The following is a 56,793-nucleotide window of genomic DNA, read 5'->3' on the forward strand; positions in this document are numbered from 1 at the left end:
TGATTGGCCTGCGCAAGGGCGGACGCATTATTACGCTCTCTTCGGTATCGGGGATCATGGGCAATCGCGGCCAGGTCAACTACAGCGCCGCCAAAGCGGGCATCATCGGTGCCACCAAAGCGCTGGCGATTGAGCTGGCGAAACGCAAAATTACCGTGAACTGCATCGCCCCCGGCTTGATTGATACCGGCATGACCGATCTTGAGCCGCTGGTGATTGATGAAGCAATGAAGCTGATTCCGATGAAGCGCATGGGCGCGGCAGATGAAGTCGCCGGATTGGCCAGCTACTTAATGTCGGACATCGCGGGCTACGTCACGCGTCAGGTGATTTCAATCAATGGAGGTATGCTGTGATTCAGCGTGTAGTGGTAACCGGCATGGGCGGCGTAACTGCCTTTGGTGAGAGCTGGAGCGCGGTGGCTGAGCGGATCAGGCAGGGCAAAAATGCGGTGCGTCATATGCCGGAATGGCAGGTTTACGACGGCTTGCACACGCTGCTTGGCGCGCCGGTGGACGACTTTACGCCGCCCGCGCATTACACGCGCAAACGCATTCGCTCGATGGGCCGCGTTTCACTGATGGCGACGCGCGCGACCGAACTCGCGCTGGAACAGGCCGGTTTGATCGACCATCCGGTGCTGACCAACGGTGAAACCGGCATTGCCTACGGTTCCTCAACCGGCAGCACCGGACCGGTGAGTGAGTTCGCCACCATGCTGACGGAAAAGCACACCAACAACATCACCGGTACCACTTACGTGCAGATGATGCCGCACACCACCGCCGTCAATGCGGGTCTGTTCTTCGGTCTGCGCGGCCGGGTGATTCCGACGTCCAGCGCCTGTACCTCGGGCAGCCAGGCGATTGGTTACGCGTGGGAAGCGATTCGCCACGGTTATCAAAGCGTGATGGTGGCAGGTGGCGCGGAAGAGTTGTGTCCGTCCGAAGCGGCGGTGTTTGACACGCTGTTTGCCACCAGCCAGCGCAACGACGCGCCGCACACCTCGCCCGCACCGTTTGACCAGCAACGCGACGGTTTAGTGATTGGCGAAGGCGCGGGCACTTTGATTCTCGAATCGCTGGAACATGCGCAGGCGCGCGGAGCCACCATTTATGCGGAGCTTGTAGGTTTTCACACCAACTGCGATGCCGCGCATATCACTCAGCCGCAGCGGGAAACCATGCAGATTTGTATCGAGCGTGCGCTGAAAACCGCCGGTGTTACGGCGGAGCAGATCGGCTATATCAACGCCCACGGCACCGCCACCGATCGCGGCGATATCGCCGAGAGTCAGGCCACTGCGGCGATTTATGGCAATAGCACACCAATCTCTTCGCTGAAAAGCTACTTTGGTCATACGTTGGGTGCGTGCGGGGCGCTGGAAGCCTGGATGAGCATTGAGATGATGCGCGAAGGCTGGTTTGCGCCGACGCTGAATCTGTCGCAACCGGCAGCGGAATGCGGTGAACTTGATTACATCATCGGCGAAGCGCGCCAGATTGAGACGGATTATATCCAATCCAATAATTTCGCGTTTGGCGGTATTAATACTTCGCTGGTGTTTAAACGCTGGCGCGAGGCCTGATAGCAGGTCGCCATGAATGGCGACCCTACATGACCGCTCAGGCGACTTGTTGCACCACCTCTCCATAATGTGAACGCAGAAAGTAGGATTTTTCTTGCTTTCGGGCAACGACTGCGCATAATCGCAAACCGCAATAATAATGATTATCACTTCGTTTGCATTAGGGGATCCCATGCGCGCTATGCCTTTCAATCCCGGACTGAAACCGACGCTGTTGGCCGTTATGGTCAGCGCCGGTTGTTTGCCAGTGATGGCTGCTACCACCAACACCACAACTCAAACCAACGCGAAAAACGAGCAGCAGACGCTGACCGTGACCGCGACACCACAAACCGATTTCAAACCAGGCGGCGACGATCTGGTACCGGCGTTCCTTGATGGCCAGGTTGCACACGGCGGCCGTCTCGGCATGCTGGGTGAGCAAAACGCCATGGACGTGCCGTTCAACGTCATCGGTTTTACCTCGAAAATGATTCAGGACCAGCAGGCGCAAACCATCGGTGATGTGGTGCGCAACGATGCTGGCGTGCAGAATCTGAAAGGCTACGGCAACTTTGCCGAGAGTTATCGCATTCGCGGCTTCAAGCTGGACGGCGATGCCATGACCTACGGCGGCCTGGCCGGTATCGTGCCGCGTCAGGTGATGGATGCCTCGCTGATTGATCGCGTGGAAATCTTCAAAGGCGCTAACGCCTTGCTGAACGGTTCGGCGGAGAGCGGCGTCGGCGGCATGATTAACCTTGAGCCGAAGCACGCTGATGATACGCCGCTGACGCGTATTGGCGTGGATTACACTTCCGGTTCACAAGTGGGCGGCACCGCCGATATCGGCCGTCGTTTTGGCGACAATAACCAGTTTGGCGTGCGTCTGAATGCGGTTAACCGCGAAGGCGGCACGGAGGTGGATGGCGAGAAGAAACGCACCACCGCTGCGTCACTTGGCCTGGATTATCGTGGCGATCGTCTGCGTACGTCGCTCGACGTCGGCTACCAGAAAAAGACCTTCCACGATGCGCGTAACGGCATCAACATCAGCGGCATCGATTTCATTCCTGATGTGCCATCCAACTCGAAAAACTACAGCCAGAACTGGGTGTTCAGCGATATCGAGTCGGAGTTTGGTCTGGCAAAAGCCGAATACGATCTGACCGATCAGTGGACCGCCTATGCGGGCCTCGGCGCGCAGCACACTCATGAAGTGGGCAACTACGGCATTCCGAAGATCCTCGATAGCGCTGGCAACGCCACCATTGGCCGCTTCCGTACCAATCGCGTGCAGGACAACATGAGCGGCATGGTTGGCCTGCGTGGTGATTTCACCACCGGTCCGGTGACGCATAAAGTGAACTTTGGCTATTCAGCAATGACCGCGAATGCGAAAAACAGCTATCGCATGTCGTCGGGCAACGATGCCAATGTGAACATTTATAACCCGCAGGATGTGGCCGAACCGGATAGCGTGTTTGCCGGTGGCGCTAAGTTCAGCGATCCACTGACCACGTACCGTTCACGCTCGCAGGGCTACCTGCTGAGCGATACGCTGGGCTTCTTTGATGACACTTTGCTGGCAACCGTCGGCGCGCGTCATCAGAAAGTGGTGGTGCGTAACTACGGTTATGACGGCGCTGAAGATACCGCGACACGTTTTGACAGCAGCCGCTGGTTGCCAGCGTACGGTTTGCTGTATAAAGCCACGCAGAATATCTCGCTGTATGCCAACCATACCGAATCGCTGACGCCGGGCACCGCCGCGCCGTTTACCGCCACCAACTACGGTAGCGTGACCGGCATCGTACATGCGAAGCAGAACGAAGTGGGTGTCAAAGCGGACTTTGGTCGCATTGGCGGATCGCTGGCGCTGTTTGAAATCAAACAGCCGGTTGGCGTGCTGAACAATTCGGTTTACCAACTGAATGGCGAGCAGCGTAACCGTGGCGTGGAGCTGAACGTATTCGGTGAGCCGGTGCTGGGCCTGCGTCTCAACAGCAGCGCCACCTGGATCGATCCGGATATGACCAAAACCGGTGACAGCGATCAGAATGGCAAAAACGCCATTGGTGTACCGCGCTTCACTGCGGCGCTGGGTGCGGAGTATGACATCAAGCCAGTTGATGGTTTGACTGCCACGGCATTGCTGAACTACACCGGCTCGCAATATGCTGATCTGGCAAACAACATGAAGCTGGATGATTACACCACGCTGGATTTGGGTCTGCGTTACCGCATGAAGGTTAACCAGAACGATATGGTGTGGCGCGTGGGCGTGGATAACGTCACCAATGAGAAATATTGGGCCAACGTCGATGACAGCGGCACCTATTTGTCTCAGGGTGAACCGCGCACGGTGAAGGTTTCACTGAGCTACGATTTCTAATCTGTTCTTCACGGGGCGCTTGCGCCCCGTTATTTTCTCCGCCAGAAATAATCCTGTAACTTTAAGCACATTGCATTACACTCTGAGCGGCAATCCTGCACGAAAACTCGCCTTTATTTTGAGTCATCATGAGTTCACCTGCACCACCAGACGACCACGACGAACCTTATCGGCAGCCGCTCGACGACGCGCTCTTCGCTATTGTGGTACTTGCAGTCACTTCGGTTACGCTTATAATCTTCGTCCTGATGATTACGCTGTGGATGAGTTAAGGTCAGCACCGGGAAAAGGAAGCCTGCAAGGAGATGTCGATGGAATCCAGAGATGACAAACTGATCGCCATAATTGGCCTGCTCTCCGCCTGTTTAATTGGCGTAGTGTTTCTCTTCACTATGACCTGGCTCACCGACGTGCGTCACCCCGCTGATCCTTCACTTGATGTGCAAACCTGTCCGCAAAAACCCAACACCACGCAACAGTCTTAGCTTTTTGTCTGCCAGTTCTGCCACTTAATCTGTTGACTGCGCAACTCCAGCGCCAGCGCCTCATGCAAGGTGCGATTGCCATTGGGATCGCCGAGGCCGAACAGCGCGCCCGGTGAACGCCGATCGTCGGCCCACGCTGGATATTCCACCACCGGATAGAGCGAAATTCCTTCCAGCGCCACACCGTGATCCAGCGCCAGACGCGCTTCTTCACTTATGTGACGCAGCCAGGGCGCACGCGCATCACCTTCAGCGCCGGTTTCAGCCAAAATCATCGGGCGCTGATAGCGTTGCCAGCACTGCATTAATAAACGGTGCAACGGTTGCCGCGTTGGATGGTCGAGCGGAATGGTTTCGCCTGAGAAAAACCAGTGATTGTCGGGATAGTAATTGAGACCCAGAATATCGAGAAAATCCGCGCGGCCACCCAGTTCCGGCGCATCGCGTCCGCCAATCCAATCCCAGGCTTCAAACTGCGCCTGATGCTGCGCGTCGGCGTAGGGTTTGCTGTCGGGATTATCGGGATCTGTCGCCACTTGTACCAGCGGATCGGTCAGCACAAAGCGGGCATCGGGATATACCTCACGAATGGCGTGCATCGCCGCCAGCGAGGCGCGCACCAGTTGGCGCTTCAGCTCGCGACCGCGATCGCTGGCATAGGGATCAAGCCAGGAAACGTCCGCGCCCGCCCACGACCAGAATGAGATCTGATTAATTGGTGTGAAAAAGGGCTTTTCGATGCCTTCATCGCGCATCAGTTGCGCCATCGCGCGGGCGAAGCGTTCGAAGTGATCGACAAAACTGGCTTTCCAGATATCTAAGTGATCGGGATAGCCAAAGTGCGCCAGCTCCCAGATAATCTGCATGTCGTGACGCGCTGCAGCGTGCACCATCGGCAGAAAGGTGCGCCAGTCATATTCATTGGGCACTGCTTCAATCAAATGCCAGCGCGCGCCATCGCGCGCGGTGTGCAAACCTTCTTGCGCCAGTGCGGCATAATCTTTCTCCAGCAGCATGTCGTGGCCGCTGCTGATCACCATATCGAGCCGACGTCCGCCTGCGCGACAGGCGGTTGAACAGGGAAAACTGCCCTGAATGAAACTGCGGAACAGCTGAGGGTGATGGCGCAGGGATTGCTGAGTCATAATCCTCTCCTCACGGTGAACGCCGGATGCAGAATGCAGAACGCCTGGCTAAGTCTAGACTAAATTGACGGTGCGCCATCGGGCAGAAAAGGAAGCCTCCGATTGCTTGTTAGCGCATTGATACCAACAATAATAGGTCCACAGCTTTCAGGGATTCACTATGAGTGAAGCAGCAACTTCTTTGCCGCCTGAGGAACATTCGGGCAACGGGCTAAAACCGAGTGTTGAGGCGCGTTGCGCGCGGCATCCCGGCATGAGCGGCATTCATCCGCTTAACGATGGATTGGACGCTTTTGCTGCGCGCTATCAAATGATGAGCATGGCGCAGCACAGCATTGATGTGCAGTACTACATTTGGCACAACGACATGTCCGGCCGCTTGCTGTTTAGCGCGCTACTGGATGCCGCCGAGCGCGGGGTGAAAGTGCGACTGCTGCTGGATGACAACAACACGCCGGGTTTGGATGAAACGCTGGCGGAACTCGATCGCCACGCCAATATCGCCGTGCGCCTGTTCAATCCGTTCTCGTTCCGCACGCTGCGCGCGCTCGGTTATCTCACCGATTTTTCCCGCCTCAATCGTCGTATGCACAATAAAAGTTTGACGGTGGATGGCGCGGCGACGCTGGTGGGCGGGCGCAATATCGGCGACGAATATTTTGGCACCGGCGATGAGCCGCTGTTTACCGATCTCGATGTGCTGGCGATTGGGCCGGTGGTCGACGAAGTGACGCAGGATTTCGAACGCTACTGGCGCAGTAAAGCCGTTTCGCCGCTGCGCAAGGTGGTTGACGTGAGCGGCGATGCGCATCAGGCGGTGCGCTTGCCGCAAGAGTGGCAGCAGAGTGAAGCGGTAGAGCGCTATCTGGCGCGGCTGGAGCACTCGTCGTTCATCAGCCAGATGGAGCAGGGCGAGCTTGAGATGACGTGGGCGGAATCGCGCCTGTTGAGCGACGATCCGCGTAAAGGGCTCGGCAAAGCAAAACGCCGCAGTTTACTGCCGCAGCGCATGCTGGAAGTGATTGGTACGCCGCAGCAGCAGTTCGATATTATCTCGGCCTATTTTGTCCCGACGCGTGCTGGCGTGGCGCAGCTGCTGGCGTTGAAGCGGCGCGGGGTGAAGATTGCCATCCTTACTAATTCGCTGGCGGCAAATGATGTCACGGTGGTGCATGCCGGTTATGCGCGCTGGCGCAAAAAACTGCTGCGCCACGGCATCGCGCTGTATGAATTGAAACCGCAGGACAATCCGCAAAGTGCACCACACGATCGCGGCATCACCGGTAATTCTGGTTCCAGCTTGCATGCCAAAACCTTCACCGTCGACAATCGCAAAGTGTTTATCGGCTCGTTCAATTTCGACCCGCGTTCCGCCATGCTGAACACCGAAATGGGTTTGGTGATTGAGAGTGAAACTCTGGCGCAGCAAACCCATCAGCGCTTTATTGCCGGCATGCGCGATCGCGCCTGGACACTGCGTCTGGATAAGTGGGGACGCGTCAATTGGGTGGAGTTTGCGAACGAGCAGGGCGAAGTGGTGCATAAACACGAACCGCAGTGCACGCTGCTGCAGCGCTTGCTGGTGCGACTGGTGTGGCGTTTGCCGGTTGAGTGGTTGCTTTAGATAAAAGGGCCAGCTTAGCTGGCCCTATTTTTTATTTGCGTTGCGGCTTACCGGAGAACAGGAAGCGCAGCAGCGGAATGCGCAGATGGATTTCGTACAGCGTAAACGCCACGCCAAACACCATCAACAAGCCGACAAAGAAACCGAGCGTGTCGCTACCGATGTGCGGCGTGATGTAGATGCCGTACAAAATGGTCAGCGGATGGTGCACCAGATAGATAAACAGCGAAGCATTCACCAGATACATAATGCGCGGCGAATGGCTGTTCAGCAGCTTGTGCCCGAAGCTAAAACAGACGTTTAGCATGCACAAACCCATCAGCGTCGAAATAATCATATCGATCTCGTACAGCCAACCTTCACCGCTGCTGTAACGCTGATTCAGGCTGTAAGCGATAAATACCGCGATAGCGCCAAAGCACATCACCGGATTAAAGCGTACAAACAGCGCCTTCAGCGCCTGATGCTTCCAGCTCAGCGCGCCCAACATAAAGAATGGCAGGAACATCAGCATTTGCATCACGGCAATGCTGAACAGGCCATCGGCAAAAACGGCCGGGACGAAATAAAACAGCACGCGGCGGAAGGCGCACCAAATCAACGCATAAATCAGCAGCGCCAGCGTCAATTTACCCCAGCCAATTTGCTGATAATTGATGCTGCGCTGCTGCTTGTTCAGCCAGCGAAATGCCACCATACCCAGCGTGGTCAGAATCACCAGTACCAGTAAAAACCACAGATGTGAGATCAACTCCCACATCAGCGTGTTGTACTTGTCGTACAGCGAGAAACTGCTCCAGTCGCCGATTTTATCGGTGAGATTTTTGGTGATGAAAAACTGTGGCAGCGTAATCAGCGGAACGGCGGTCAACATCGGGATGCCAACACGCTCCAGACGCACTTTCAACCAGCGCTGCGGCTGGTAGCGTAAGTAGAGCATGTAGGAAAAATAGCCTGAGATAACAAAGAACACCTGCATGCGGAAGGCGTGAATAAAGTCATTCAACACCGTCAACCACATCGATGCGTCATGGCTGTTCACAGCCCATTTTTGCGTGGAGTAAATCAGGGAGACGTGAAAAGGCACGCCTAATAACATTAAATATGCGCGAATCGAATCGAGGAAATATTCACGTTCGGGTTTTGCTGAACTCATAATCTTCCAATAGTCAGTTTACTTGCCGGTTTCACCCTGAAACCGGATTATGCCGAAGGAAAATTCTACCGGCTGTAAACAGGGTATACTATCAGGTGAATCTGTATGTGATTTTGCGGGGTTTAATTATCCTAAAAGCACACTTTCAGCTTACAAATCAGCGGAACAATCTATTACATACGCTGTCGGAAAACCGAATAATCCTTTAAGATAATCGGGTTTGATCTAAGCACACGAAAGGGGGGGATGTGCTGAATAATGTGAATAATAAAGTGGGACTGGTAAAGATGCGCTGGGTAGGCGCGGCAGTTCTGCTGGCTATGTATGCCAACAATAGTTGGGCGTTTAACATTGATGATGTTGCAAAACAAGCCAAGGCGTTGGCAGGGAAAAGTTTCGAAGCGCCAAAAAGCAATTTACCCTCTCAGTTTCGTGAAATGAAGTTTGCTGACTATCAGCAGATCCAGTTTAACCACGACAAAGCTTATTGGGGCAAACTGCGCACGCCGTTTAAGCTTGAGTTCTATCATCAGGGCATGTATTTCGATACGCCGGTGAAAATTAACGAAGTGACGGCGTCTTCAGTACGTGAAATTAAATATAACCCTGACTACTTCAATTTCGGTAACGTAAAACACGATGCTGATTCAGTCAAAAACCTCGGCTTTGCTGGGTTTAAGGTGTTGTATCCTTTAAATAAAAAGGGCAAAGACGACGAGATCACCAGCTTCCTCGGCGCCAGCTATTTCCGTGTGATTGGCGAAGGCCAGGTGTACGGTCTTTCGGCACGCGGTCTGGCGATTGATACTGCCTTGCCGTCCGGCGAAGAGTTCCCGCGCTTTAAAGAGTTCTGGATTGAACGTCCAAAACCGCAGGACAAACAGCTGGTGATTTATGCGCTGCTGGATTCGCCACGTGCGTCCGGTGCCTATCGCTTCATCATCAAACCGGGCAAAGAATCGACGGTTGATGTGCAATCTAAAGTTTACCTGCGTGATAACGTCGGCAAACTGGGCGTTGCGCCGTTGACCAGTATGTTCCTGTTTGGTGCTAACCAGCCTTCGCCGGTGACCAACTTCCGTTCAGAGCTGCACGATTCGAATGGTCTTTCGATTCATGCCGGTAATGGTGAATGGATTTGGCGTCCGCTGAATAACCCGAAACATCTGGCAGTCAGCACCTTTACCGTTGAGAACCCGAAAGGCTTTGGTCTGCTGCAGCGCACGCGTGATTTCAGCCGCTTCCAGGATCTCGACGATCGCTACGATCTGCGCCCAAGTGGCTGGGTTGAGCCGCAGGGTGATTGGGGCAAAGGTCGCGTTGAGCTGGTCGAGATTCCAACCGCGGATGAAACCAACGACAACATCGTTGCGTTCTGGACGCCGGAAAAACTGCCTGAGCCAGGCAAAGAGATGAACTTCCAGTATCGTCTGCACTTCACCCGTGACGAGAATCAGCTGCACTCCGACGATATCGCCTGGGTGAAAGACACGCTGCGCTCTGCCGGTGATGTGAAGCAGTCGAATCTGGTACGTCAACCTGATGGTTCTATCGCCTTCACCGTGGATTTCGTTGGCAAAGCGATGAGCAAGCTGCCGGAAGATACGCAAGTGGCACCGCAGGTGAGCGTGGGTAATAACGCTGACGTGGTTGAGCAGAGTGTGCGCTACAACCCGGTGACCAAAGGCTGGCGTCTGGTGTTGCGTCTGCGTGTGAAAGATAACAAGCAGCCGACTGAGATGCGTGCGGCGCTGGTGAGCGGCGACAAGACATTGACGGAAACCTGGAGCTATCAGCTACCTGCCAATGAATAAATCGATATTTCTACCTCAATCTTACGTGGAGGCTCTGCCGCTTGATGCGGCAGGGCGCGCCCGTCTGAGCGATTCGCTACAGAATGCGCAGGCGTTCCACGCTATTCATACGTCGCTGGGGCAGGATAACGCCGCCAGCGAGCGCCCGGATGATGCGCCGCTGAAATCGGTGTCATCCCGTGTGCAAATGGCCTGGCCGGACTCACTTGCGGATGGTCAGCAGCTCAGCAAGGATTATCTCGATCGCACCACACTCAAGGCGATGCCGAAAGTGAAGCGTTCGCTGATGTTCCCGGAGATCTGGCGCACCAACCCGATTGCGCGCGCATGGGATTCCCTGCGTGGCCAGAAATCCAATCCACGTTATGCCACGGTTGAAGAGCAGAAAACTGAGGACAAGTGGCGCCACGTTGGCTCCATGCGTCGTTATGTGCTGCTGATTCTGACGATTCTGCAGACCGTGGTGGCAACCTGGTATATGAAAACCATTCTGCCGTATCAGGGCTGGACGCTGATCGATCCGATCGAGATGTTCAACCAGAACTGGCTGCAGTCGGTTGAGCTGATTCTGCCGTACATCCTGCAGACCGGGATTCTGTTCCTGTTCGCCATTCTGTTCTGCTGGGTTTCTGCCGGTTTCTGGACTGCGCTGATGGGCTTCCTGCAGTTGCTGATTGGTCGCGACAAATACAGCATTTCGTATTCGACCACCGGCGATGAACCGCTGAATCCGGAACATCGTACTGCGCTGATTATGCCGATCTGTAATGAAGACGTAGAACGTGTGTTTGCCGGCCTGCGTGCGACCTGGGAATCGGTCAAACGTACGGGCAACGCCGAGCACTTCGACGTCTACATTCTCAGCGACAGCTACGATGCGGATATCGCCATCGCCGAACAGAAAGCCTGGATGGAGTTGGTACGTGATGTCGGTGGCGCGGGCAAGATTTTCTATCGTCGCCGTCGTCGTCGTGTGAAGCGTAAAAGCGGCAACATCGATGACTTCTGCCGTCGCTGGGGCAGCAATTACAGCTACATGGTGGTGCTGGACGCCGACAGCGTGATGAGCGGTGAGTGTCTTACCGGCTTGGTGCGCATGATGGATGCTAACCCGAACGCCGGTATTATCCAGTCGTCGCCAAAAGCGTCAGGTATGGATACGCTGTATGCCCGTTGCCAGCAGTTCGCCACGCGCGTGTACGGTCCGCTGTTCACCGCTGGTCTGCACTTCTGGCAGTTGGGTGAATCACACTATTGGGGCCATAACGCCATCATTCGTGTGCAGCCGTTTATCGAGCACTGTGCGCTTGCGCCGTTGCCGGGTGAAGGTTCCTTCGCCGGTTCGATCCTGTCGCATGACTTCGTTGAAGCCGCGCTGATGCGTCGTGCCGGTTGGGGCGTGTGGATCGCCTACGATCTGCCGGGCTCCTATGAAGAACTGCCGCCGAACCTGCTGGATGAGCTGAAGCGTGACCGCCGCTGGTGTCACGGTAACCTGATGAACTTCCGTCTGTTCCTGGTAAAAGGGATGCACCCGGTTCACCGTGCGGTGTTCCTGACGGGTGTAATGTCTTATCTCTCTGCGCCGTTGTGGTTCATGTTCCTTGCGCTGTCTACTGCCTTGCAGGTGGTGCACACGCTGATGGAACCGACCTACTTCCTGCAACCACGCCAGCTGTTCCCGGTGTGGCCGCAGTGGCGTCCGGATCTGGCGATTGCCTTGTTCTCAACCACTTTGGTGCTGTTGTTCCTGCCGAAGCTGTTGAGCGTGGTGCTGATTTGGTTCAAGGGAGCTAAACCTTACGGTGGCGCCATCCGCTTGTTCTTCTCGCTGATTCTGGAAATGCTGTTCTCGGTGCTGCTGGCGCCGGTACGCATGCTGTTCCACACCGTGTTCGTGGTCAGTGCGTTCCTCGGCTGGGAAGTGGTGTGGAACTCGCCGCAGCGTGATGATGATGCGACGCCGTGGAGCGAAGCTTTCCGTCGTCATGGTTCACAGATGCTGTTGGGTATCGTGTGGGCAGGCGGAATGGGCTTCCTCGACCTGAACTTCCTTTGGTGGCTGTCGCCGATCGTCTTCTCGCTGATCCTGTCGCCGTTTGTGTCGGTGATGTCGAGCCGTGCAACGGTAGGGCAGAAGAGTAAGAACGCTAAGCTGTTCCTGATCCCGGAAGAGTATGAGCCACCAAAAGAGCTGGTCGATACCGATCACTACCTGCAGATCAACCGTCAACGCGCGCTGAAAAATGGCTTTATGCATGCGCTGTTTAACCCGGCGTTTAACGCGCTGGCGACGGCGATGGCAACATCGCGTCATAAGCAGAGTGATTTGCTGGACCATGCGCGTGACCGTCGTGTCGATCAGGCGCTGAGTGATGCGCCAGAGAAACTGAACCGCGAGCAGCGTTTGCAGCTGATCAGCGATCCAGTGGTGCTGGCGCGTGTGCACTCACGCCTGTGGGAAAGCGCGGACAAATATCATCAGTGGGTAGAAAGCTATCAGAAGTTGAAGCTCAATCCTGAAGCGCTGCCACAGCGCTGAAGATGAGAAAGTGAAAAGCGGCAGAGATGCCGCTTTTTTTTCGCCCGGAATATGACGCAATCTTTACGCGTCAGGAGTAGGTATTTCACCTCACAGGCAGTTAAACTAACGCCAGTTCATTGTGAGTAAATGTTGTGAATTATTTCCTGAAAATAACCGCGCTTAGCGCCGCCATTCTTCTGCTCACTGGTTGTGGCAGTATCATCAGCCGCACCTTTCCTGGCCAAGGTCACGGCAATCAATACTATCCCGGCGTACAGTGGGACGTTCGTGACGGACCGTGGCGTGTGCTGACCATTCTCGATTTGCCGCTATCGCTGGTGATGGACACGCTGTTACTGCCAGTGGATGCCAGTCACGGCCCGTACGAATAAGCGTTATTACAGATTGTCAGAAGGGCTGTTGTCGTCTTCCCACTCTTGCGCCGCCGCTTCGCCCTCTTCAAGGTCACGCGGAGGTTCCAGCTGGAATTCGCCTTCATCCCATTCGTGCAGCGTATTTTCCGCCTGCCACTCCTGACGCAGTTCGACTTCATCAAAATCGCCGTCAAAAATGGCCTGCGCGGCTTCTCCGCTGGAGATCGGCAGGCATTCACCCTGGCCATCCTCTTCAGCGAAAAACTCGGCCTGCCACATAATGTCGCCATCCTGCATCACATACTTCTGCAGGGCAAACTGGCTGACGCTGGCATCTTCTTCAGCGATCTCAGGTTGGCTGGCAAGGAACTCTTCGCGAGCGGCTTCAATGGCTTCTTCAAGGGTGCTAAACAGGCTCATCATCAACTCCATGTCTGTAAAAAAGGGATTTCACAGAAGGATAGACGAAAAATCGTGAAGTGCGGGGCATAGAGGGAATATCGGTTGGGCGGTTGCATGAAATTCAACCGCCCAACCGGTCAGGCTATTTTCTGAGGAAAGTGTAATACCGGACGTACAGATTCATGAATAATTGGAGCAGAGTAACGAATACAACATTTAATACAGGGCTTAACCTTTTTGAAATTAATACGCGCGGTTGATAATGCCTGATTTAAGTTATACAGAGTGCCGATAAAAACCATATCCTCCTTTACGGGTAGCCGTTTACACTCTTTTCGATGCAGAAGATGATAACCTTCCTGATCGGTACTGATCGTCACGTAGTAGTAGATGCCTTTATTCATTTTATAATTGTCCTGAGATATATTTGCTGTGTGAAATCTTTTTATATTTTTTTAAAAGTGAACTTAATGTTCTTACTGACATCACGAAATTAACTGGATTCGAATTTGCCGACAAATTCCATAAGGTAATAAGAAGGTGTTATTTTCTTTCGAAAAGGAATATGGCGGTTTTTATTAAGACAATACCTTGTTTAGTAAGTTAATTTTACTGCATTGATTAGCGGGGCCGAAGGGTTTAGTAAAATTAAATAGGATTACCCCTGGATGTTGGGGGAAAACAGGTCCGAAACGACATATTTTGATTAGTAAATATTTCCGATAAAGCTGCGGCAGAATCAAATACTAGCGCAGTTTTTTGCCGGCGCATTGCTTTGAAAGATTAATTTTTGCAAAGATATAGCTAAGAAAGAGGGATTTGATGGGTTAAGAGTGGTGCTAACTGAACAATTAGCCCAAGCTCAGGCTGGACCGATAAGCTGATTAATAACCGGATAAAATCACGTAATAAGGTAAATTTCTGCTGAAGGGCGTGGGGCGCGTAATCATGCCCCACATCACATTAATAAACCGAAGGCTCACCTTGTGGACGGGTTTTAAACCGACGATGCAGCCACATATATTGTTCTGGAGCCAGTAACACCGTCTCTTCCACCACTTTATTCATCACTACAGCGGTCTCAAGTTCAGATTCCAGAGTAAATTTATCACGGATATCAGGCATCATTTTCAGCTCATAGCCGCGTGCGTTTGGCAGACGTCGCGCCAGGAATGGCACCACGCTGGGATTTGCCAGACGAATCAACATATGCGTACCGGTTGTTGTCGCCGCGTCCTGAACCGCAAAGAAAGGCGCAAATACGCTGCTGCGCGGGCCATAATCATGATCCGGTGCATACCAGATAATGTCGTTGTTCTTCATGGCGCGAATCATGCCTTTCAGATCTTTGCGGTCCAGCATGCTTTTATTGGAACGCATGCGGCCCCAGGTTTGCAGCCAGTCGATGAGCTTATTGTCGTTCGGACGATACACGCCAATGCCTGGGTTATGCATACCAAATACCCGCGCGCCCAATTCCAGAGTCAGAAAGTGCATACCAATTAATAATATGCCCCGCTTCTCTGCCAGCGCGTTAGCAACATGTTCCAGGCCGCTGGTGGTGACCCATTTACGGATGCGCCAGTCTGGCCAGAACCACGCCATGCCGGTTTCAATCAGTCCCATGCCCACCGATTCAAAGTTGTGCTTCACCATCGCGTCGCGTTCATTAGTCGGCATGGTGGGGAAACAGACTTCCAGATTGCGCTGCGCCACTTCAACGCGACGTTTCATGAAACGCATGGCAATGCGACCCAGTCCACAGCCAATGGCATGCAACACCGGATAGGGCAACAGCACCAGCAGGTAGAGAAAACCAATGCCGAGCCAGGTCAGCCAATAGCGTGGATAGAGGAGTTCACGGGTGAGTTTGGGAAGTTGAGTCATGGAAATGTCAGTATCCTGCGTCTTATGCCAGAGAGTCCGGTTTCTGTAATTTTTTGTCATTATGCCATTTTTTCATTCTGGCTGAAATCAAGCATAGACCGTGGACGGCTATCTGGCAGCAGGTATGCGCACGAAAACGCAATTGTGTCGCAGAAATGCGCCTGTAATTGCACTCGTCAGGCTTATCGCACCAAAATTTTTGTATCCGGCAGAATTCGGGTATCATACGCGCGCTAAATTTCTCTGATTGCTAACAGGACGAACACCATGCCAGTGTTACATAACCTTGTTTCCAATAAAGAGCTGAAGGAACGTATGTTGGCGGAAACCGAACCACGTACCACAGTCTCTTTTTATAAATACTTCCAGATTGCCGATCCTAAAGCCTTCCGTGATGCCCTTTACGTTGAGTTAACCAAACTCAAGGTGTTTGGTCGCGTCTATGTCGCGCACGAAGGTATCAACGCGCAAATCAGCGTGCCAGCCAGCCGCTACGAAAAGATGAAGGCCGCTTTGTATGCCTTTGATGCGGCGCTGAACAACCTGCGCATGAACATTGCGCTGGATGATGACGGTAAATCTTTTTGGGTGCTGCGCCTGAAAGTGCGTGAGCGCATTGTGGCAGATGGAATTGTAGACAACAGCTTCGATGCCAGCGATGTGGGCGCTTACCTGAAAGCCGCTGACGTTAACGCGATGCTCGACGATCCGGATGCGCTGTTCGTGGATATGCGTAACCACTACGAATATGAAGTGGGGCGTTTCGATAACGCCATGGAAGTGCCGGCCGATACCTTCCGCGATCAGCTGCCGATGGCAGTTGATATGCTGCAGAATCAGAAAGACAAAAAGATTGTCATGTACTGCACCGGCGGCATTCGTTGTGAAAAAGCCAGCGCCTGGATGAAGCACAACGGCTTCAATGATGTTTATCACATTGAAGGTGGGATTATTGAATACACCCGTCGCGCGCGCGAGCAGGGCTTACCGGTGCGTTTCAAGGGCAAAAACTTTGTCTTTGACGAACGCATGGGCGAACGCATTTCCGACGATATTCTTTCCAGCTGTCATCAGTGCGGCACGCCTTGCGATAGCCATACCAACTGCATCAATGATGGCTGTCACTTGTTGTTTATTCAGTGCCCAAGCTGTGCTGAAAAATACAACAACTGCTGCAGCCCAATCTGCATGGAAGAGTCAATGTTGTCGCCAGAAGAGCAGCGCGCACGCCGTGCGGGCCGTGAAAATGGCAACAAGGTGTTTAACAAATCACGTGGTTTGCTGAACATGACGATGGCGATTCCCGCGCCAGATAAAAAATAAGCGCAAAACAGCCTGAAGTCAGCGGACTTCAGGCTGCATTTGGTTTACTTACGCACGCCTTCCACCGAAATAATCAGTTCAGCTTTCTGCGATGCCGGGCCAAGATCTTTGCTGATGTTGAACTCTTTCAGCACGATTTCACCGCTGGCTTCAAATCCTGCACGATAGCCGCCCCACGGATCTTTGCCTTCTCCCATCAATTTTGCATCCAGCGTCACGGGCTTGGTCACGCCATTCAGCGTCAGGTCGCCAGTGATTTTGTAATCCTTGCCGTCTTTCTTCACAGCGGTAGAAGCAAAGGTCGCCTGCGGGAACTTACCGGTGTTGAGGAAATCCGCGCTGCGCAGGTGTTTATCACGTTCAGCATGGTTGGTATCGAGGCTGTTAGTGTTGATGGTCACGTTGACTTTATCTGCTGCAGGATTGGCTTCATCAAACGTGAAGCTGCCGTCAAAATCTTTAAAGGTGCCGTACAACCAGCTGTAGCCCAGATGCTGAATGCGGAACTGAACAAACGCGTGCTGGCCTTCTTTATCAAACTTATAGTCAGCTGCGCTGGCCGTTAGGCTGGCGCTCAATAATCCGGCCGCTGCTACTGCCAATAATGTTTTCTTTAGCATGTTACTTTTCCTTTTCAGAGGTTAACGGGATGCGGTAACCCAACATCCTTTTCAGTGTCACATCACGGTCGATAAAATGGTGTTTCAGGGCTGCCAGCGCGTGCAGTGCAGAGAACAGCACCAAACCCCACGCCAGCCAAAGATGAATGTCGCCCGCCAGATCTGCTTGCTGCGCGGCACCGCTGAACAGAGCGGGAACCTCAAACCAGCCAAATACTGAGATTGGTTTACCATCGGCGGTGGAGATGAGATAACCGGTGAACAGCAGCACAATTAGCAAGCCGTATAACATCCAGTGTGCGGCAGTGGCACCGCGCCGAACGGCGGGGGAATAGCTCGACAACGGTTTGGGTGGCGGTGAAATAATTCGCCAGCCGAGGCGCAGCAGCAGCGCAGCAAACAGCAGGATGCCGATGCCTTTATGAATTTCTGGCGCGTCGTGATACCAGCCGTCGTAATAACCCAATCCGACCATCCACAAACCCAGCGCAAACATGCCGTAAATAGCCAGCGCCATAAGCCAATGCAATAAAATGGAGACAGCGCCGAAATGCTGTGTGGAATTACGCCACATATAAAGTTCCAGGAATGAAATAAGTGGCAATGAGCATCTACATTTTGCAATGAAAGATCAATTAACCTTACTTTTCTATAAAGTCGAAAATCATCTTCGGAATAAATGAGGATTTAATTAAAACTCAGTCAGGATAATTGAAGGGATGACTTAAAAGACGAAGGCTATTGCGGGGTATTGCATATTGACTACACCAAATGCGGCATTTCGCTGCATTGAATGTTTATTTAGGTAATTAAATGTCAACTTGCGTCAATCTTGCCGGCGCGGAATGAGCGCCGGCATCTGCGCATCAGTTAAATCGCGCGAGTGAGAAGGGCTTAATATCGAAAGAGAATGGTTTGTTCTGGGCAAATTCACTGGCAAGTTCACCCAACACGCTGGCGAATTTGAAACCGTGCCCGCTTAAACCGGTGATGATCAGGCGATTTGGCTCACCGGGCAGCGTATCGATGATGAAATCTTCATCCGGCGTATTGTCGTAGCTGCAGGCTTCACCATGCAAACAGACGCCCACGCCCGGCAGAAATTGACGCAAGAAGTTAAAGGACTCATTACCATCCACCGCGATGCTGCCAAAAGGTTTGCGGTCTGCCGGCGTTTGCATTAATTGGCCGCCATCGTGACGTCCCACTTTCAGCGCATTGTTATCCGCTGGGAAGCCATAGAAGTGGCTGCCATCGCTCATCTCTACGGTAAAGCCGGGGAATTTGTTGTTCTCGCTGTAGCGACCATCTGCCTGATACCAGGCAAAAACTTTACGCACCGGCGCAACCGGCAGATCAGCGACCAACTGGCTAACCCATGTTCCGGCGCTGACCAGCAATTTACGCGCGCGGAAAATGCCATCGCTGGTGATGACCTGCTGCAGATCGCCATCGCGACCAATTTCTGTCACCGGGCAGTTAAATAGCTGCGCGCAACCGGCTTGTTCCGCCAGCTGCACCCAGCTGCGCACCGCTTGCTCGCATTTGAGGAAACCGGAGTTAGGTTCGAACACGCCAATATAGCCATCCGGCACCGTGAACTGCGGCCAGCGCGCGCGCACTTCATCGGCTTGAAGGATTTTCACATCCAACTGCCACGTTTTTGCGCTATCGATGACATTTTGAATAAAGGAAGATGTAATAGGCGCTAAGTTGAGGATGCCGCTGCGATGCATGATGCGCTCGCCGCTCTGACGTTCCAGCTCATCCCACAGCGTCTGCGCGCGCAGTACCAGCGGCACGTAGCGTTCACCTTCGCCATAAGCATGACGAATCAGGCGGGTTTCGCCATGATGCGTGCCCTGGCTGTGCGGGGGATGGGCGCTATCAATCATCAGCACCGATAAGCCAGCCTGTGTGGCGTAAAACCCGGCTGCTGCGCCTACCGAACCGCTTCCCACCACAATCAGATCATAAACCATAACGACATCACTCCAGCAAAACGGCGAAATTTTTCAATAGCATATCAAAAGAGAGCGCCCATGAAAAAGGCACCCTGTTGGGTGCCCTTTCACGCGATAGTAGAAATTAATGCTTTTGATTGTCGCGTAGGTACTGCTCGGTAGACTCTATTTTTGCAATGCCAGCTTCGAGTAGAGAGATGAACTGTCTGGCTACATCGGTAGTCAGCCAGTAGGTCGGGCCCACGTCAGCTTCTTCTTCTTTCTGCCCCTGCGAGGAGAGCGAGTGCAGGCGAATCATCATGGCGTCATAACTGTCTACGGTGCTGATGTCCCATCCTACCAACGGATGAGTCTGGATGACGTCTTTATTTCTGTCCATTATAACCTCCGTATTACTCGTTAAACGAAGTGCTTCTTGAGGTTCAATGCGGCTGTATCGTGCACTAGCGAAACAATTATAACATGAAATAGCGGGTACAATAGTTAAAAGGTATGACGAACCTAATCCGAGTGAAAATAAATGCGCTTCACATTGACGTTATGGCGAATAATAAAATGCCCGAAACGTCAGGCATTTTATTGGAATATTACTGGCAGTGGTTACGAAATTATCGGCTTTTATAAGAGAAAACTTTAGGCCGAAAAAAGAGAATCTTTTAGGCGTGTGGCTCGCTCGGCAGCAGGCCGTGACGCTTCTGAATCTCTTCCGCCAGCCGGGTAAAATGCTGCTGTAACTGCTCGTCATGGTTCTGGTTTTGCGCTTCCAGCGTCAGGTTGTGGACCAGCAACTGATTGGCGCGATCGTCGAGACAGAAGGTCAAGGTGGCAAACGCATTTTCTAATACGGTTAAGCGGCGCTGTTGCTCAGCAATAAATGCCAGCAACTCTCCGAAGGTCATCGCCTCTTCTGGTTTTTCAGTAGTCATGTAAAACACCTCCTGTAAGCATGACGAGGCAAGAATAGGGGATCGTTTAACATGAGTCTAGATGCAGGAAGTTTTTATGGCGAGAGGGAAATAAAAACAAAAAAGCCGGGTGGCGAAACCCGGCAAAAACGGCACAGTGGCTGTTAATCGTTATTAAACCAGTCGTCAGCGCTTTCCCAGGTTTCTTGTAACAGTTCGCTGATGCGTTCACGTGACTCTTTGCAGCCACCAAACACGCTAAGTTGGTTGCCGCCGGCATAACGCACTTTGACGTGATGATCGTCGTCAGGGAAATCCTGCGTAATACGACGGACCAGTTCGATGCTGAGTGCATCCAGTGCACCTGCAGGAAGGGGAGAAGTTTTTGCTACGGTAATTTCAACACGCATAGAAGCCTCCGGAATAATATACTGTTTATTTGTACAGTATAATTATCCCGAAGGCAAGCAGCAGAAAATTATTCTTTGATGCGCCAGTTCAGCGTTTCACCGGCAAGGAAAGGCACCAGCGTGTCATCCGCCAGGGCAATGCTCTCTTCAACTTGCCAGGATTCACGCACCAGCGTCAGCGTGCCTTCATTCAGCGGCAAACCATAGAAGTTCGCGCCGTTTTCCGAGCAGAAGGCTTCGAAATGCTCCAGCGCATTCAGCTCCTCGAATACCGTGGCGTAAGCAGGCAATGAGGTCGGCGCATTAAACACACCGGCGCAGCCGCAGCTGGCTTCTTTCAGGTGACGCAGATGTGGCGCGGTATCGGTCCCGAGGAATACGCGACGATTACCGCTGGCAACCAGTTTACGCAGCGCTTCCTGATGAACATTGCGCTTCAGAATCGGCAGGCAGTAGAGATGCGGGCGCACGCCGCCGACCAGCATGTGGTTACGGTTGAACATCAGGTGTTGTGGCGTAATGGTGGCGCCCAGTAGATCGTTTCCGGCAGCCAGATATTCTGCTGCTTCTTTGGTGGTGATGTGTTCCATCACCACTTTCAGCGCCGGGAACTGTTTGCGCAGCGGTTCCAGCACGGTTTCAATAAAGCGCGCTTCGCGATCAAAAATATCGATATGAGAATCGGTCACTTCACCATGCACCAGCATCGGCATGCCAATCTGCTGCATGCGATCCAGCACCTTCGCAATCGCGGCGATATTGGTGACACCGTGGCTGGAGTTGGTGGTGGCGTGCGCAGGGTAGAGCTTGGCAGCGGTAAAAGTACCGTCACGGAAGCCGCGCTCGATCTCATCAGGATCGAGTGAGTCGGTGAGATAGCAGGTCATTAGCGGAGTAAAAGCATGCTCAGCAGGCAACGCAGCCATAATGCGCTCGCGGTAAGCCACGGCAGCGGCCACGCTAATAACCGGTGGAACCAGGTTTGGCATGACAATCGCACGACCATTTACTGCGCTGGTATAAGGCAGCACGGCGTTGAGCATCGCGCCATCGCGCAGATGGATATGCCAGTCGTCAGGGCGGCGGATGGTGATTTGCTGAGGTTGGGCTGTCATTCAAAAAGACTCCGGCTGAGAAGAAAACGAGAGGCACGTTTAGGCCGGGGAGTAATCATAAGGATGTGGGCAACCGTTTGCACGGGATTTTATTGTGACAAACAAAAACCGCACCCGAAGGTGCGGCTGCGCGGATTAATCAGTAAACGGAATCACCAATTGTCCCGGTTTCACTTCTATCCCTTTAGCGAGTTTCTTCGCCAGCGCTTCGCCTTTGCTGCGGTCTGCGCTCAGCACGTAGGCGGGTTTCTCATTGAAGTAGCGCTTCAGCGACTCATTGAGATAAGGCGTAAGGGTTTTCATGATCGACGCCATTTTTTCTGGCTGCACCTGCGCATCGACAATCTCCATATCATGCAGATAAATCGCGCCTTCCTGTGCGTTGTAAACCGGCTGCGCCTTCATCTTCAGCAGCATTTCGGCCTGCTGCGGGCCAAACAGCGAGCTGACATTGATATTGGCTTTACCCGAGAGGGTGATTTTGCCGGGTTCTTCACGGCCAATCTGGCTGTTGAGATCGCTCAGCACAATGTGCGCATTCACCAGCCCGGAAACGCCGATGTCTTTTTCGAAGTTATTGCGCTTTTGCAGCGCCTGATTCACTTCCTGTTCGCTGATGGTGTATTGCGTCAATTGGTTACAGCCGCTGAGTAGCACGGCAAAAAGCAGGGCGACAAGCCCGGTAAACGCCTTTTTCATATAGTCCTCATCCTGATCGAAACGGCAAAACAGCGATAGCCTGCCTGAATCAGCGGCACCTGTCACCAGGAGAGAGATGAGAAGCGCCGGAGCGCCTCTCGTGGATGAGGATTATGCGGCGATGGAGGAGAGCAGATTGACCTGAGTTTGTTTCGCCATATTATCGCGATAATCGGCAACGCGGCTTGGCCACTCAATGCCGTTGACCAGCGTTAAGGAGCGCAATAGCGGGAACAGATGAATGTCATCTTCCGAAAGTTCGCCATTGACCGCATTGGGTTTGACGATCAGCTTATCGAGCTGGCGCAAATCGTCGCTGATGTTTTTGATCAAGCCCGGCGCGTGTTTCCGCAACTCGCTGAAATCGCCGACGCTGGCCTGCTTCTTCTCGCTAAAGTAACTGCGCGCTTCCGGCGTGGCGAATTCGGCAAAGGAGGCATCGGCAATGCGCGGTAGCAGCAGCTTATTCACGTAGCCATTTACATGGCGCAGCCAGTCGCTAATCGCCGGATTACTTTTACCATTGAGCAGCGGCTCGTGATCGTATTTATCCACCAGCCGCACAATATCCATACTTTCCGGTACCGCGCTGCCATCGGCCTTTTGCAGAATCGGCGCCATTTTCTGGCCGATCAGTTTTTTTGGCGTTTGCTCGTCGTCATTTAGCATAACGATGAGTTCTAATGGCAGATTTTTTAAGCCGAAAATCATGCGTGCTTTGACGCAGAAAGGGCAGTGATCGTAGATGTAGAGTTTCATCCCGTTTCTCCTGTGGTTCTAAGGGTGACGGAGGTCACCCTTTTTTCGGACGTGCGGGAAGTATGGAAGAGATCTGTGGCAGGGGCAAACTAGCTGCTGAAAATCGCTGGCGCCACCGAACGCGGCTGGAACTGCCACCACAGCGCCAAAAGGGTGATCATGCCGACGCTGCTCAGCAGCATCCACGGCAGTTCCGGCAGCGCCCATTGCTGGCCCATATCGAACATCCAGCCGCCACCGGAGTAGCCGATCAAGCCGCCAATGGCGAGGCCGAGACGGCTGAAGCCCATGTAGCTACCGCGTGCGCGGGAGCTGGCGAGCGAAGCGCTGAGTGTCTCACGCGCCGGTTCAGCAATGATGGAGCCGAGATAAAAGATGGCGATCAGCATAAACAGCGACGGCAGCGAGTCGGTCATGCCAACCGGCAGCAGACTGAACGTCATCAGGAACAAACCGGCCATCAGACGCGTTTCCAGGCAAAAGCGTTTTTCGCTCCAGCGAGCCAGTGGATAGAGCAGGCTTAATGACAGCAGCGCTTCAATGGCGTACATCCACTTCACCGCAGCAGGCGCACCGGCCACCTGATTCACCATCACCGGCAGCATCAACATCACTTGCACGGCGAGAATGTAGTAGCCGGTCAATGTCAGTACATACAGGCGAAAACGCTTATCCTGCCAGACGCGTTGCATCCCTTCACGCATCGCAATGCGTTCGGTTGAGATGCGCCACGCCGGTAACCAAATGGCGTTGAACAGCGCAGCAGCGACAAACACCGCCGCGCCAACCCAACATACCAGGCGGAAATCCCACGCCAGCAGCCAGCTACCAATCAGTGCGCCCAGCACCGCACCGGCGCTGTCCTGCATCATCAGTAGAGAGAAGAAGCGGCCGCGATCGCGTGCGCGCACCAGTTTCATCACCAGCGCGCTGCGTGGTGGATCAAACAGCGTGCCGCCAAGACCGGAAAGTAAACAGGCGAACCACAGCAGCCAGGGTTCATGCGCCAGCGCCATACAGGCAAAACCCGCCGCGCGCATCAGCATGCCGGTGACGATCAGCGGACGCGCACCAAAACGGTCGGCAATCGCGCCGCCGAAGATGCCGAATCCCTGCTGGACGAATTGGCGCAAGCCAAGCGCAATGCCGACCATCAACGCGGCCCAGCCCAGCTGTTCGACAAAATGGATGGAGATGAGAGGAAATACCACAAAAAATCCCATCACAACCAGCATGTTATCCACTAAAAGAAATGTTTTACCGAGGCGTCGTGCCCGCGCAACCCGAGACATGCTAATTCCTGAGCAAGTGAGAGGAGATAAGAGACCAATTGGTCTATTTTCCGCCTGCTCAGGGGCGAAAAACAGCTTTCTCAGGATGATATTTTTTCATCGAATCCGCAGAAATATTAATCCTAAATCAGGATGAATCCTGAGGAACGCGTTCAAGGGTTTTACCGCAAGCGGGGTGACGGTTATAGTGAGAAGTATCGCCGCTGGCGTACATCTTTCTTAAGTTATGGATTTCAGGAGTCATGATGTTTGGCTATCGTTCTGCTGGCCCACGCGTGCGCCTCACTACCGATCGCTTAGTGGTGCGTTTAGTACACGAACGCGATGCCTGGCGATTAGCGGATTATTACGCTGAAAATCGTGCGTTTCTCAAGCCGTGGGAACCGGTGCGCGACGAGAGCCACTGTTATCCTTCAGGTTGGCAAGCACGCCTCGGACTGATCGCTGACATGCATAAACAGGGCTCAGCCTACTATTTTGTGCTGATGGACCCGGAAGAGACCGAAGTGCGTGGTGTGGCCAACTACAGCAACGTGCTGCGCGGATCGTTTCACGCCTGCTATCTCGGCTATTCGCTGGGCGAGAAGTGGCAAGGTCAGGGATTGATGTTTGAAGCGCTCACGACCACCCTTCGCTATATGCAAAGCCAGCAGCGCATTCACCGCATCATGGCAAACTACATGCCGCACAATCAGCGCAGTGGCGATCTACTGGCGCGCCTCGGATTTGAAAAAGAGGGCTACGCCAAAGATTACTTATTGATTGATGGGCGCTGGCAGGATCATGTCCTGACTGCGCTGACCTACCGGGAGTGGACCCCGGATCGCCGTGGACAATAAAAAAGGATTACCCCAATGAAAATGGCCTTATCCGCGCAGGCGCTGCGCGTAATTGGATGCCTGCTGGAGAAGCAGGTCACCACGCCGGATCAATATCCGCTCTCCCTTAATGGCGTTGTCACCGCCTGTAATCAGAAATCCAACCGCGAACCGGTGCTGAATCTCAGCGAGATGGAGGTGCAAACGCAGCTCGATGAGCTGGTGAAAAAGCATCTGGTGACCTCCAATAACGGCTTCGGCCAGCGCGTCAGCAAGTATGAACAGCGTTTCTGCAACTCCGCTTTCGGCAACTTGCAACTGAGCAGCGCTGAAGTCGCGGTGCTGACACTGTTGTTCCTGCGCGGCGCCCAGACGCCGGGCGAGCTGCGCACTCGCAGCGGCCGTCTGCATGAATTCAGCGATATGAATGAAGTCGAGCAGACGCTTAACGACTTGACCACGCGCGATGATGGTCCAATGGTGGTGCGCCTGGCGCGCGAACCGGGCAAACGTGAAAGCCGCTATATGCATCTGTTTGGCGGCGAAATGGTGGAAGACGCGGCCAGCGCAGAAACCGCCAGCGACAATGACGATTTAACCGCGCGTGTCGCGCAACTTGAAGAAACGGTTGCTCAGTTGCAGTCGCAACTGCAACAGCTGCTGCAAAAGGAGCTCTGATATGACGCTGCGCATTGGCATTGTAGGTTTAGGCGGTATCGCGCAGAAAGCGTGGCTGCCGGTGTTATCGCAGGCCAGCGGCTGGCAATTGGCTGGCGCTTTTTCGCCGAATCAGGTAAAAGCGCAACCGATTTGCGATAGCTATCGCATACCCTATTTTGGTCAGCTGGATGCGCTGGCCGCCGCCAGCGATGCGGTATTTGTTCATAGCAGCACCGCCAGTCATTACGAAGTGGTCAAAGCGCTGTTGCTGGCGGGCAAAGATGTGTGCGTCGATAAACCGCTAGCCGAAACGCTGCAACAGGCTGAAGCGCTGGTGGCGCTGGCGGACAAGCATAAGCGCAAGCTGATGGTGGCATTTAACCGCCGTTTTGCGCCGCGTTACCAGCAGCTAAAGAATGACATGCCACGCGCGGCCTCGCTGCGTATTGAGAAGCATCGCGCGGATAGCGTTGGCCCGCACGATCTGCGTTTTACCCTGCTGGATGATTATCTGCACGTAGTGGATACCGCGCTGTGGCTGGCGGGCGGCACTCTGACGCGCGAGCTGGGGCATATCGAGACCAATGATGATGGCGCGATGTTGTACGCCGAACACCATTTCACCGCCGGTTCGCTGCAAATCACCACCAGCATGCATCGCCGCGCCGGGACGCAACGCGAAGTAGTCAGCGCCATCTGCGACGGTGATTACATCGAAATTAACGAGATGCGCGACTGGCAGCAGGAAAACCGCAGCGGCATCGTGCGTGATGTGCCGCCCGCGTGGCAAAGCCATCTTACCCAGCGCGGTTTTAGCGGCGCAGCGCACCATTTCATTCAGTGTGTTGAAAATCAGACGATGCCTGAAACCAGTGGCGAACAGGCGCTGGCGGCGCAGCGTCTGGTGGAAAAGTTGTGGCGCGATGCCGAACGTGAATAATCCCTTGTAACACTCAATGCTGGTCATTTCCCGCCGTGTCAGTAGACTATCGCCGGACATCACGGGATGTCCGCGCTAAGTCGCTCATTTCTCCGACACTTTTCAGGATGCGCCACTCAATATGAATTTGTTGAAATCGCTGGCTGCGGTCAGTTCGATGACCTTGTTTTCCCGCGTACTGGGCTTTGCCCGCGATGCCATTGTGGCGCGCGTTTTCGGTGCGGGGATGGCAACCGATGCCTTCTTTGTTGCCTTCAAACTGCCTAACCTGCTGCGCCGCATTTTTGCTGAAGGCGCGTTTTCTCAGGCGTTCGTACCGATTCTGGCGGAATATAAAAGCAAGCAGGGCGAAGATGCTACGCGCGTGTTTGTCGCCTACGTTTCCGGTTTATTGACGCTGGTGCTGGCGGTTGTGACCGTGTTGGGGATGATCGCTGCGCCCTGGGTGATTGTGGTGACGGCGCCAGGCTTTGCCGATACCGCAGACAAATTCGCCTTAACCAGCGCGCTGCTGCGCGTCACCTTTCCTTATATTCTGCTGATCTCGCTGGCGTCGCTGGCGGGTGCCATCCTCAATACCTGGAACCGTTTTTCCGTGCCGGCGTTTGCGCCAACGCTGCTCAACATCAGCATGATTGGTTTTGCGGTCTTCGCTGCGCCGCATTTTAATCCTCCGGTGATGGCGCTGGCGTGGGCCGTGGTGGTGGGCGGCGTGTTGCAGCTGTTTTATCAACTGCCGCACCTGAAGAAAATTGGCATGCTGGTTCTGCCACGCCTGAATCTGCGCGATGCGGGCGTGTGGCGCGTGATGCGTCAAATGGGGCCGGCGATTCTTGGCGTGTCGGTCAGTCAAATTTCACTGATCATCAATACCATCTTCGCCTCCTTTTTGGTTTCCGGTTCGGTTTCGTGGATGTACTACGCCGATCGTCTGATGGAGTTTCCTTCCGGCGTGCTGGGCGTGGCGCTGGGCACCATTTTGCTGCCCTCGCTGGCGAAGAGTTTTGCCAGTGGCAATCAGGAAGAGTATTCACGGTTGATGGATTGGGGTCTGCGTCTCTGCTTCCTGCTGGCGTTGCCGAGCGCGGTGGCGCTGGGGATTTTGTCCGGACCGCTGACGGTCGCGCTGTTCCAGTACGGGAAATTCACCGCCTTTGATGCCTTGATGACGCAGCGCGCGCTGATTGCCTATTCAGTGGGTTTGATGGGGCTGATTGTGGTGAAAGTGCTGGCACCCGGCTTCTATTCTCGTCAGGACATCAAAACTCCGGTGAAAATTGCCATCGTGACGCTGATTGTGACGCAATTGATGAACCTGGCGTTTATTGGCCCGCTCAAACACGCCGGTTTGTCGCTGTCGATTGGTCTTGCCGCTTGTCTGAATGCCGCGCTGTTGTACTGGCAACTGCGTAAGCAGGATATCTTCCAGCCGCAGCCTGGCTGGTTCAGTTTCCTGACTCGTTTGCTGATTGCGGTATGTGTGATGGCCGCAGCGCTGCTGGGCATTCTGCAGGTCATGCCAGCATGGGAAGAGGGGCAGATGTGGTGGCGCCTGATTCGCCTGGCGGCGGTCTGCGCCATCGGCGGTGGCTCATACTTTGTGATGCTTGGCTTGCTCGGCTTCCGCCCGCGCGACTTCGCACGCCGCACTATGGCGTAAAAAACCAGCTCTCACGCAGACGGAAGTTTGTTTTGGTCCGGCGGTCCTCGCGCCGCTTCGCGGTTCCTTCACTTCGTACGTCAGCCTGACGGACCGGCTCAGACGGGACTTCCTTGTCCCGGCTGAGCCTTTCGCCCGCGTCCTGCGGGCAAATCCTGGCTTCCTTTCTCCGTTCAGCGCTGCGGATGCCTGCCCAAAACAAGCTCCCGCCTGCTGTTTATCTCTTGTGCGCTGTGCTTAAAACCAAAGAAAAAAGGCCGCCATCCCGAAAGATAGCAGCCTCTTCAAACCCACTTTTTTACCCTTTACGACTCAGCGTCGCCTGACCTTTACCCAAACCATCCGGCCCGTAAAATGCCTGCGTTTGGTGCGGTCGCAATACCGCCAATGCTTCATTGGTGAAGCCAATCTGATGCTGCAACAAAATCCCGTTATGCGTATTAGCATCGCGCAAGCGGCGCGTGTGTTGTTGAATACGCATCCAGCGGTTTTCGCGATCGCTGTGATCACCATAGGGCGCCTGCGTGCCGAGGGATTTCTCGGTGGTGCGGCGCATTTCGTCCAGATAATTCAACGTAGTCAGCAGCGCGCTTTTATCTTCAGAAATACGCTGCAGCATGTTGCCATTAACCTGGCCGGCAGAAAGTTGCTGTTGTTCTTCATCCATTACCACCGCAAGGGATGTCAGCACGTCCTGCATTTTGTCTAAGGTGATCAGCAGATTGTCCATTGGGATTAGTTACCCTCTAAATACGCCTTGGTATCGGCGATCAGCGCGTCGGCGATCTTACCGGTATCCATTTTCAATTCGCCATTACGAATGGCCGTCTTCAGCTGCTCAACGCGCGCTGTATTAATGTCTTTGCTGCCAGGCTGCATCAGTTGCGCCTGCGCGGTACTCAACTTCACTTCCGCACCGCTTTCGCTGGTGGTGCTGGCTGCTGGTGTTGCGCTCTGACGCACTTTGCTGCTGTTATCGTTGGTATCGCGTGTTTGAACAGTGCTAACCGGATTCGTAGGCTGCGTTCTGTCGATGCTCATGGTAAGGCTCCTGTAAGGTCAGTTGGGGGTCAGCCAACTGAGTCAGCATAGGGTAATGTCTTTGTTGATATCTCTATCGGCAGAACAACAGGGTTCTTTAACGCTTTATAGCGATATCAGAATATTCCCATCCGCGTCGACGCGACCACTGACAACCTGACCATTTCCCATCCTCACGCGCACCATTTGTGCCGTGCTGGCGTTGTTCAGCGCACGTCCTTCGCTGCTGGCATTAAACCCGTTTCCACTGGCGACTACCATCACATTTTGACCGGCTTTTACGCGCCACGGTTGGCGCACCATGGTGGCAGTCACCGGCTGTCCTGGCGGGATATCGCGCAATGCGACGGCATCGATGACGCCGCTGCTATCCATCAAGGCGCGTGCCGGCAATTCATCCAGCCGTCCGGTTTCCAGACGCACGTCCGTCGGGCTGAGATTGCTGCCGCGCGCCACCTGACGGCTCGCCACCAGATATTGTCCGGTCACCTGCACCTGAACCTGCAGGAAACGACGGTTTTGATCGCAGTTAGCGGCGATGCTGATGTTGCCCCACTGACGGCTATTACCCGGCAGTTGCAGTTCAGGGGTTTCGCAGTTTGGCCACTGCGCCTGCGGCGTACGTACCACCACCGTCATGCCGGCGGCATGTTGTGGGTCGCGCGCCTTAAAAAATTGGGTTAACTGCGCGGTAAGGTCCGCGGCAGAACTGGGTAGCGCCAGTGCCAGCAAAAGTGTGGCTAGCAAAGTGGAATATCTGCGCATAACGCCTCCTGACGAGAAGATGGCACCGAGTCTACGCCTCGCGCAAAAAAATCAATGTCAAAAATAGCCGTCATTTTTGCTGCTATTCAGACGATCGCCCTTGCATTTGTCCACTTAAGCTGTCAGCTCGAAATTCTCATTCGCGGAGGAAGCATGCTCGACAAACTCGATGCCGCGCTGCGATTTGGTACTGAAGCGTTAAACCTACGTGCTCAGCGTCAGGAAATCCTGGCGTCAAACATTGCCAACGCCGATACCCCGGGCTACCAGGCGCGGGATATCGACTTTGCCAGCCAACTGAGCAAGGTGATGCAAAACGGTCGCGCCGAAGGCAGCAGTCTGGCGCTGAATGTGACGTCCTCACGCCACATTGAAGCGCAAACCAACTCTCAGCCGTCACTGGATCTGCTGTACCGCATTCCCGATCAACCCGCCGCGGATGGCAACACCGTGGATATGGATCGCGAACGTACGCAGTTTGCTGATAACAGCCTGAAATACCAAACCGATCTCACCCTCATCAGTAGCCAGATCAAAGGCATGATGAGCGTTCTGCAGGGGCAATAAGCATGGCATTGCTGAATATCTTTGATATCGCCGGTTCTGCGATGACAGCGCAATCACAGCGCCTCAACGTCAGCGCCAGTAACCTGGCCAACGCCGACAGCGTAACCGGCCCTGATGGCCAGCCTTACGTGGCAAAGCAGGTGATTTTCCAGACCGACGCCGCACAAGGTGCAGCGACCGGCGGCGTTAAGGTCGCAGGCGTGGTTAACGATCCTACTCCGGCAAAACTGGTGTATGACCCAGGCAATCCGCTGGCGGATCAGAAGGGCTACGTCAAGATGCCAAACGTTGATGTTGTGTCCGAAACCGTTAACACCATGTCCGCGTCGCGCAGCTACCAGGCCAACGTTGAAGTGCTGAACACGGTGAAGTCAATGATGATGAAAACCCTCACCATGGGTCAGTAACGGAGAACGACGATGAGCGTAGCAGTAGGAATTAAAGACAGTCTGGACCCAACGGTACTGACCTCCAGCAGTGCTTCGAGCGGCAATACCTCCGCCGACCTGCAGAATCAGTTTCTGAATATGTTGGTGGCGCAGCTGAAAAACCAGGATCCCACCAATCCAATGGATAACAGCCAGCTCACCACCCAGTTGGCTCAAATCAACACCCTGAGCGGTATTGAAAAGCTGAATACCACGCTGGGATCCATCTCTGGTCAGATTAGCTCTAGCCAGTCGTTGCAGAGCGCAACCTTAATTGGTCACGGCGTGATGGTTAACGGCAGCCAGGTCCTGGTGGGCAGCGGCACGACCACGCCTTTCGGTGTGGAACTGAGCACCGCGTCAACCGCGACCACCGCCACCATCAAAGATGCCAGTGGCGCGACTGTTCGCACCATCGATTTGGGTGCACTGACTGCAGGCGTCCATACCTTCTCATGGGATGGCACCCTGACCGATGGCAGCACTGCACCGGATGGAAAATATACCGTTTCACTGGCCGCCAGCAGTGGCAGCACCCAATTGGTGGCTCAACCGCTCAACTATGCCTACGTCAATGGCGTCAGCACAGTGGGTGACACCGCAAAACTGGATCTCGGCACCATGGGCTCCGCAACCCTCGATGAAATTCGTCAGATTCTCTGATTAACCTTTAGCAGGAGAAATACTATGTCTTTTTCACAAGCGGTGAGCGGCCTGAATGCTGCCTCCAGCAATCTGGATGTAATTGGTAACAACATCGCCAACTCCGCCACAGCCGGTTTTAAATCCAGCACCATTGCCTTTGCCGATATGTTTGCCGGTTCTAATGTCGGTCTGGGGACTAAAGTTGCCGCCGTCATCCAGGACTTTGGTGATGGTAGTACCACGTCAACCAGTCGTGGACTGGACGTAGCGCTGAGCGGCAACGGCTTCTTCCGTATGACCGACGCCAGCGGCGGCGTGTTCTATTCCCGTAACGGCCAATTCACACTGGATGCCAACCGTAACCTGGTGAACACCCAAGGTCTGAACGTCTCTGGCTACCCGGCCAGCGGTACACCACCCACCATTCAGACCGGTGCGAACCCGGTGGCGCTGAGTATTCCGACCACGCAGATGGGCGCTCGCGCTACGACTACCGCGACTCAGGTTGCGAACCTGAACTCAACCAGCACCACACCAACGGTGACAACGTTTGATAAATCCAACGTTGATAGCTACAACGCAAAAACCACCATGACGGTGTATGACACCCAGGGTAACGATCATCAGTTAGATATGTACTACATCAAAACTGCGGATAACACCTGGACCGTGCATATGGTTGACTCCACCACGGGTAATGAAGTCGGTAACACCGCAGCAGGCGACAACCTGGGCTACCAGATGAAGTTTGATGCCAACGGTAAGCTGACCGGCGTATCAAAAATGATTGACGATCCGGCCAACCCGGGCACTGCAATTCCGGATACTACGACCACCAGCGCCTCACTGGCAAACCTGGTTGTGAGCGGCACCAACGGTGCGGATGGCATGAACATCAGCATGAGCATGTTGGGCAGCCTACAGCAAAACACCGGTGCGACCACCTTTGGTAACCCAACACAGGACGGTTATCAGCCTGGCGATTTGACCAGCTACACCATCAATGATGACGGCACCATTACCGGTACTTACTCCAACCAGAAAACCCAGTTGTTGGGTCAGATCGTGTTGGCGAGCTTCTCTAACCCGGAAGGTCTGAAGTCTGAAGGCGATAACGTCTGGTCAGCTACCAGCTCATCAGGCCAGGCTGCGGTTGGTCTGGCAGGCACTGGTACTTACGGCAACCTGACTTCAGGTGCGCTGGAAGCATCCAACGTCGATATGAGTAAAGAGCTGGTGAACATGATCGTTGCGCAACGTAACTATCAGGCTAACAGCCAGACCATCAAAACTCAGGACCAGATTCTTAACACCCTGGTTAACTTACGTTAATTCGCTAACGGGATTGCTTTATGGATCACGCAATATATACCGCTATGGGCGCGGCCAGTCAGACGTTGGAGCAGCAGTCGGTAACGGCCAGCAACCTCGCCAACGCCTCAACGCCGGGCTTTCGTGCTCAGCTCAACGCGTTGCGCGCGGTGCCGGTCAGCGGCTGGTCACTGCCAACGCGTACGCTGGTTGCCGCTTCCACGCCGGGCGCCGATATGTCACCGGGCTCGATGGATAACACCGGCCGCACGCTGGATGTGGGTGTCGCGCAGGACGGCTGGTTGGCAGTGCGTGCCGCTGACGGTACCGAAGCTTATACCCGCAACGGCAACATGCAGATCAGCTCAACCGGTATTTTGACCATTCAGGGCAATCCCGTGATGGGCGATGGCGGTCCGATCGCCATCCCGCAAGGCGCTGAATTGACCATCGCGGCAGACGGTACCATCACCTCGCGTAACGCCGGTGATGCACCCAATGCCACGGTGCAGATTGGTCGCCTGAAGCTGGTGCGCGCCACCGGTAAAGAGATGCAACGCGGTGATGACGGCATGTTCCGTCCTAACCAGCAAACCCAGGCGACGCGCGGCGCTGCGCTGGCGAACGATGCCACCATGACGGTGATGCCTGGCGTGCTGGAGGGCAGTAACGTGAAGCCGGTGGAAACCATGGTCGATATGATCGCCAACGCCCGACGTTTTGAGATGCAGATGAAAGTGATCTCCAACGTCGATGAAAACGAACAAAAAGCTAACAGCTTGCTCAACATGAGCAGCTAAGGCGTAAGGAAAACACCATGATTCGTTCTTTATGGATCGCCAAAACCGGTCTTGACGCTCAGCAAACCAACATGGACGTCATCTCCAACAACCTCGCGAACGTAAGCACCAACGGCTTTAAACGTTCGCGCGCGGTATTTGAAGATTTGATGTACCAAACCCTGCGTCAGCCGGGCACCCAGTCGTCGGAGCAAACTACGCTGCCGTCAGGTCTGCAGATCGGTACCGGTGTGCGTCCCGTTACGACAGAGCGTCTGCATCAGCAGGGTAACCTGTCGCAGACCAGCAACTCGAAAGACGTGGCAATCAACGGCCAGGGTTATTTCGAAGTGCAGATGCCAGACGGCACCTCGGCGTATACCCGTGATGGTTCATTCCAGGTTGACCAGAACGGTCAGCTGGTAACCAACGCCGGTTATCCGGTTCAGCCAGGCATCACCATTCCGGCCAACGCCACCAGCATCACTATCTCGCGCGATGGCGTGGTGAGCGTGACGCAGCAGGGCCAGACCAACCCGGCGCAGGTCGGTCAGCTGACGCTCAGCACCTTCATGAACGATGCGGGCCTGAATAGCCAGGGTGAAAACCTCTATCAGGAGACGCAGGCATCCGGTGCGGCAACGCAGAGCACGCCAGGCCAGAACGGCGCGGGTCTGCTGTATCAGGGTTATGTCGAAACCTCGAACGTCAACGTGGCGGAAGAGCTGGTCACCATGATTCAGACGCAGCGCGCCTACGAGATCAACAGTAAAGCGATCAGCACCTCCGATCAGATGCTGGCGAAGTTAACCCAGCTGTAATGCTGGTGTCGTTGGGCCAGCCTGGCTGGCCTGATTAAGCAACATGAATAAGGTTAGAACTCCGTGGCGAAGCAAGTGATTCTCAAGCCTGGTCATTGGTTGGTAGCCACGCTGCTACTCACTCTTAACGGTTGTGCGCTGGTTCCGCGCACGCCACTGGTGCAAGGGGCGACAACGGCAGAGCCGACGCCATCCGCACCGCCAGTGGTGAACGGTTCCATTTTTCAGGGCGTCGCACCGCTGAACTACGGCTATCAGCCGCTGTTTGAGGATCGCCGTCCACGCAACATTGGCGACACATTGACGATCACCTTGCAGGAAAACGTCAGCGCCAGCAAAAGTTCTTCCGCCAACGCCAGCCGCGATGGCAGCAACAGTTTTGGTGTGACAGGTGTACCAACTGGCCTCAGTGGTCTGGTGGGTGCCGGTGGCGAAAAAGCCACGCTGGATGCCAATGGCAAAAATGATTTCGCCGGCAAAGGTGGCGCGACGGCGAATAACACCTTTACGGGCACCATCACCGTCACCGTCAATCAGGTGTTGTCGAACGGCAACCTGCGCGTGGTGGGTGAGAAACAGATCGAAATTAACCAGGGCACCGAATTCATCCGCTTCTCGGGCGTGGTTAACCCGCGCACCATCAGCGCCAGCAATGCGGTGCTCTCCACCGCGGTGGCCGATGCACGTATTGAGTACGTCGGAAATGGTTATATCAATGAAGCGCAGACGATGGGCTGGTTCCAGCGTTTCTTCCTGAACGTCTCGCCGATGTAAGAGGTATTAAGAATGAATATGACGACTCTGCTCCGCCTGTGCCTCTGCTTGCTGCTCGGTTTCAGCGTTCTGGCGCATGCTGATCGCATCCGCGATCTGACCTCCGTACAGGGCGTGCGCGATAACCAGCTGATCGGTTACGGCTTGGTGGTGGGCCTTGATGGTACCGGTGACCAGACCACGCAAACCCCGTTTACCACGCAAACCGTGAGCAACATGCTCTCCCAGCTCGGCATTACTTTGCCAGCGGGCACCAACATGCAGCTGAAAAACGTGGCGGCCGTTATGGTGACCGCAAAGCTGCCGACCTTTGCGCGTCAGGGCCAAACCGTTGATGTGGTGGTCTCCTCGCTGGGTAACGCCAAAAGTTTGCGCGGCGGTACGCTGCTGATGACGCCGATGAAAGGCGTCGATAACCAGGTTTATGCGCTGGCGCAGGGTAACATTCTGGTTGGCGGTGCCGGCGCTTCAGCCGGTGGCAGCAGCGTGCAGGTTAACCAGCTGAACGGTGGCCGTATTACCGGCGGCGCAACGGTAGAGCGTGAACTGCAGAGCAACTTTGGTAGCCAGAACACCATCAACCTGCAGTTAAATAATGAAGACTTCAGCATGGCGCAGCGCATCGCCGACGCCATCAACAGCCGTGGCATTGGCTCCGCGCAGCCGCTGGATGCGCGTACCGTGCAGATCCGCGTGTCGCCGAATAACAGTTCGCAGGTGCGTTTGCTGGCCGAAATTCAGAACCTCGACGTTTCAGTGCCGCTGGAAGATGCCAAGGTGATTATCAACTCACGTACCGGTTCGGTGGTGATGAACCGCGAAGTGACGCTGAACACCTGTGCGGTGGCGCAGGGCAATCTGTCGGTTACCGTCAATCAGCAGCAGAACGTCAGTCAGCCTGATACGCCGTTGGCGGGCGGTCAGACGGTGACCACTAACAATACCCAGATCGATCTGCGTCAGAGTGGCGGCGCGCTGCAACGTGTTAACTCCAGCGCCAACCTCAACAACGTGGTGCGTGCGCTGAATGCGCTGGGTGCGTCACCGATTGAGCTGATGTCGATTTTGCAATCGATGGAAAGCGCAGGCTGCTTGCGCGCCAAACTGGAAATTATCTGATGAACGATACGCAATCGCTGGTGAATGCGGCGTATGACAGCCGCTCGCTGAACGACCTGAAACGCGAAGCCGCCGCCGACCCGAAAGGGAAGGCGATGCAGGTGGCCAAGCAGGTGGAAGGGATGTTCGTGCAGATGATGATGAAAAGCATGCGCGCTGCGCTGCCGCAGGATGGCCTGCTGAGCAACGATCAAACGCGGCTTTTCACCTCGATGTACGATCAGCAGATTGCGCAGGACATCGGTAAACGTGGTCTCGGCATGGCCGATATCATCGTTAAACAGATGCAGCCCGCTCAGGAGCCGGACGAAACCGCCGGTACGGTGCCGATGAAGCTGGATAACAGCTTCATCTATAGCAATCTGCCGTCGAATCAGCTGGAGCAGATGGTGCGTAAAGCGGTGCCGCGTTTGCCGGTCTCGCCAAGCAGTTTGCCGAGCGACAGCAACGACTTTATTGCCCAGCTGGCGCAACCGGCGCAGGTCGCCAGCCAGCAGAGCGGCATTCCGCATCACCTGATTCTGGCGCAGGCCGCGCTGGAATCCGGCTGGGGCCAGCGACAGATTCTGACGCGCGACGGTAAGCCGAGTTACAACGTGTTTGGTATTAAGGCGAGCGGTGACTGGAAGGGCGCAACCACCGATATCATGACCACCGAATACGAAGGCGGCGTGGCGAAAAAAGTGCGCGCCAGTTTCCGTGTGTATGGCTCCTATATGGAAGCGCTCAGCGACTACGTCAAACTGCTGTCCAATAACCCTCGTTATGCCGCCGTTGCCAACGCACCGAGCGCCGAGCAGGGCGCGCGTGCCTTGCAGGCCGCCGGTTACGCGACCGATCCAAAGTATGCGCAAAAACTGGTGGGAATGATCCAGCAATTCAAAAACATGGGCGAAAAAGTGGTGAAGGCGTACAGCAACGACATCACCGATTTGTTCTGATTTTTGCTCTCAAGTTTCACTTAAGCACGCCGATAACAATCACATGCCGCGGGCGTTCACCGCCCGCGCAATCGCACTGATGACTGCCAGCCCGGTTAACGGGAAATTAAGGAACCGAGATGTCCAGCATAATTAACTCAGCGATGAGTGGGCTGAGCGCCGCACAGGCTGCATTAAGCACCACCAGTAATAACATCAGCAATTACACGGTAGCGGGCTATTCGCGTCAGACGGCGATTCTGTCGCAGTCGAACAGCACCCTGCAGGGCAACAGCTATTACGGCAACGGTGTAACGCTCTCCGGCGTTCAGCGTGAGTATGACGAGTTCATCACCGCCCAGCTCCGTGGCTCCAGCGCCAACTACAGCGCCGTGAATACGCAGTACAACCAAATTTCGAACATTGATGATCTGCTGTCGACGTCGACCACCAGCTTGTCGACCTCAATCCAAAGCTTCTTCACCAACGTGCAGAACGTGGTGAGTAACGCCAACGATCCGTCGGCGCGTCAATCAATGCTGAGTTACGCACAAGGCCTGGTGAACCAATTCCAGACCACGGCGCAATATCTCAATAATATGCAGAACAGCGTTAATACAGATATCGCCTCGAACGTCGACCAAATCAACACCTTCACCAGTCAGATTGCCGACCTGAACAGTCAGATCGCCAAGCTGACCACCGGCGGTGGCGCGGCGCCGAACAATTTGCTGGATCAGCGCGATCAGTTAGTGAACAGCCTGAATAATGTGGTTGGCGTTAACGTATCTCAACAGGACGGTAGCTATATCGTCTCAATGGGCAGCGTGACGTTGGTGAATGGTAAAAACTCCACCAGTTTGGTGGCGATGCCGTCCAGCAGCGATTCAACACGTACCACTGTCGGCTATGTCGATAAGCAGGCGGGTAATGTTGAGATCCCTGAGAAGACATTGACCACCGGTTCACTCGGCGGCTTGCTGGCGTTTCGTACGCAGGATTTGGATACCGCGCAGAATCAGCTCGGCCAGTTAGCTGCGGCGTTCACCACTAGCTTCAATACCGTGCACAGCGAAGGGTATGACAGCAACGGTGACCAGGGTGGCAACTTCTTTAATATCGGTTCGCCAACCGTGGTGGGTAACAGCAAAAATACCTCAGCGGCTACCGTTACGGCTGCATGGTCAGATACCAGCGCGATGAAAGCGTCTAACTACACCGTGAGTTATGACGGCAGTAATTGGTCGGTGACCCGCATGTCTGACAACGTGAAGTTTAGCGTTACGCCAGATGCGACTGACGGCACCCTTAACTTTGATGGCCTGAAACTGACGGTGAGTACATCACCCGCACCTAACGCTAAAGACAGTTTCCTGGTCAAACCGGTACAGAACGTCATTGCCGGTATGTCGGTTGCGATCACCGATGAGTCGCAAATTGCTGCGGCATCCAGCGCAACCAGCGGTGAAAGTGACAACCGTAATGCGCAGAAATTGTTGGATCTGCAGGATAGCAAGTTGGTGAATGGTAATGCGACCATCGCTCAGGCTTACGCCAGTATTGTCAGCAGCGTCGGTAACAAAACCAGCACGCTGGAAACGGCCAGCACCACACAAGAAAACGTGGTTACTCAGCTAAGCGATCGCCAGCAGTCAGTTTCAGGGGTCAACCTCGATGAAGAGTACTCTAATCTGACGAAGTATCAGCAGTTCTATATGGCGAACGCGCAAGTACTGCAAACGGCGAGTACCATTTTTAATGCGCTGATGGGCATCCGCGGCTAAGCATAGAGGATAAAAACCATGCGTCTTAGTACCAATATGATTTTCAACCAGCAGGTGCGCGGGATTACTGACTCGCAAGCTTCCTGGTTAAAAGTAGGTGAACAGCTCTCTACCGGGCTGCGCGTCAGCAATCCCTCGGATGATCCAATCGCCGCCTCTCGCGCCGTGGTGCTTTCGCAATCGCAGGCGAAAAGTAGCCAATATGCCACGGCACGCAGCTTTGCCGATCAAAGCTTGTCGATGGAAGAGAACTCACTCTCCAGCGTGACCAGCAGCATTCAGGATGCGCAGACCATGATTGTGTATGGTTCAACCGGTACGCTGAGTGACGATGACCGCGCATCGATTGCCACCAAATTACAAGGTATTCGTGACCAACTGCTGAACCAGGCTAACAGCCGTGACGGCAATGGTCGCTATATTTTCGCGGGCTATCAAACCGATGTTGCGCCGTTCAGTGACGCTGGAGCCCCAACGGGCGTTACGTATGTTGGCGGGACCGATGCCATTACGCAGAAGGTCGATGATGGTCGCACGATGGCGGTGAGTAGCACAGGATCGTCAGTATTTATGTCACTGACCAGCAACGCAAAAGCAGAGCCGGACGGCAGCCCGAGTGAAACCAATCTGTTTAACATGCTTGATAGCGCAATTGCAGCACTCAATACGCCGCAGGATGATGCTGATGACGCAACCAAGCAGGTTTTCCAGGATGCAATGGATAAATCCAACCGTGGCTTGAGCAACTCATTAAACAACGTGTTGGCGGTGCGTTCAGCAGTAGGTTCACAGTTGGCTGAACTGGATACGCTGGATGCGCAGGGCGATGACCGTGACACCATTATGGCTTCACAAATGACAGATCTGGTGCAGGTTGATTACACGCAAGCCATTTCCAGCTACACCATGCAACAAACGGCTTTGCAGGCGTCGTATAAGACTTTTACCGATATGTCGAAACTCTCGCTGTTCCAGCTTAATTCGTAATTGACCTTAACCTTTGAGCGTACTTTAACCGGGTGCGCTTAGTTTCTCCCACCGCCTTTCGGGGCTGTGGGATTTTTTTTGCCTGTTATTCAGGTCGCATAAATGGCGACCGCAGGCAATAAAAAACCCCGGACTGGCCGGGGTTTGCTGTTTACTGGCGTGCTTTAGCTTACGCGCTTTCCGGACGGGTTGCCGGGGCGGTGGCCTGATGCGTCGCGCTGTGACCGCCGGCAGAGCCGCGGCCCTCGAAGCCAAACGCTGGACGGACCCAGTCGCTGTTACGAACCGGTTCAGGTTGCCACGCCGGAGCCGGTGCTTTGGTCATCGGTGCGGTAGCGTGGTGCTTGAAGCGCGTCTCTACCGTGGTCACTGCGGTATCACGAGCCGCAACCGGCGCATGAGGTTCAGTGACCGGCGTGACTTCCGCTTCAGCCGCGACTGGCGCAGCCAGCACTTCTTCAACCTGAGCTTCCACTGCTGGAGAAACATCAGCTGGCGCCTGCTCTACAACCGCAGCGACTTCGCTGACTTCACCTTCAGGCTTCGCTTCTTCAACGACAACAGCCGGTTCCGCTTCAGCCGCAGTTTCCTGAGCTACTTGTTCATCAGCAGCAGAGATCACTGATGGCTCTTCGTTGACAGGCGCGGCAATCGGCGTGACGTCATCAGTGTTTACCACTGGAACATCGGTATGTGCCTGTGGTTCAACCTGATGCACAGCTTCTTCAGCAGCAACCTGCTCAACGGCCGGTTCAACTGCAGCCGGTTGAGCTTCTGCATCAGCGGCTTGCTGGTAGCCGTAATCCGACACTTCATGCATCGCATCTTGCGTGCTGTACTCTTCCTGCGCTTGCGCAACCGGGTAAGAGATCCACACTTTGCCTGACGCCATTTCTGGAGAGGCAGCAGCCGATTCCAGCGGCATTGCAGACTGCGTTGGGTAACGCTCGTCACGATAACGACGACGACGCTGGCCACTCACGCGCAGGTGACGCGGTGAACGACGTGAACGGCGCGGCATATTGGCGCTATCACGGTTATCGCTATCATCTTGCTCGTCATTGCTGGCTTCAGGATGTTCGTGGTACTGAGCGCGTGGCGCAGTTTCAACGGCGGCTTCATGAACCACTGGCGCTTTGGCAGCAATTTCAGTGGTATCGCCCACACGCACGCGCTGTGACAGCTGACGCTGCTTACGACGCGGCATTACCTGAACGCGTTCTTCTTCCTGCTCGACGTTTTCGTCAACAACAGGCGCCTGAACAACCGGCTCAGCGGCTTTCTGATCCTGCTGCTGAGTGCGCTTCTCTTCCTGACGACGACGCTGGCGATCGGCACGCTGTTCGCGGCGCTGTTGTTGCTGCTCATCACGTTGCTCAAGTGCTTCATCGCTCAGGACCGGACGCGCTTCACGCGGCTCATTCTGACGCTTGTTGCGACGATTGTCCTGATTGTCACGCGGTTCGCGGGCTTCACGTGGCTCACGTGCTTCACGCGGCTCGCGCGGTTCACGACCTTCGCGCACCTGACCATTCTCGCCATTACGCGGAGTACGTTCGCGACGGTTGTTGCGGCGGTTGTTATTGTTGCGACGTTCGCCACGCTGCTGGGTATTTTCAGATTCAGCGGCAACAACGGCTGGGGTTTCTTGCTGAGTTTCAGCAGGAGCCGCAGCTGGCGCGTCACCGGCAAACAGTTTCTTCAATCCGCTCAGCAGGCGTGCCACGAAGCCGGTGTTAGTCACCGCGGGTGCTGCAACCGCAGGCTTGGTTTTCACTTCTGCTGCAGGCTGAGACTCTTTCACCACTTCAACCGGCGCAGGCGGCGCATCAGGCATCGCGAAGGCGGCCAATGCTGGCTGCTCCGGACGACGACGCTCAGCGTGCTCTTCTTCAGAAGGCAGCGCCATTTCCGCTTCGTGCAGTTTCGGCAAGTGATAGCTCAGCGTTTGCGTCTCTTCGCCGGTGCGAACACGCAGTACCGAGTAGTGTGGCGTTTCCATCTGATCGTTTGGCACGATGATGGCACGCACGCCGCCCTGGCGTTTTTCGATGGCGCTAACGGCATCACGCTTTTCGTTCAGCAGGTAAGAGGCGACCTGAACCGGAACAATCGCATGCACTTCTTTGGTGTTGTCTTTCAGCGCTTCTTCTTCAATTAGACGCAGAATAGACAGCGACAGCGATTCGTTATCACGGATGGTGCCGGTACCGCTGCAGCGTGGGCAGACGTGATGGCTGGATTCACCCAGTGACGGGCTCAGACGCTGACGCGACATCTCCAGCAAACCGAAGCGTGAAATGTGGCTGATCTGAATACGCGCACGATCCTGACGCACCGCTTCACGCAGACGATTCTCCACCGCGCGCTGGTGGCGCACTGGCGTCATGTCGATGAAGTCGATAACAATCAGGCCGCCGAGATCACGCAGACGCAGCTGGCGAGCGATCTCATCGGCCGCTTCCAGGTTGGTGTTATAGGCGGTTTCTTCGATATCACCGCCGCGAGTTGCACGTGCGGAGTTGATATCAATCGCCGTCAGGGCTTCGGTGCTATCGATAACAATCGATCCGCCTGATGGCAGACGCACTTCACGCTGGAAGGCTGATTCAATCTGCGATTCGATTTGGTAGTGGCTGAACAGCGGGATTTCACCGGTGTACAGTTTGATTTTGCTGCTGAAGTCCGGACGACCCAGTGCAGCAATGTGCTGACGAGCCAGTTCCAGGACTTTTGGATTATCGATAAGGATTTCACCGATATCCTGACGCAGATAGTCGCGGAAGGCGCGCACGATAACGTTGCTTTCCTGATGGATCAGGAAAGGCGCCGGGCGGCTGTCTGCGGCTTTCTTAATGGCTTCCCAGTGCTTCATACGGAAGCTGAGATCCCACTGCAGTGATTCGGCTGATTTGCCTACGCCCGCAGTGCGAACGATTAATCCCATGCCGTCTGGAAGTTCCAGTGCGGAAAGTGCTTCTTTTAATTCGGTACGATCGTCGCCCTCAATGCGGCGTGAAATACCACCGGCACGTGGGTTGTTCGGCATCAATACCAGATAGCTACCGGCCAGAGAAATAAAGGTGGTCAGTGCTGCACCTTTATTACCGCGTTCCTCTTTATCAATTTGAACGATAACTTCCTGACCTTCACGCAGCACATCTTTGATATTCGGACGACCATGTGCGTTGTAATTGGCGGGGAAATATTCGCGGGAAATTTCTTTCAGAGGGAGGAAACCGTGACGTTCTGCACCGTAATCGACAAATGCAGCTTCAAGGCTGGGTTCAACGCGGGTGATTTTACCTTTGTATATGTTGGCTTTTTTCTGTTCGTGTCCAGGACTTTCAATATCCAGATCGTACAGACGTTGTCCATCAACCAGGGCAACGCGCAACTCCTCCTGCTGAGTTGCGTTAATTAACATTCTTTTCATCGTGACTTACTCGTTATTCTCACATGAGTGATCTAGCTGCGGGCATCGTTACCCTGGACGAGAATCAACCGATGGCCCCGTGTCTTAATGCACTGACGTCAACCTCACGGTTGTCGGCGGCTAAAGGGGCGCAAATCTTGTCGGTGGCCTGTTTTTCATAAGGAAATCCAGCGCCTGAAGGTGGAAATGTTACAGAGTATTCAAAAATCCACACATCCTAGTCTGTCGTCCAGGCCGCAACCCGCAGCCCGCTAAGTGCCTGATTTAACATTACGTCTTACGCCATTGCTGCGTGTCCGTTCAATCCGGCAAAATGACTTATTTCGCTCTTTTTCCTGCCTGAATCTTTCCAGGGCAGAAACACCTGCATTATTCCATTGCTAACCAACATTAAGCAAGGCGACTTTTGCCAAGCTGAGAAGTTTATTCGTCCATAACCTGTTCATTTGCAGGGCTAATCATCGCATCGCTGAAAATGTCGCCATTTTCACCGTTTCATCACGCGACAAAGAGAGAGTTAAGCACAGAAAAAGGGGTGGCGCTATCCAGGGACACTAATTAGAATCGCCGCCATGAAAACAGAGAATCCCGGCGTACAGTATGTCGCCATCACGGCTGAAAATGCCGGACAACGAATTGATAACTTTTTGCGCACCCAGCTCAAGGGCGTGCCGAAAAGCATGATTTATCGCATTTTGCGTAAAGGCGAAGTGCGGGTGAATAAAAAGCGCGTCAAACCTGAGTATAAGCTGGAGGATGGCGACGAGCTGCGTATTCCGCCGGTGCGGGTTGCCGAGCGCGAAGAGAACACGGTTTCACCGAAGCTGGATAAAGTCGCAGCGCTCACCAATGCCATTCTCTATGAAGATGATTACCTGATGGTGCTGAATAAACCGTCGGGCACGGCGGTGCACGGTGGCAGCGGATTAAGTTTTGGTGTGATTGAAGGGCTGCGTGCGTTGCGTCCAGAAGCGCGTTTCCTTGAGTTAGTCCATCGCCTCGATCGTGATACCTCTGGCATCCTGCTGGTGGCGAAGAAGCGTTCTGCGTTGCGCTCTCTGCATGAGCAGCTGCGCGAGAAGGGCATGCAGAAGGATTACCTTGCTCTGGTGCGCGGTGACTGGCCATCGCATCTGAAAGTGGTGCAGGCTCCGCTGCTGAAGAACATTTTGCAGAGCGGTGAACGTGTGGTTCGCGTGAGTGCGGAAGGCAAGCCTTCTGAGACGCGTTTTAAAGTCGAAGAGCGGTTTGGTTTCGCGACTTTAGTGAAAGCCAGCCCGGTGACCGGTCGTACCCATCAGATTCGTGTGCATACGCTTCATGGCGGCCACCCGATCGCCTTCGACGATCGTTACGGCGACCGCGAATTTGATGCGCAATTAGGTTCGACGGGCTTATCGCGTCTGTTCCTGCATGCAGCGGCGTTAACCTTCACCCATCCCAACACCGGAGAAGTGTTACGGATGGAAGCGCCACTGGATGGCGCGCTTAAGAATTGCCTCGCCAAACTGCGTCAGAAAAAAGCCTGATTATCCGGGCATCAACATAAAGCGTTGATGCCCACCTCTCTTAGCATTTCATTCAAGGCAATCAGCGGTAAGCCAATCAAAGTATTGGGATCGCGACCTTCCAGCCTGTCAAATAAACAAATCCCTAATCCTTCGCTTTTGAAACTGCCAGCGCACTGCAGCGGCTTTTCTTTTTCAACGTAGCCACGAATCTCTTCAGCACTCAACTCGCGGAAATGCACGGTAAAGGGTTCGCAAATGACCGATTGTTTGCCGCTCTGCGGTTGCAGTAGCGCCAGACCGGTATAAAAGGTGATGGCGTTGCCACTGGCCGCCGCAAGTTGCTGGCAGGCTTTCTCCACAGTGTGCGGTTTGCCGGTTATCTCGCCATTCAGCACACAAACCTGATCGGACCCGATTATCCAGCTGTCCGGGTAACATGCGGCCAGCGCCTGCGCTTTGGCAAATGCCAGACGCTGCACCAGCTCGGGGGCCGATTCATGCGGTAGCGGTGATTCGTCGCAATCTGGGGCGGCGGTAATAAAAGGCAGGCCCAGTTTGCTCAGCAGCGCCTGACGAAAAGGGGAAGTAGAAGCTAAAACCAAAGGTGTCGTCATTTTTTTTCAGAATAGATAGCGTAAAGATGACAGTCATTTTAAACTATGCGCCGCACTGGATGCGACTAACGGGTGAAAGATGCCGTAAACCGGCCTTTTTCTTTGACTCTATGACGTTACAAAGTTAATATGCGCGCCCTATGCAAAAGGTAAAATTACCCCTGACGCTCGATCCGGTCCGCGCCGCGCAAAAACGCCTTGATTATCATGGTGTTTATGCACCTGAATTGGTGGCGCGCTTGGCCGAAACGGTCGTGAGTGTGGACAGTGAAGTTGAATGCGATATGTCGTTTGCGGTTGATAACCAGCGCCTCGCCGTTCTGCAAGGAACAGCCGAAGTGCAGGTGACTCTGTCATGTCAACGCTGCAACCAGTCGTTTCCACGTCATGTTCACGTAAGCTATTGCTTCAGTCCTGTCTCTTCTGATGAGCAGGCCGAGGCACTACCGGAAGCCTACGAGCCAGTTGATGTCAATGATTTTGGTGAGATCGACTTGCTGGCAGTGATCGAAGATGAGCTCATCCTCGCGCTGCCCGTGGTTCCGGTGCATGATTCTGAACACTGTGAAGTGTCCGACGCGGACATGGTGTTTGGTCAACTGCCTCCAGAGGCAGAAAAACCAAATCCCTTTGCCGTATTAGCCAGTTTAAAGCGTAAGTAATAGGAGTAAGGTCCATGGCCGTACAACAGAATAAACCAACCCGTTCTAAGCGTGGTATGCGTCGTTCACACGATGCTCTGACCACTGCTGCTCTGTCAGTAGATAAAGTTTCTGGCGAAACTCATCTGCGTCACCATATCACTGCGGATGGTTACTACCGCGGTCGCAAGGTTATCACCAAGTAATCCTCGCGATTACACAAGGCGATACCTTGACACGTTTGACCCTGGCAGTTGATGCCATGGGCGGGGACTTCGGTCCTTGCGTGACAGTGCCTGCAGCCTTGCAGGCACTGGCCTCTCATTCGGAGCTGGTTCTTCTTCTGGTCGGCGATCCCGACATCATCTCGTCATTTCTTGCCAAAGCGGATTCCTCGTTACAGGGGCGTGTGCAGGTTATTCCTGCTGAATCGGTTATTGCAAGTGATGCCAAACCTTCTCAGGCGATTCGTAACAGCCGCGGCAGTTCAATGCGTGTGGCGTTAGAGTTGGTGAAAGAGGGGAAAGCACAAGCCTGTGTCAGTGCCGGAAATACCGGCGCACTAATGGGACTGGCAAAAATGTTATTAAAGCCGCTGGATGGCATTGAGCGTCCAGCGTTGATGACGGTGTTGCCGCATCAGCAGCATGGCAAAACGGTGGTGTTGGATCTCGGCGCTAACGTTGAATCGGACAGCGCCATGCTGGTGCAGTTTGCGATCATGGGCGCTGTAATGGCAGAAGAAGTGCTGGAGATCGCCCAGCCGCGTGTGGCGCTGCTGAATATTGGTCAGGAAGAGACCAAAGGATTAGAAACAATCCGCGCCGCATCTGCGGTGCTGCGAGCGTCACCGCAAATCAACTATATTGGATACCTTGAGGGGAACGATCTCCTCACCGGCAAGACGGATGTGCTGGTTTGTGATGGCTTCGTTGGTAACGTCACGTTGAAGACCATGGAAGGCGTGGTAAGAATGTTCCTCTCTCTGATCAAATCGTCAGAGGAAGGAAAAAAACGGGCCTGGTGGCTAACATTGTTGGGGCGCTGGATTCAAAAGCGTCTGGCAAAGCGTTTCGGCCATCTCAACCCCGACCAGTACAATGGCGCTTGTCTGTTAGGATTGCGCGGGACAGTGATCAAAAGCCACGGTGCGGCGAATCAACGTGCATTTGCCGTGGCGATAGAGCAGGCAGAGCAGACGGTGCGAAAGCAAGTCCCAGAGAGGATTGCTGCGCGCCTTGACACTGTATTAGCCAGGAGTGACAAAGCGTAGATGTTTACCAAAATTATCGGTACGGGCAGCTATTTGCCTGAGCAGATTCGCTCCAATGCGGATCTGGAAAAAATGGTCGAGACGACGGACGAGTGGATTGTCACCCGTACCGGCATCCGTGAGCGCCGTATTGCCGCTCCGGAAGAAACCGTTGCTACTATGGGCTTCACCGCAGCACAGCGCGCGCTGGAAATGGCGGGTGTGAATGCGAGCGACGTTGGCCTGATCATTGTGGCAACCACCTCTTCCAGCCATGCCTTCCCTAGTTCAGCGTGCATGATCCAGCAAATGCTGGAGATCAATGATTGCGCTGCCTTCGATTTGGCCGCTGCCTGTGCGGGCTTCACTTATGCACTGAGCGTTGCCGATCAATACATCAAAAATGGTGTGGTAAAACATGCGCTGGTGATCGGTGCAGACGTGCTGGCACGTACGCTCGATCCTAACGATCGTGGCACTATCATTCTGTTTGGTGATGGCGCGGGCGCGGTGGTACTGAGCCAGAGCGAAGAGCCAGGCATCCTTTCTACCCATCTGCACGCCGACGGCCGTTACAGCAAACTGCTGACGCTGCCGTATCAGGATCGTGCCCATCAGGATGAGCCTGCTTATTTGACGATGGCGGGCAATGAAGTCTTCAAAGTGGCCGTGACTGAACTGGCACACATTGTTGATGAAACTCTGCAAGCCAACAATCTTGATCGTGAAATGCTCGACTGGCTGGTGCCGCATCAGGCGAACCTGCGCATTATTAGCGCAACCGCCAAAAAGCTCGGCATGGGCATGGATAAAGTTGTCGTCACGCTGGATCGTCACGGTAATACCTCGGCCGCGTCAGTGCCAAGTGCACTGGACGAAGCAGTGCGCGATGGTCGTATCAAGCCGGGACAACTGATTCTGCTGGAAGCCTTTGGTGGTGGTTTCACCTGGGGTTCTGCACTGGTTCGCTTTTGATTGACAGGAACGAAAGATGACGCAATTTGCTTATGTTTTCCCAGGACAGGGATCGCAGACCGTCGGCATGTTAGCCGAGCTGGCTGCTGAAAACCCGCAGGTTGAAGCCACTTTCCGTGAAGCTTCTGATGCGCTGGGTTATGACTTATGGCAGTTGGTCCAGCAGGGACCGGCTGAAGAATTGAATAAAACCTGGCAGACGCAGCCTGCGCTGCTGGCGGCTTCTGTTGCTATCTATCGCGTATTGCAGAGCAAAAATGCGGTGCAGCCAACCATGATGGCCGGCCACAGCCTCGGTGAATACTCGGCTCTGGTATGTGCCGGTGTGCTGAATTTCGCAGACGCCATTAAACTGGTTGAGCTGCGCGGCAAACTGATGCAGGAAGCGGTACCGGAAGGTACTGGCGCTATGCAGGCGATTATCGGCCTGGATGACGCATCCATCCGTAAAGCCTGCGAAGAGAGTGCTCAAGGCCAGGTGGTTTCACCGGTTAACTTCAACTCGCCGGGCCAGGTGGTTATCGCGGGCAACAAAGAAGCGGTTGAGCGTGCGGGTGCAGCCTGTAAGGCTGCTGGTGCCAAACGTGCACTGCCGCTGCCAGTTAGCGTGCCATCGCACTGTGCTTTGATGAAACCTGCTGCCGATAAGCTAGCGGTGGCTCTCGAAGCGATCACCTTCAATGCGCCTGCGGTGCCGGTGGTGAACAACGTCGACGTGAAGTGTGAAACTGAAGCTGCTGCGATCCGTAGTGCGCTGGTCCGTCAGCTGTATAGCCCGGTGCGCTGGACTGAATCGGTCGAGTTTATTGCTGCGCAGGGCGTTGAGCAATTGCTGGAAGTCGGTCCAGGTAAAGTCCTGACCGGTCTGACCAAACGTATTGTGGATAGCCTGAGTGCTGCTGCGGTGAACGATTCTGCTTCACTGAGCGCTGCACTTTCACAGGAATAAGAGGAAAAACATGAGCTTTGAAGGTAAAGTAGCGCTGGTTACCGGTGCAAGCCGTGGAATTGGTCGTGCCATTGCGGAAACGCTGGCTGCGCGCGGTGCCAAAGTGGTGGGAACCGCCACCAGTGCAAGCGGTGCGGAAGCAATCAGTGCTTACCTCGGCGACAAGGGCAAAGGCCTGCTGCTGAACGTCACTGATGCCGCCTCAATTGAGAGCGTCCTCGAACAAGTACGCGCCGAATTTGGCGAAGTGGACATTTTAGTCAATAATGCAGGCATTACGCGTGACAATCTGTTGATGCGCATGAAAGACGATGAGTGGGCGGATATCCTTGATACCAACCTGACATCTGTCTTCCGTCTTTCTAAGGCGGTTATGCGTGCCATGATGAAAAAACGCGTGGGCCGTATCATTACCATCGGTTCTGTAGTTGGAACCATGGGTAACGCGGGTCAGGCAAACTATGCGGCAGCAAAAGCAGGTTTGATTGGCTTTAGCAAATCACTGGCGCGAGAAATTGCGTCACGTGGCATTACTGTAAACGTCGTGGCTCCGGGCTTTATTGAGACGGACATGACGCGTGCACTGAACGAAGATCAACGTTCGGGTATTTTGGCAGAAGTTCCAGCAGGTCGTTTAGGTGACCCGCAGGAGATTGCCAATGCTGTTGCATTCTTAGCCTCTGACGAAGCAGCCTACATCACGGGTGAGACGCTTCATGTCAATGGCGGCATGTACATGGTCTGATAATCACGAAAACATTTGCTTTATCTGCAGCAAACACCGCAGAATAACGCAAAATCGTGGTTAGACCAGCCGGGATTTTGTTGCATCTTTTTCAACATTTTATACACTACGAAAACCATCGCGAAAGCGAGTTTTGATAGGAAATTAAATAGTATGAGCGATATCGAACAACGCGTTAAGAAAATCGTAGCTGAGCAGCTGGGTGTTAAAGAAGACGAAGTGATTAACACTGCTTCTTTCGTTGAAGACCTTGGTGCAGATTCTCTTGACACCGTTGAGCTGGTAATGGCTCTGGAAGAAGAGTTTGATACTGAAATTCCAGACGAAGAAGCTGAGAAAATCACTACCGTTCAGGCAGCGATCGATTACATCAATAGTCATAAACACGACTAATGAATATCTTCAGGCGGTCACCTCGACCGCCTGAGTTTTATGTATGCCCCACATAGCGTTATTTTTTCCCTCCCTGGAGGACGTGCGTGTCTAAGCGTCGTGTAGTTGTGACTGGTCTTGGCATGTTGTCTCCTGTCGGCAATACCGTAGAGTCTACCTGGAGTGCTCTCCTTGCCGGTCAGAGCGGCATTAGCCTGATCGACCATTTTGATACTAGTGCCTATGCAACGCGTTTTGCGGGCTTAGTAAGAGATTTTAATTGCGATGATTTCATCTCGCGCAAAGATCAGCGCAAGATGGATGACTTCATCCAATACGGCATCGTTGCAGGCATTCAGGCTATGGCAGACTCCGGTCTGGTCGTAACCGATGAGAATGCTGGTCGCATTGGTGCGGCAATCGGTTCTGGGATTGGCGGACTGGGTTTAATCGAAGATAACCACAGCTCGCTGGTCAACGGTGGACCGCGCAAAATCAGCCCATTCTTCGTGCCTTCTACCATCGTCAACATGGTTGCAGGTCACCTCACCATCATGTACGGCCTGAAAGGCCCAAGCATCTCTATCGCAACTGCCTGTACGTCCGGTGTGCACAACATTGGTCATGCGGCGCGTATCATTGCGTATAACGATGCTGATGTGATGTTGGCCGGTGGTGCGGAGAAAGCCAGTACGCCGTTAGGTGTCGGTGGTTTCGGTGCTGCTCGTGCGCTCTCCACGCGTAATGACAATCCTCAGGCGGCAAGCCGTCCGTGGGATAAAGATCGTGACGGTTTCGTGTTGGGTGACGGTGCTGGCATTATCGTACTGGAAGAGTACGAACACGCGAAGAAACGTGGTGCGAAGATTTATGCTGAGATCATTGGTTTCGGCATGAGCAGCGATGCTTACCACATGACGTCACCTCCGGAAGACGGTTCAGGTGCAGCAGCAGCGATGGTTAACGCGCTGCGTGACGCGCAGCTGAACGCTGAGCAGATTGGTTATGTCAACGCGCACGGTACCTCGACGCCAGCCGGTGACAAAGCGGAAGCGCAGGCGGTGAAATCGGTGTTTGGTGCGGCAGCTCACAGCGTGATGGTCAGCTCCACCAAGTCGATGACTGGCCACCTGTTGGGCGCTGCGGGCGCGGTAGAAGCGATTTATTCGATTCTGGCGCTGCGCGACCAGGCGATTCCACCGACCATCAACCTCGACAATCCTGACGAAGGTTGCGATCTGGACTTCGTGCCGCATACGGCGCGCCAGGTCAGCGGACTGGAGTACACCTTGTGTAACTCCTTTGGATTTGGCGGCACTAACGGCTCGCTGATCTTCCGCAAGGTTTAATCGCTCCTCAGCCATACAGAGGCCCGCAATGCGGGCCTTTTTTATATATTCTACCGGGGTAATCAAGGCGGCCATCATGTGGATAAACGGCATACTGCAAACCGAGCTTTCAGCACGCGATCGCGCAGTGCAATTTGGTGATGGCTGCTTTACCACTGCTGCAGTGATCAACGGCCATATTGTTATGCTGGATGCGCATCTGCAGCGGCTGAAAGAGGGCTGCGCACGGTTATTGATGGATGCGCCTGATTTAGCTCAACTCGCCGCAGAAATGCATCACGCCGCTGCGCTACAAACGCAGGCAGTGCTCAAGGTGATTTTGACACCGGGCGCTGGCGGACGCGGTTATAGCCGCGCAGGCTGCCAAACACCGACGCGCATCCTTTCACTTTCGCCGTGGCCACAGCATTACGCCACGCTGCAACAGCAGGGCGCCTTGCTGCATACCAGCCCAATGCGACTGGCACGCAATCCATTGCTGGCCGGCGTAAAGCACCTGAATCGCCTTGAGCAGGTGCTGATTCGCCAGCATCTTGACCAGACGGGCGGCGACGAGGCGCTGGTGCTTGACACTAACGGGACGGTGGTGGAATGCTGTGCGGCCAATTTATTCTGGCGCAAAGGCAACAACGTCTTTACGCCGCAGCTTGGGCAGGCTGGCGTGGATGGTATTATGCGTCGTTATCTGATGGCGCAGATGGCCGCGAATGGCCAGACTTGTCAGCTAATTGATGGCAGCAGGGACGACGTGTTGAACGCTGATGAAGTGGTGATGTGTAACGCCCTGATGCCAGTTTTACCCGTGCGACAAATTGACGACGTTTCGTTTACCGCACGCTCGCTGTATCAGCAACTGCGCGCCAGTTGCCCGACGATGGAAGTATCATGACTCGAATGAAAAAAATTCTCGCAGGCGTTGTGGTAGTCGCAGGACTCGCCGCCGCCTTTAGCTATTGGCAGATTGAACGTTTAGCCGATACGCCCTTAACACTGCAGCAGGAAACCATTTACACCTTGCCGGCTGGCAGCGGCCGTGTAGTACTGGAAGCGCAACTCGAAAGCCAGCACATCATTCCGCAAAGCATCTGGTTTGGGCCATTGCTGAAACTGGAACCGGAACTGGCGCGTTTTAAGGCCGGTACCTATCGCCTGGAAACCGGCATGACGGTGCGTCAGTTGCTGCAACTGTTAGCCAGCGGTAAAGAAGCGCAATTCCCGGTGCGTTTTATTGAAGGTTCGCGTCTTACCGAGTGGTTAGCCGAGTTGCGTAAAGCGCCATACCTGAAACACACGCTAACCGACGATCAATTTGCTACCGTTGCCGCTGCGCTCAAACTCGACGTGGGCCAACTGGAAGGCAGCTTCTATCCTGATACGTATCTCTACACTGCCAATACCAGCGATGTGGCTCTGCTGGAACGTGCCCACGCGCGCATGAATAAGCTGGTCGATGAGATTTGGCAGGGACGCATGGAGAATCTGCCTTACAAGAAAGAGCAGGACATGGTCACCATGGCATCGATCATTGAGAAAGAGACTGGCGTGAGCGAAGAGCGCGCGCGCGTGGCGTCGGTGTTTATCAATCGCCTGCGTACCGGGATGAAACTGCAAACCGATCCCACGGTGATTTACGGTATGGGCGACAGCTACACCGGCACGCTAACCCGTAAAAATCTGGAAACACCAACCGACTACAACACCTACACCATTAGCGGTTTGCCGCCGGGTCCGATCGCGATGCCGGGCCGCGCTTCACTGGAAGCGGCTGCGCATCCGGAAAAAACCAATTACCTCTATTTTGTCGCGGATGGCAAAGGTGGACACACCTTTACCACCAATCTGGCCAGCCACAATAAAGCGGTGCAGGTTTACCGGCTGGCAATGAAGGAAAAAAATGAAAAGTAAGTTTATCGTCATTGAAGGCCTGGAAGGTGCAGGCAAAACCACCGCGCGTGATGCGCTGGTTGCCGTGCTGCATGAGCACGGCATTCATGATGTCGTCTTCACGCGCGAGCCGGGCGGTACGCCGCTGGCAGAACAACTGCGTGTGTTGGTCAAGCAGGGCATTGATGGCGAGCAGGTGACCGATAAAGCCGAGCTGCTAATGCTGTACGCGGCACGCGTGCAGCTGGTAGAGAACGTGATCAAACCGGCGCTGGCACGCGGTGCCTGGGTGGTCGGCGATCGTCACGATCTCTCTTCACAAGCCTATCAAGGCGGCGGTCGCGGTCTGGATGCGCAGTTGATGACCACGCTGCGCGATGCGGTGCTGGGCGATTTCCGTCCCGATCTCACACTCTATCTCGACGTAACGCCAGAAATTGGCCTGCAACGGGCCCGCGCACGTGGCGAGTTGGATCGTATCGAGCAGGAATCACTGCGGTTCTTCGAGCGCACGCGTGAACGCTATCTGGCTTTGGCCGCTCAGGATCCCTCAATTCTAACCATTGATGCGACGCAAAATATTGCAGACGTGACATCGTCACTTCAAGGCACCTTGCGTAGCTGGCTGGCAGGCCAATCCGCATGAACTGGTATCCGTGGCTGAATCAGCCTTATCGACAAATCATCGCCCGGCATCAAAGTGGCCAGGCGCATCACGCCTTGCTGGTGCAGGCCATTGAAGGCATGGGTGACGATGCGTTGATCTGGGGCGTAAGTCGTTGGTTGATGTGTTTGCAGCCGGAAGGATTGAAGAGCTGTGGCCACTGCCACGGCTGCCAGTTGATGCAGGCGCACACGCATCCGGATTGGTATCGCCTTGAAGCCGAAAAGGGGAAATCCTCGCTCGGTATTGATGCGGTGCGCGACGTCACTGAAAAGCTGTATCACTTCGCGCAGCAGGGCGGCGCAAAGATCGTTTGGTTGCCCGATGCCGCGCAGCTGACGGAAGCCGCCGCCAACGCATTACTGAAAACGCTGGAAGAGCCGCCGGCGAATTGCTGGTTTTTCCTCAGCGTGCGCGAACCTTCGCGCCTGCTGGCGACGCTGCGCAGTCGCTGCATGACGTGGCATCTGTCGCCGCCAGAAGAAGCACATAGCCTGCAATGGTTGCAGAAGCAGCAACCGCAGCCGGAAGAGAAGCTGCGCGCCGCCTTACGTTTGAGTAATGGCGCACCCGCCGCCGCCTTGACGCTGTTGCAGCCCGAGCGCTGGCAGGCGCGTGAAACGCTGTGCGAAACGCTGATCAAAGCGCTAAACGGCGATGTGCTGCAGCTGTTACCCGCGCTGAACAGTGAAGATGTGGCCGAACGCCTCAGCTGGCTGATTTCGCTGCTGGTGGATGCGATGAAAGTGCAGCAGGGCGCCAGTCAGTGGCTGAGCAACGGCGATCGTCCGGATGTGGTCACGCAGTTGGCGCAAAGAATGAATAGCAGTGCGCTCAACAGCAGCGCGCAGCAATGGATGCAGTGTCGCGAACAGCTGTTACATGTCGCCGCGCTCAACCGTGAATTAATGTTGACCGATCGTTTACTCGCCTGGGGACGTTTACTGGCTCCGGCAACGGTCGGCTAAGCGAAAAGAGAGCTCTATGTTTATTGTCGATTCCCACTGCCATCTCGATGGCCTCGATTATGAAAAACACCACCGCGATCTGGATGATGTCATCGCCAAAGCGGCGGCGCGTGATGTGAAGTTTATGCTGGCAATTGCCACCACCTTGCCGGATTACTACAAAATCAAACAGCTGGTAGGCGATCGTGAAAACGTCGCGCTGGCTTGTGGCGTGCATCCGCTCAATCAGGAAGCGCCGTACGACGTCGAAGAGTTCCGCCGTCTGGCCGCCGAGGATCGCGTGGTCGCGCTGGGTGAAACCGGGCTGGATTACTTCTATCAGCAGGAAACCAAAGCGCAGCAGCAAGCCTCGTTTCGTGAACACATTCGTACCGGTATCGCGCTGAATAAACCGATCATTGTGCACACGCGTGATGCGCGTGAAGACACGCTGGCAATCCTGCGCGAAGAGCAGGTGGAGAAGTGCGGCGGCGTGCTGCACTGTTTTACCGAAGATAAAGAAACCGCAGCCAAACTGCTGGATCTTGGTTTTTATATCTCCTTCTCCGGCATTCTGACCTTTCGCAACGCCGAACAGATCCGTGATGCGGCGCGCTATGTGCCGCTTGATCGCATGCTGGTAGAAACCGATTCGCCGTATCTGGCGCCGGTACCGCACCGTGGTAAAGAGAATCAGCCGGCGTTTACGCGTGATGTTGCAGATTACATGGCGGTATTAACAGGCGTGGATATCGAAACCCTCGCCGCTGCCACCACAGAAAACTTCTCCCGCCTGTTCCACATCCCGATGAGTCGTCTCGGCGGCTAAACGCTTTATTTCAAACACTGTAATTAATCTAAAATCACCCAACTGCACTGCGTCTGAATGGACGCAGGCAGTGATTTGTTGCTGTTTATTAGCGCAAGTCAGTCAGAAATGACTGAAAGGAAGGGGCCGCTTTTAGCGAAATGTGA

58 protein-coding genes (1 of these 58 cut by a window edge) are annotated in these 56,793 nt (G+C 54.4%); 38 read left to right on the forward strand and 20 right to left on the reverse strand.

Going from position 1 to position 56,793, the window contains the following annotated elements; all coding sequences use genetic code 11:
• The 4 genes from ACXIZX_RS06680 to ACXIZX_RS06695 form a co-directional block, all read left to right on the forward strand.
• On the forward strand, nt 1-356 hold the 3' end of the coding sequence (locus ACXIZX_RS06680) for a 3-ketoacyl-ACP reductase FabG2 (protein WP_179451289.1). Its footprint begins 376 nt before the window's first position; 356 of the gene's 732 nt are visible here — the last part of the coding sequence; its start codon lies off the left edge, out of view; the stop codon is at nt 354-356.
• On the forward strand, nt 353-1,588 hold the full coding sequence (locus tag ACXIZX_RS06685; protein ID WP_179451288.1) for a beta-ketoacyl-ACP synthase: 1,236 nt from the start codon (nt 353-355) through the stop codon (nt 1,586-1,588). The genes ACXIZX_RS06680 and ACXIZX_RS06685 overlap by 4 nt, the downstream gene beginning before the upstream one ends.
• A 172-nt stretch (nt 1,589-1,760) precedes the next feature.
• On the forward strand, nt 1,761-3,962 hold the full coding sequence (locus ACXIZX_RS06690) for a TonB-dependent receptor (RefSeq protein ID WP_179451287.1): 2,202 nt from the start codon (nt 1,761-1,763) through the stop codon (nt 3,960-3,962).
• A 311-nt stretch (nt 3,963-4,273) separates the two neighbouring features.
• Entirely contained in the window at nt 4,274-4,447 is a 174-nt protein-coding gene (locus tag ACXIZX_RS06695; RefSeq protein ID WP_008103149.1) for a hypothetical protein, read from the forward strand.
• Here the strand turns inward: ACXIZX_RS06695 and ACXIZX_RS06700 are convergent.
• Nucleotides 4,444-5,592, reverse strand: a complete 1,149-nt coding sequence (locus tag ACXIZX_RS06700; RefSeq protein ID WP_479403824.1) for a beta-glucosidase — start codon at nt 5,590-5,592, stop codon at nt 4,444-4,446. The genes ACXIZX_RS06695 and ACXIZX_RS06700 overlap by 4 nt on opposite strands.
• Before the next feature lie 160 nt (nt 5,593-5,752).
• On the opposite strand from ACXIZX_RS06700, the gene ACXIZX_RS06705 reads away from it, so the two are divergent.
• A complete protein-coding gene (locus tag ACXIZX_RS06705) occupies nt 5,753-7,216 on the forward strand; it encodes a phospholipase D-like domain-containing protein (protein WP_154192225.1) in 1,464 nt (487 codons plus the stop codon).
• Between the two features lie 31 nt (nt 7,217-7,247).
• Here the strand turns inward: ACXIZX_RS06705 and mdoC are convergent, their stop codons facing one another.
• On the reverse strand, nt 7,248-8,372 hold the full coding sequence (mdoC, locus tag ACXIZX_RS06710; RefSeq protein ID WP_154181479.1) for a glucans biosynthesis protein MdoC: 1,125 nt from the start codon (nt 8,370-8,372) through the stop codon (nt 7,248-7,250).
• Between the two features lie 278 nt (nt 8,373-8,650).
• Here mdoC and ACXIZX_RS06715 point away from each other — a divergent pair, with 278 nt between their 5' ends.
• The 3 genes from ACXIZX_RS06715 to ACXIZX_RS06725 all read left to right on the forward strand — a co-directional run bounded on the left by ACXIZX_RS06715 (nt 8,651) and on the right by ACXIZX_RS06725 (nt 13,102).
• Nucleotides 8,651-10,186: a glucan biosynthesis protein G gene (locus tag ACXIZX_RS06715; protein WP_175501680.1), complete on the forward strand. Its 1,536-nt coding sequence runs from the start codon at nt 8,651-8,653 to the stop codon at nt 10,184-10,186.
• Nucleotides 10,179-12,728, forward strand: a complete 2,550-nt coding sequence (gene mdoH / locus ACXIZX_RS06720) for a glucans biosynthesis glucosyltransferase MdoH (protein WP_008103139.1) — start codon at nt 10,179-10,181, stop codon at nt 12,726-12,728. Before ACXIZX_RS06715 ends, mdoH begins: the two co-directional genes overlap by 8 nt.
• A 134-nt stretch (nt 12,729-12,862) precedes the next feature.
• Nucleotides 12,863-13,102, forward strand: a complete 240-nt coding sequence (locus ACXIZX_RS06725) for a YceK/YidQ family lipoprotein (RefSeq protein WP_008103136.1) — start codon at nt 12,863-12,865, stop codon at nt 13,100-13,102.
• 6 nt (nt 13,103-13,108) lie between these two features.
• Here ACXIZX_RS06725 and ACXIZX_RS06730 read toward each other — a convergent pair whose 3' ends face one another.
• The 3 genes from ACXIZX_RS06730 to ACXIZX_RS06740 all read right to left on the reverse strand — a co-directional run bounded on the left by ACXIZX_RS06730 (nt 13,109) and on the right by ACXIZX_RS06740 (nt 15,373).
• The gene (locus tag ACXIZX_RS06730) at nt 13,109-13,504 is read right to left on the reverse strand and encodes a MysB family protein (RefSeq protein WP_008103134.1); all 396 of its coding nucleotides are present in this window, start codon (nt 13,502-13,504) and stop codon (nt 13,109-13,111) included.
• 119 nt (nt 13,505-13,623) lie between these two features.
• Nucleotides 13,624-13,890: a hypothetical protein gene (locus tag ACXIZX_RS06735; protein WP_008103132.1), complete on the reverse strand. Its 267-nt coding sequence runs from the start codon at nt 13,888-13,890 to the stop codon at nt 13,624-13,626.
• A 559-nt stretch (nt 13,891-14,449) separates the two neighbouring features.
• Nucleotides 14,450-15,373 (reverse strand): Kdo(2)-lipid IV(A) acyltransferase, encoded by a 924-nt coding sequence (locus ACXIZX_RS06740; RefSeq protein WP_008103130.1) that lies wholly within the window; start codon nt 15,371-15,373, stop codon nt 14,450-14,452.
• Nucleotides 15,374-15,640: 267 nt separating this feature from the next.
• On the opposite strand from ACXIZX_RS06740, the gene trhO reads away from it, so the two are divergent.
• Nucleotides 15,641-16,696: an oxygen-dependent tRNA uridine(34) hydroxylase TrhO gene (gene trhO / locus ACXIZX_RS06745; protein ID WP_479403825.1), complete on the forward strand. Its 1,056-nt coding sequence runs from the start codon at nt 15,641-15,643 to the stop codon at nt 16,694-16,696.
• Between the two features lie 44 nt (nt 16,697-16,740).
• Here trhO and ACXIZX_RS06750 read toward each other — a convergent pair whose 3' ends face one another.
• The 10 genes from ACXIZX_RS06750 to mdtH form a co-directional block, all read right to left on the reverse strand.
• Nucleotides 16,741-17,316, reverse strand: coding sequence for a YceI family protein (locus ACXIZX_RS06750; protein WP_008103126.1), 576 nt, complete (start codon nt 17,314-17,316; stop codon nt 16,741-16,743).
• Between the two features lies 1 nt (nt 17,317).
• Nucleotides 17,318-17,890, reverse strand: coding sequence for a cytochrome b (locus tag ACXIZX_RS06755; RefSeq protein WP_008103124.1), 573 nt, complete (start codon nt 17,888-17,890; stop codon nt 17,318-17,320).
• A 292-nt stretch (nt 17,891-18,182) separates the two neighbouring features.
• Nucleotides 18,183-19,298, reverse strand: a complete 1,116-nt coding sequence (solA, locus tag ACXIZX_RS06760; protein WP_479403826.1) for an N-methyl-L-tryptophan oxidase — start codon at nt 19,296-19,298, stop codon at nt 18,183-18,185.
• A 106-nt stretch (nt 19,299-19,404) separates the two neighbouring features.
• A complete protein-coding gene (gene bssS, locus ACXIZX_RS06765) occupies nt 19,405-19,659 on the reverse strand; it encodes a biofilm formation regulator BssS (RefSeq protein ID WP_008103119.1) in 255 nt (84 codons plus the stop codon).
• A gap of 277 nt (nt 19,660-19,936) precedes the next feature.
• On the reverse strand, nt 19,937-20,206 hold the full coding sequence (locus ACXIZX_RS06770; protein WP_008103116.1) for a hypothetical protein: 270 nt from the start codon (nt 20,204-20,206) through the stop codon (nt 19,937-19,939).
• 143 nt (nt 20,207-20,349) lie between these two features.
• Nucleotides 20,350-20,595: a DNA damage-inducible protein I gene (gene dinI / locus ACXIZX_RS06775; RefSeq protein ID WP_007893661.1), complete on the reverse strand. Its 246-nt coding sequence runs from the start codon at nt 20,593-20,595 to the stop codon at nt 20,350-20,352.
• Between the two features lie 68 nt (nt 20,596-20,663).
• Nucleotides 20,664-21,710, reverse strand: a complete 1,047-nt coding sequence (pyrC, locus tag ACXIZX_RS06780; protein WP_179451278.1) for a dihydroorotase — start codon at nt 21,708-21,710, stop codon at nt 20,664-20,666.
• Between the two features lie 135 nt (nt 21,711-21,845).
• A complete protein-coding gene (locus tag ACXIZX_RS06785) occupies nt 21,846-22,409 on the reverse strand; it encodes a lipoprotein (protein ID WP_008103112.1) in 564 nt (187 codons plus the stop codon).
• A gap of 111 nt (nt 22,410-22,520) precedes the next feature.
• Nucleotides 22,521-23,168 carry a glutaredoxin 2 gene (grxB, locus tag ACXIZX_RS06790; protein ID WP_008103110.1) on the reverse strand — a complete coding sequence of 216 codons (648 nt, stop codon included), beginning with the start codon at nt 23,166-23,168 and terminating at the stop codon, nt 22,521-22,523.
• Between the two features lie 89 nt (nt 23,169-23,257).
• Nucleotides 23,258-24,460 (reverse strand): multidrug efflux MFS transporter MdtH, encoded by a 1,203-nt coding sequence (mdtH, locus tag ACXIZX_RS06795; RefSeq protein WP_479403827.1) that lies wholly within the window; start codon nt 24,458-24,460, stop codon nt 23,258-23,260.
• 245 nt (nt 24,461-24,705) lie between these two features.
• Between mdtH and rimJ the strand changes: the two genes are divergently transcribed.
• From rimJ to murJ, 4 genes are all read left to right on the forward strand, one after another.
• On the forward strand, nt 24,706-25,299 hold the full coding sequence (gene rimJ, locus ACXIZX_RS06800; RefSeq protein ID WP_479404853.1) for a ribosomal protein S5-alanine N-acetyltransferase: 594 nt from the start codon (nt 24,706-24,708) through the stop codon (nt 25,297-25,299).
• A gap of 15 nt (nt 25,300-25,314) precedes the next feature.
• Entirely contained in the window at nt 25,315-25,956 is a 642-nt protein-coding gene (locus ACXIZX_RS06805) for a DUF480 domain-containing protein (protein WP_479403828.1), read from the forward strand.
• A gap of 1 nt (nt 25,957) precedes the next feature.
• The gene (locus tag ACXIZX_RS06810) at nt 25,958-26,878 is read left to right on the forward strand and encodes a Gfo/Idh/MocA family protein (RefSeq protein WP_479403829.1); all 921 of its coding nucleotides are present in this window, start codon (nt 25,958-25,960) and stop codon (nt 26,876-26,878) included.
• Between the two features lie 121 nt (nt 26,879-26,999).
• Entirely contained in the window at nt 27,000-28,538 is a 1,539-nt protein-coding gene (gene murJ / locus ACXIZX_RS06815) for a murein biosynthesis integral membrane protein MurJ (protein WP_154152720.1), read from the forward strand.
• Between the two features lie 298 nt (nt 28,539-28,836).
• On the opposite strand, the gene flgN is transcribed toward murJ, so the two are convergent.
• From flgN to flgA, 3 genes are all read right to left on the reverse strand, one after another.
• On the reverse strand, nt 28,837-29,268 hold the full coding sequence (gene flgN / locus ACXIZX_RS06820) for a flagellar export chaperone FlgN (protein ID WP_008103097.1): 432 nt from the start codon (nt 29,266-29,268) through the stop codon (nt 28,837-28,839).
• A 5-nt stretch (nt 29,269-29,273) separates the two neighbouring features.
• On the reverse strand, nt 29,274-29,579 hold the full coding sequence (gene flgM, locus ACXIZX_RS06825) for a flagellar biosynthesis anti-sigma factor FlgM (protein ID WP_008103096.1): 306 nt from the start codon (nt 29,577-29,579) through the stop codon (nt 29,274-29,276).
• 105 nt (nt 29,580-29,684) lie between these two features.
• Nucleotides 29,685-30,344, reverse strand: a complete 660-nt coding sequence (gene flgA, locus ACXIZX_RS06830; RefSeq protein WP_479403830.1) for a flagellar basal body P-ring formation chaperone FlgA — start codon at nt 30,342-30,344, stop codon at nt 29,685-29,687.
• 153 nt (nt 30,345-30,497) lie between these two features.
• Between flgA and flgB the strand changes: the two genes are divergently transcribed.
• The 11 genes from flgB (at nt 30,498) to flgL (ending at nt 40,479) form a co-directional block, all read left to right on the forward strand.
• Nucleotides 30,498-30,911 carry a flagellar basal body rod protein FlgB gene (flgB, locus tag ACXIZX_RS06835; RefSeq protein WP_008103091.1) on the forward strand — a complete coding sequence of 138 codons (414 nt, stop codon included), beginning with the start codon at nt 30,498-30,500 and terminating at the stop codon, nt 30,909-30,911.
• Between the two features lie 2 nt (nt 30,912-30,913).
• The gene (gene flgC, locus ACXIZX_RS06840; protein WP_008103089.1) at nt 30,914-31,318 is read left to right on the forward strand and encodes a flagellar basal body rod protein FlgC; all 405 of its coding nucleotides are present in this window, start codon (nt 30,914-30,916) and stop codon (nt 31,316-31,318) included.
• A 12-nt stretch (nt 31,319-31,330) separates the two neighbouring features.
• A complete protein-coding gene (gene flgD / locus ACXIZX_RS06845) occupies nt 31,331-32,002 on the forward strand; it encodes a flagellar hook assembly protein FlgD (protein ID WP_008103087.1) in 672 nt (223 codons plus the stop codon).
• 24 nt (nt 32,003-32,026) lie between these two features.
• Nucleotides 32,027-33,316 carry a flagellar hook protein FlgE gene (gene flgE / locus ACXIZX_RS06850; protein WP_008103086.1) on the forward strand — a complete coding sequence of 430 codons (1,290 nt, stop codon included), beginning with the start codon at nt 32,027-32,029 and terminating at the stop codon, nt 33,314-33,316.
• A gap of 20 nt (nt 33,317-33,336) precedes the next feature.
• Entirely contained in the window at nt 33,337-34,095 is a 759-nt protein-coding gene (locus ACXIZX_RS06855; protein WP_008103084.1) for a flagellar basal body rod protein FlgF, read from the forward strand.
• A gap of 17 nt (nt 34,096-34,112) precedes the next feature.
• Nucleotides 34,113-34,895: a flagellar basal-body rod protein FlgG gene (gene flgG, locus ACXIZX_RS06860; protein WP_007885801.1), complete on the forward strand. Its 783-nt coding sequence runs from the start codon at nt 34,113-34,115 to the stop codon at nt 34,893-34,895.
• A gap of 63 nt (nt 34,896-34,958) precedes the next feature.
• Nucleotides 34,959-35,669, forward strand: coding sequence for a flagellar basal body L-ring protein FlgH (locus ACXIZX_RS06865; RefSeq protein ID WP_008103082.1), 711 nt, complete (start codon nt 34,959-34,961; stop codon nt 35,667-35,669).
• Between the two features lie 12 nt (nt 35,670-35,681).
• A complete protein-coding gene (locus ACXIZX_RS06870; RefSeq protein ID WP_479403831.1) occupies nt 35,682-36,788 on the forward strand; it encodes a flagellar basal body P-ring protein FlgI in 1,107 nt (368 codons plus the stop codon).
• A complete protein-coding gene (gene flgJ / locus ACXIZX_RS06875) occupies nt 36,788-37,729 on the forward strand; it encodes a flagellar assembly peptidoglycan hydrolase FlgJ (protein ID WP_154152714.1) in 942 nt (313 codons plus the stop codon). The genes ACXIZX_RS06870 and flgJ overlap by 1 nt, the downstream gene beginning before the upstream one ends.
• A 119-nt stretch (nt 37,730-37,848) precedes the next feature.
• On the forward strand, nt 37,849-39,492 hold the full coding sequence (gene flgK, locus ACXIZX_RS06880) for a flagellar hook-associated protein FlgK (protein ID WP_008103077.1): 1,644 nt from the start codon (nt 37,849-37,851) through the stop codon (nt 39,490-39,492).
• Nucleotides 39,493-39,510: 18 nt separating this feature from the next.
• Nucleotides 39,511-40,479: a flagellar hook-associated protein FlgL gene (gene flgL / locus ACXIZX_RS06885; RefSeq protein WP_061716973.1), complete on the forward strand. Its 969-nt coding sequence runs from the start codon at nt 39,511-39,513 to the stop codon at nt 40,477-40,479.
• A gap of 169 nt (nt 40,480-40,648) precedes the next feature.
• On the opposite strand, the gene rne is transcribed toward flgL, so the two are convergent.
• Nucleotides 40,649-43,915, reverse strand: coding sequence for a ribonuclease E (gene rne, locus ACXIZX_RS06890; RefSeq protein ID WP_479403832.1), 3,267 nt, complete (start codon nt 43,913-43,915; stop codon nt 40,649-40,651).
• A 572-nt stretch (nt 43,916-44,487) separates the two neighbouring features.
• Here rne and rluC point away from each other — a divergent pair.
• The gene (gene rluC / locus ACXIZX_RS06895) at nt 44,488-45,444 is read left to right on the forward strand and encodes a 23S rRNA pseudouridine(955/2504/2580) synthase RluC (RefSeq protein ID WP_061716969.1); all 957 of its coding nucleotides are present in this window, start codon (nt 44,488-44,490) and stop codon (nt 45,442-45,444) included.
• Between the two features lie 11 nt (nt 45,445-45,455).
• On the opposite strand, the gene ACXIZX_RS06900 is transcribed toward rluC, so the two are convergent.
• Nucleotides 45,456-46,040: a Maf family protein gene (locus tag ACXIZX_RS06900; protein WP_179451268.1), complete on the reverse strand. Its 585-nt coding sequence runs from the start codon at nt 46,038-46,040 to the stop codon at nt 45,456-45,458.
• A 140-nt stretch (nt 46,041-46,180) separates the two neighbouring features.
• Between ACXIZX_RS06900 and yceD the strand changes: the two genes are divergently transcribed.
• The 13 genes from yceD to ACXIZX_RS06965 all read left to right on the forward strand — a co-directional run bounded on the left by yceD (nt 46,181) and on the right by ACXIZX_RS06965 (nt 56,647).
• Complete coding sequence (yceD, locus tag ACXIZX_RS06905) at nt 46,181-46,702, forward strand: 23S rRNA accumulation protein YceD (RefSeq protein ID WP_007885785.1); 522 nt, start codon at nt 46,181-46,183, stop codon at nt 46,700-46,702.
• Between the two features lie 14 nt (nt 46,703-46,716).
• On the forward strand, nt 46,717-46,887 hold the full coding sequence (gene rpmF, locus ACXIZX_RS06910) for a 50S ribosomal protein L32 (protein ID WP_007885783.1): 171 nt from the start codon (nt 46,717-46,719) through the stop codon (nt 46,885-46,887).
• Between the two features lie 26 nt (nt 46,888-46,913).
• Entirely contained in the window at nt 46,914-47,954 is a 1,041-nt protein-coding gene (gene plsX, locus ACXIZX_RS06915) for a phosphate acyltransferase PlsX (protein WP_061716965.1), read from the forward strand.
• On the forward strand, nt 47,955-48,908 hold the full coding sequence (locus ACXIZX_RS06920) for a beta-ketoacyl-ACP synthase III (RefSeq protein ID WP_008103066.1): 954 nt from the start codon (nt 47,955-47,957) through the stop codon (nt 48,906-48,908).
• Nucleotides 48,909-48,924: 16 nt separating this feature from the next.
• A complete protein-coding gene (gene fabD / locus ACXIZX_RS06925) occupies nt 48,925-49,857 on the forward strand; it encodes an ACP S-malonyltransferase (RefSeq protein ID WP_179451266.1) in 933 nt (310 codons plus the stop codon).
• A 10-nt stretch (nt 49,858-49,867) separates the two neighbouring features.
• Nucleotides 49,868-50,602 carry a 3-oxoacyl-ACP reductase FabG gene (gene fabG / locus ACXIZX_RS06930; RefSeq protein WP_007885776.1) on the forward strand — a complete coding sequence of 245 codons (735 nt, stop codon included), beginning with the start codon at nt 49,868-49,870 and terminating at the stop codon, nt 50,600-50,602.
• 153 nt (nt 50,603-50,755) lie between these two features.
• On the forward strand, nt 50,756-50,995 hold the full coding sequence (acpP, locus tag ACXIZX_RS06935) for an acyl carrier protein (protein ID WP_008103063.1): 240 nt from the start codon (nt 50,756-50,758) through the stop codon (nt 50,993-50,995).
• A gap of 86 nt (nt 50,996-51,081) precedes the next feature.
• A complete protein-coding gene (gene fabF / locus ACXIZX_RS06940) occupies nt 51,082-52,323 on the forward strand; it encodes a beta-ketoacyl-ACP synthase II (RefSeq protein ID WP_008103061.1) in 1,242 nt (413 codons plus the stop codon).
• A 76-nt stretch (nt 52,324-52,399) separates the two neighbouring features.
• A complete protein-coding gene (gene pabC, locus ACXIZX_RS06945) occupies nt 52,400-53,212 on the forward strand; it encodes an aminodeoxychorismate lyase (protein ID WP_479403833.1) in 813 nt (270 codons plus the stop codon).
• A complete protein-coding gene (mltG, locus tag ACXIZX_RS06950) occupies nt 53,209-54,228 on the forward strand; it encodes an endolytic transglycosylase MltG (protein WP_008103057.1) in 1,020 nt (339 codons plus the stop codon). The genes pabC and mltG overlap by 4 nt, the downstream gene beginning before the upstream one ends.
• On the forward strand, nt 54,218-54,853 hold the full coding sequence (gene tmk, locus ACXIZX_RS06955) for a dTMP kinase (RefSeq protein WP_323273194.1): 636 nt from the start codon (nt 54,218-54,220) through the stop codon (nt 54,851-54,853). Before mltG ends, tmk begins: the two co-directional genes overlap by 11 nt.
• Nucleotides 54,850-55,839 (forward strand): DNA polymerase III subunit delta', encoded by a 990-nt coding sequence (holB, locus tag ACXIZX_RS06960; RefSeq protein WP_008103053.1) that lies wholly within the window; start codon nt 54,850-54,852, stop codon nt 55,837-55,839. The genes tmk and holB overlap by 4 nt, the downstream gene beginning before the upstream one ends.
• A gap of 16 nt (nt 55,840-55,855) precedes the next feature.
• Complete coding sequence (locus ACXIZX_RS06965; RefSeq protein ID WP_479403834.1) at nt 55,856-56,647, forward strand: metal-dependent hydrolase; 792 nt, start codon at nt 55,856-55,858, stop codon at nt 56,645-56,647.
• Nucleotides 56,648-56,793: the final 146 nt, after the last annotated feature.

Source organism: Candidatus Pantoea symbiotica (genome assembly GCF_056491525.1).

Excerpts from the sequence above, each read along its gene's own strand:
- ACXIZX_RS06690 (WP_179451287.1), top strand. The coding sequence starts at position 1,761 with ATGCGCGCTATGCCTTTCAATCCCGGACTGAAACCGACGCTGTTGGCC.
- ACXIZX_RS06695 (WP_008103149.1), top strand. The coding sequence starts at position 4,274 with ATGGAATCCAGAGATGACAAACTGATCGCCATAATTGGCCTGCTCTCC.
- ACXIZX_RS06700 (WP_479403824.1), bottom strand. The coding sequence starts at position 5,592 with ATGACTCAGCAATCCCTGCGCCATCACCCTCAGCTGTTCCGCAGTTTC.
- ACXIZX_RS06705 (WP_154192225.1), top strand. The coding sequence starts at position 5,753 with ATGAGTGAAGCAGCAACTTCTTTGCCGCCTGAGGAACATTCGGGCAAC.
- mdoC (WP_154181479.1), bottom strand. The coding sequence starts at position 8,372 with ATGAGTTCAGCAAAACCCGAACGTGAATATTTCCTCGATTCGATTCGC.
- mdoH (WP_008103139.1), top strand. The coding sequence starts at position 10,179 with ATGAATAAATCGATATTTCTACCTCAATCTTACGTGGAGGCTCTGCCG.
- ACXIZX_RS06730 (WP_008103134.1), bottom strand. The coding sequence starts at position 13,504 with ATGAGCCTGTTTAGCACCCTTGAAGAAGCCATTGAAGCCGCTCGCGAA.
- ACXIZX_RS06735 (WP_008103132.1), bottom strand. The coding sequence starts at position 13,890 with ATGAATAAAGGCATCTACTACTACGTGACGATCAGTACCGATCAGGAA.
- ACXIZX_RS06740 (WP_008103130.1), bottom strand. The coding sequence starts at position 15,373 with ATGACTCAACTTCCCAAACTCACCCGTGAACTCCTCTATCCACGCTAT.
- trhO (WP_479403825.1), top strand. The coding sequence starts at position 15,641 with ATGCCAGTGTTACATAACCTTGTTTCCAATAAAGAGCTGAAGGAACGT.
- ACXIZX_RS06750 (WP_008103126.1), bottom strand. The coding sequence starts at position 17,316 with ATGCTAAAGAAAACATTATTGGCAGTAGCAGCGGCCGGATTATTGAGC.
- ACXIZX_RS06755 (WP_008103124.1), bottom strand. The coding sequence starts at position 17,890 with ATGTGGCGTAATTCCACACAGCATTTCGGCGCTGTCTCCATTTTATTG.
- solA (WP_479403826.1), bottom strand. The coding sequence starts at position 19,298 with ATGGTTTATGATCTGATTGTGGTGGGAAGCGGTTCGGTAGGCGCAGCA.
- bssS (WP_008103119.1), bottom strand. The coding sequence starts at position 19,659 with ATGGACAGAAATAAAGACGTCATCCAGACTCATCCGTTGGTAGGATGG.
- ACXIZX_RS06770 (WP_008103116.1), bottom strand. The coding sequence starts at position 20,206 with ATGACTACTGAAAAACCAGAAGAGGCGATGACCTTCGGAGAGTTGCTG.
- dinI (WP_007893661.1), bottom strand. The coding sequence starts at position 20,595 with ATGCGTGTTGAAATTACCGTAGCAAAAACTTCTCCCCTTCCTGCAGGT.
- pyrC (WP_179451278.1), bottom strand. The coding sequence starts at position 21,710 with ATGACAGCCCAACCTCAGCAAATCACCATCCGCCGCCCTGACGACTGG.
- ACXIZX_RS06785 (WP_008103112.1), bottom strand. The coding sequence starts at position 22,409 with ATGAAAAAGGCGTTTACCGGGCTTGTCGCCCTGCTTTTTGCCGTGCTA.
- grxB (WP_008103110.1), bottom strand. The coding sequence starts at position 23,168 with ATGAAACTCTACATCTACGATCACTGCCCTTTCTGCGTCAAAGCACGC.
- mdtH (WP_479403827.1), bottom strand. The coding sequence starts at position 24,460 with ATGTCTCGGGTTGCGCGGGCACGACGCCTCGGTAAAACATTTCTTTTA.
- rimJ (WP_479404853.1), top strand. The coding sequence starts at position 24,706 with ATGTTTGGCTATCGTTCTGCTGGCCCACGCGTGCGCCTCACTACCGAT.
- ACXIZX_RS06805 (WP_479403828.1), top strand. The coding sequence starts at position 25,315 with ATGAAAATGGCCTTATCCGCGCAGGCGCTGCGCGTAATTGGATGCCTG.
- ACXIZX_RS06810 (WP_479403829.1), top strand. The coding sequence starts at position 25,958 with ATGACGCTGCGCATTGGCATTGTAGGTTTAGGCGGTATCGCGCAGAAA.
- murJ (WP_154152720.1), top strand. The coding sequence starts at position 27,000 with ATGAATTTGTTGAAATCGCTGGCTGCGGTCAGTTCGATGACCTTGTTT.
- flgN (WP_008103097.1), bottom strand. The coding sequence starts at position 29,268 with ATGGACAATCTGCTGATCACCTTAGACAAAATGCAGGACGTGCTGACA.
- flgM (WP_008103096.1), bottom strand. The coding sequence starts at position 29,579 with ATGAGCATCGACAGAACGCAGCCTACGAATCCGGTTAGCACTGTTCAA.
- flgA (WP_479403830.1), bottom strand. The coding sequence starts at position 30,344 with ATGCGCAGATATTCCACTTTGCTAGCCACACTTTTGCTGGCACTGGCG.
- flgB (WP_008103091.1), top strand. The coding sequence starts at position 30,498 with ATGCTCGACAAACTCGATGCCGCGCTGCGATTTGGTACTGAAGCGTTA.
- flgC (WP_008103089.1), top strand. The coding sequence starts at position 30,914 with ATGGCATTGCTGAATATCTTTGATATCGCCGGTTCTGCGATGACAGCG.
- flgD (WP_008103087.1), top strand. The coding sequence starts at position 31,331 with ATGAGCGTAGCAGTAGGAATTAAAGACAGTCTGGACCCAACGGTACTG.
- flgE (WP_008103086.1), top strand. The coding sequence starts at position 32,027 with ATGTCTTTTTCACAAGCGGTGAGCGGCCTGAATGCTGCCTCCAGCAAT.
- ACXIZX_RS06855 (WP_008103084.1), top strand. The coding sequence starts at position 33,337 with ATGGATCACGCAATATATACCGCTATGGGCGCGGCCAGTCAGACGTTG.
- flgG (WP_007885801.1), top strand. The coding sequence starts at position 34,113 with ATGATTCGTTCTTTATGGATCGCCAAAACCGGTCTTGACGCTCAGCAA.
- ACXIZX_RS06870 (WP_479403831.1), top strand. The coding sequence starts at position 35,682 with ATGAATATGACGACTCTGCTCCGCCTGTGCCTCTGCTTGCTGCTCGGT.
- flgJ (WP_154152714.1), top strand. The coding sequence starts at position 36,788 with ATGAACGATACGCAATCGCTGGTGAATGCGGCGTATGACAGCCGCTCG.
- flgK (WP_008103077.1), top strand. The coding sequence starts at position 37,849 with ATGTCCAGCATAATTAACTCAGCGATGAGTGGGCTGAGCGCCGCACAG.
- flgL (WP_061716973.1), top strand. The coding sequence starts at position 39,511 with ATGCGTCTTAGTACCAATATGATTTTCAACCAGCAGGTGCGCGGGATT.
- rne (WP_479403832.1), bottom strand. The coding sequence starts at position 43,915 with ATGAAAAGAATGTTAATTAACGCAACTCAGCAGGAGGAGTTGCGCGTT.
- rluC (WP_061716969.1), top strand. The coding sequence starts at position 44,488 with ATGAAAACAGAGAATCCCGGCGTACAGTATGTCGCCATCACGGCTGAA.
- ACXIZX_RS06900 (WP_179451268.1), bottom strand. The coding sequence starts at position 46,040 with ATGACGACACCTTTGGTTTTAGCTTCTACTTCCCCTTTTCGTCAGGCG.
- yceD (WP_007885785.1), top strand. The coding sequence starts at position 46,181 with ATGCAAAAGGTAAAATTACCCCTGACGCTCGATCCGGTCCGCGCCGCG.
- rpmF (WP_007885783.1), top strand. The coding sequence starts at position 46,717 with ATGGCCGTACAACAGAATAAACCAACCCGTTCTAAGCGTGGTATGCGT.
- ACXIZX_RS06920 (WP_008103066.1), top strand. The coding sequence starts at position 47,955 with ATGTTTACCAAAATTATCGGTACGGGCAGCTATTTGCCTGAGCAGATT.
- fabD (WP_179451266.1), top strand. The coding sequence starts at position 48,925 with ATGACGCAATTTGCTTATGTTTTCCCAGGACAGGGATCGCAGACCGTC.
- fabG (WP_007885776.1), top strand. The coding sequence starts at position 49,868 with ATGAGCTTTGAAGGTAAAGTAGCGCTGGTTACCGGTGCAAGCCGTGGA.
- acpP (WP_008103063.1), top strand. The coding sequence starts at position 50,756 with ATGAGCGATATCGAACAACGCGTTAAGAAAATCGTAGCTGAGCAGCTG.
- pabC (WP_479403833.1), top strand. The coding sequence starts at position 52,400 with ATGTGGATAAACGGCATACTGCAAACCGAGCTTTCAGCACGCGATCGC.
- mltG (WP_008103057.1), top strand. The coding sequence starts at position 53,209 with ATGACTCGAATGAAAAAAATTCTCGCAGGCGTTGTGGTAGTCGCAGGA.
- tmk (WP_323273194.1), top strand. The coding sequence starts at position 54,218 with ATGAAAAGTAAGTTTATCGTCATTGAAGGCCTGGAAGGTGCAGGCAAA.
- holB (WP_008103053.1), top strand. The coding sequence starts at position 54,850 with ATGAACTGGTATCCGTGGCTGAATCAGCCTTATCGACAAATCATCGCC.
- ACXIZX_RS06965 (WP_479403834.1), top strand. The coding sequence starts at position 55,856 with ATGTTTATTGTCGATTCCCACTGCCATCTCGATGGCCTCGATTATGAA.